Origin of the sequence: Domibacillus iocasae, assembly GCF_001750285.1 — a bacterium.
Classification (GTDB): domain Bacteria; phylum Bacillota; class Bacilli; order Bacillales; family Domibacillaceae; genus Domibacillus; species Domibacillus iocasae.
Map to the genome: position 1 here is coordinate 1 of NZ_MAMP01000002.1, position 57671 is coordinate 57671.

The following is a 57671-nucleotide window of genomic DNA, read 5'->3' on the forward strand; positions in this document are numbered from 1 at the left end:
GTGTTTGACTTGCTCAATTGTTTCTACATAAGATGACGGGCATCTTACAATAGAAGTTTCTTGCTTAAAACGTTGACGTTTTTATTGATTTTGTTCAGTTTTCAATGTTCAATTCACCGCACTGTCTCTTCGACAGCTATAACATCATAACATTAATCAACTCAAGATGTCAACACTTTTTGAAATTAATTATTTCTAAAAAGCATTTTATCTTTTCCACATCCAGTTTTAAACAACCTCTGAATGACAGAAATCAATCGTAACATCTTTTCTCACACTAAGTCAATCATCTTTCAAAACATTTTTTGAAATTTTCGTTGAATGTAAGTTGTTGATTATCGCATAAACCTTATCAATAGCTTCATAAGCGACGCTAGCTAATATACCATCATTTTTATGTTAAAGTCAATCACTTTTTGTATTAAAATCTTCCCGCACCCAAATTTGGCTGCGGGAAGATTTTAATGAAAAGAAGGATCGTTATAAATAGATGATTTGATACAATATTTATTTCTTTTCGTCTTGTGAAATACTTCTTTCGCTTCAATTTCTGTATCAACTTCAAACATCTTCATTTCGTTCTTCAAATAAACGGTGATGATCCACATGTCCAATCGCTCTTCTTACGCAAGCTGGTAAGCAAGTTCGTAATTGTTTTTTGGAAATACTAAACCTTCCATAATGATTCCTGCCGTCCGACGGGTATCATTTAAAACGTGAGCCTCTGGAAGTGGATCAAGATAATTTATAGCATCCGTTATATGATAATCATCAACAAGCTGACCATGTAAACCACCTGCAGTAAGATCTGAGCCAATACATAAAATGCTCACTTCCTCTGGTACTTTATCTTTACCATACGTACCACAGCATCCTTTGTTTGCTCCAGATTCTTTATACAAGAACGCGTCTTCTGTTTAACATCGATTTCTTTTGTCCCATAAAAAAACAAGCCCCGCCCCTCCTTTTCTTTCATTACAAAGGGAAGTACGGTTTGGGGCATGTATAAAGTTAAGCAGATGCATGAGAATGAACCTCTTTTCTTGATTCCCACGCATGCAGCATTCTGAAAACTGGCGGAAGCAATAAGATAACGGCAATAATCCGAAGTACTTGAACGGCCACAACAAATGTTGCGTCTGCGTTGAGTACGACAGCCGTTGTCGCCATTTCCGCCACACCTCCCGGTGCAAAGGCAAGCGCAGCCGTCATAAACGCAAGACCAGTTGCTTTGGAAACAATATATGCACAGCCAAACATCGCTCCAATAAATAAGACGGTACTGACAAACGCGATTGCGATTGTTTGCTTTAGCCCCGCAAACATTTCTTTACGAAAACGGGAGCCAATCGATGCCGCAATGACGATTTGCGCTAGAATCATGACTTCATGAGGCCAATAAGCCATTACATCGTGTCCAACTGCAGCGGAAGTGCTTGATTGAACAACAGCGGTTAAAAACATACTTCCAAGCAGCCAAGGTGCCGGGAACTTTAATTTTTTTCCAACATGATAACCGGCGTATGCTGTAATAGAAAGAACCGCTGTCCAGAGAATTCCGCTCCATCCAAATGCTGATGCAGTCGCTTGTATGACTGGTTCCGCAGACGGATGAAAAACAAGAGCGGAGACGACAACAGGGATAATAAAAATAACGAGAAATACCCGCATAGTCTGTAAAATACTGACAACCGCCGTATTGGCACCAACTTCCTCGGCAATCCCCGGCATTGCCGACAAACCGCCCGGTGCTGTACTGAAAAAGCTCGTCAGCATATCAGTCTTGCTGAATTTCCATAAAATCAAACCGGACAAAAGTGAAAAAACGATCGATAGAAGCAGCATAATTAAAATAACCGCCCAATCTTTTTGAAAAACAGTGAGTACAGATAAATTTATTTTTTGACCGAGCTCAATGCCTAAAATGCATTGCCCGATGTATAGCCAATATTTCGGAATTCCTTTCTCTCCTAAAAAATCCGGCTTCATGAAAGAAAGGAGCATAGCGGCCAGAAGCGTCCCAAGCATCCATCCAATGGACAAGCCCGTTAATGACAGCAGCAAGCCGCCAATTGCGCTTATTGCAATAAACAGCCATTTTGTTTCTTTCATTTCTATTCCTTCTTTCTGTTTCCTGTACAATTTACTATAATATACAATTAGGAATAAATAAAATATCAGTTTTATATGATCAGAAATAAATTTTCATTATATCTAAAAGGAGAATGAGATGAAATGGATGAAAGAGACTGGCTTATTTTACAGACACTTTATGCTCAAAAAAATATCACTCATGCAGCTCAGGCTCTTTATATTTCACAGCCTGCTTTAACAAACCGGCTGAAGCAGATGGAGAAAGAATTTGGGGTTCAAATTGTCACACGCGGCAGACGCGGTATTCAATTTACACCGCAGGGAGAATATTTAGCCAAATGCGCCGATGACATGGTTCACCGGATGCAGCGAATAAAGGAAAATGTTCTTAATATGGAAAGCAACATGTCAGGTACACTGCGGCTTGGTGTTTCCACTTTTTTTACCGATTATAAGCTTCCCGGTATTTTAAAACTTTTTAAAGAAGAGTATCCGAACATCGAGTTTAAAGTAACAACGGAATGGAGCAGCCACATTACCCATTTGATTTATAACCAGGATGTTCATGTCGGATTCGTAAAAGGTGATTATGGCTGGAAAGATCAAAAGAGGCTTCTGTTCAAAGAAACGATTTGCATTGCATCAAAAGACAAAATAGATTTAGCCCATTTGCCCGATATGCCGCGGATTGACTATCGGACCGATCAGAATTTAAAGATGGTTGTGGATCATTGGTGGGCCGAAAACTATGCAAAACCACCGCTCATCAGCATTGATGTTGACAAAGCCGGCACCTGCAAAAACATGGTGGCGAACGGCCTCGGCTATGCAATACTGCCGAGCATGATTTTAGACGATTTAGAGGACCTTCATAAAATCGAATTGAAGAATGCGGCCGGCGAACCGATTATTCGAAAAAGCTGGATGTTTTTTCATGAAGAATCACTGCAGCTAAATATTGTTAAAGCATTTGTTGAATTCATTGAGCGAATTGATTTAATGAGTATACATTGAACAGGTAAACAGCCTTTCCATCACCGGAAAGGCTGTTTGCATCAAATATTTTTCAACACTTCGCTAATCGTTTGCTCTCCGGAAACTAAATCAAATGAGCGGTTGAATGTATGCGCTGCATCAAGCGCGTAAAATATGACCGCAGCGACATCTTCGCGAGGAATCGATCCCCGTTTAAGCATCTCACCCGCTTCTACTTTTCCCGTACCTGGTTCATTTAACAATCCGCCTGGGCGAACAATGGTATAGGTTAATGAGCTTTGCTCAACAGCCCGGTCCGCGTAATGCTTCGCCGCATAGTACGGACGCATTTTATCGTTCCAGTTTTCGCGGTTATTCGCTTGCAGCGCACTGACCATAATAAACCGTTTTACGCCCACTTTTTCTGCCGCTTCCACTGTTTTGGCCGCGCCATCCAAGTCAATTAAAAGTGTTTTGTCCGGACCAGTATGCCCCCCGGAACCAGCAGTAAAAACAATGGCATCGCAGCCTTGCATCGCATCAGTCAACTGATCGACGCTGCCTTCAAGATCCGCAATCACCAACTCAACACCTTTTTCCTTGAATGCGTCTGCCTGTTCCTCTTTACGTACCATCGTACGCACTTCATGCTTCTCGCTATCCTGTAAAAGCCCGACCAACTTTTGTCCGATTTGTCCGTTTGCTCCGACTACTAATACTTTCATTTTATGAGCACCTCTTTCCAAATCATTTCCTGCCCATTGTTTCAAAAATAAGAATTAGAATCAAACAAGAAGACTTATGCCTCTGATTTCCCCGCCGTTAAAAAAGCGGCCAATTCTTTGCTGTGCCTTTTATGCTCCTGCCGCTTTTTTGCACGCAGTGGCGCTGTTTCATGTAGCTTTTTTTCTTCGTCACTGACCGGAATCACTTCCGGAACAGGGGCCGGACGGCCATTATCATCAAGAGCAACAAACGTCAAAAAAGCGGTAGCGGCGATTTTTCGGTCACCGGTTTTTAAATCTTCCGCAACAATTTTTACGAACACTTCCATTGATGAGCTTCCTGTGCAGGTTACGAACGATTCAAAGCAGACGGAATCGCTTGGGCGGATCGGATGTAAAAAGTCGACGGAATCAGTCGAAGCTGTCACGCATTCTTTTCGGCTGTGGCGCGCAGCGGAAATCGATGCAACTTGATCAACGTCGCTCATCAGCCGTCCTCCAAATAACGTATTATGATTATTGACATCATTCGGGAAAACACGGCTTGTCCGAACAACACGGGATTCTCTGCATTTTTTCGGTTCCATCATCCATCCACTCGCTTTTTTATAAATTTAAAATATGCGTTTCAGTATAATCTGAAAATACTGAAAAATAAAGAACATTCTCAGAAGAGAACGCTTATTTCTTAAAAATTTACATAGCTTCAATAAAAAACCTACCGTTTATTCGGCAGGCTTCAGCTTCTTCTGAATAATGCACGCAACACCATTGCATCATTTTCCAGCGTTATGATCATCGCTTTTTCTTTTACTCCAGCAGTGCAGTGAGTCTGTCTGCCGCCTGTTTTTGTCCAAACATCGTATACGGACCCGCCGACACCATTACTCCGCCTGCTTCCGTGACAAGCAGTTGCCCTGCTGCAATGTCGTAAAACGCCGGGTTCATATAAAGCGCCGCGTCCCATTTTCCAGCCGCGATATACGCAAGCGTGACCGCGGCTGTGCCAATGATTCGAACGCGGTACACATCGTTAACGATTTTTGCCAGCAGTTCCAGCCGCTGCGCATTCGCTTCTTTATTGCCGTCTTTCGCAAAATCACTATGTGAAATAAATGATTCTGATAACGGAACATCCCGCACGCGAATCGGTTCGCCGTCCTTGAAAGTGCCGGCGCCTTTTGACGCCCAATACGTTTCATTTAATCCAGGTAAATCAATAACGCCAACAATCGGGTCCCCCTTATAGGTGAGAGCGATCGAAACCCCGTATTGCGGTACGCCGATGCTGTAATTAATCGTTCCGTCGATTGGATCGATCACCCATTCATAATCACTGTTGGATTCAATCAGGCCGGCCTCCTCACTGAAGATACGGTGCTCCGGATATTCAGCCTGAATTCGTTCAATAATCAGCGCTTCCACCTTCACATCCATCTCCGTGACGAAATCCTTCGCCGCCTTCACCGTCTGGCCGCCTGCTTTCCCCGCGTTCGGCAGCAAAAAAGCGCCCGCTTCTTTCCCCAGTTCAACTGCAAAAGCTAAATAATCATCGTACATCCAATCGCTCCCATCAACATATGTATAACCGCATCATATCAAAAAAAGGACTTGTCCCTCCAGCAACAAGGACGTTTCTAGCGCATAAATATCGCCCTGGCGGCAAAACTTAGTCGCAATATAAATATTATCTTCTTTTTCTTTTGTAGCTTTTGCCAGCAGCTGCTCACTATGGCCGCCCCCGTAAACACCTCCAGTATTAAAGAAATTCACGCCTTGCCCCATGGGATAAGCGCCTTTAATGATTCTTCATCTGTTGTTTCCCCCATGAGCCGCCAATCGCCCACGTGCCAAAGCTGACTTCACTTATGTTTATGCCTATATTGCCTAATTCATTTCATTGCCCCTCCTTAAAGAAAACGCATTCACAAAAGAAAACATAATGGATAAACCAAGAAATGTCAGCCGGTCAAGCTTAAGAGAAAAATAAAAAAAGCCTGCCCCTGCTGCGCTGACACAGCAAGGGCAGACAACGATCAGCCGCCAATATATGACATGTTGATTTTTTTTCGTTTTTTTGCGGTTTGTTCTGTTCGTTCATCTGAATAGCGGTCGATTCGTTTTTCCCAAACGTTTCGCACGGCTTCAGCCAGTTCACTGTCTGAAGCACCGGACCGGATCATGTCCCTTAAATCAAAGCCGTCTGTTGCAAACAGGCACGTATAAAATTTCCCCTCAGATGAAAGTCTTGCCCGTGTGCACGTTGAGCAAAATGATTCTGAAACGGATGTAATAAAACCAACTTCCGCATCCGTGTCTTCATAACGATAGCGCCCGGCTACTTCCCCTAAATAATCTGCTTCGACCGGTACAAGCTTTTCTGTTTCCTGAAGACGCGCTAAAATTTCTTTTTTCGTGACGACTTGTTTAAAGCTCCAGCCGTTATCTGTGCCGACATCCATAAATTCGATAAACCGCAATGCAATGCCTTGTTTCTTAAAATAAGCGGCCATCGGGACCACTTCATGATCGTTGACTCCTTTTTGCACAACCATGTTCACCTTTATTTGAAAGCCAATCGACTTTGCGAACTCAATGTTTTGGAGAATCCGCTCAGGTCCGATGCCACGGCCATTCATTTTGCCAAATGTTTCTTTTGATAATGAATCCAGGCTCACATTCAGCCGGCGCAGCCCCGCTTCATATAATGCCTGTCCGTGCTGCTTTAGTAAAAGGGCATTAGTTGTAAGGCCGATATCTTCTAATCCATCAATCGCCGTCAGCATGCGGATCAAGTCCGGCAAATCGCGACGAAGAAGCGGCTCCCCTCCGGTTAAACGCACTTTTTTTACGCCAAATGCGACAAAAAGCTTTGCGAGACGGGTCATTTCTTCAAATGAAAGCAGCTCGCTTTTTGGCATAAACGCATAATCATCACCGAAAATTTCTTTCGGCATGCAGTACGTACAGCGAAAGTTGCATCTGTCCGTTACCGAAATACGCAAATCACGCAATGGACGCTGAAATGTATCGGTTATGTTCAAAGCGCTCAGTCCTTTCAAGTAGTTTTAATTACCCTCCGCTTACTGGCGGGATAAATGCAACGTGATCACCCGGTTTTACCGGTTCTGTTTCTAATACATATTCTTCGTTAACGGCAATCTGCACAGCTGAAAAATCAAACGCCGGGTAAGATGTTTTTGCCCATTGTAGCACATCCGCCGCCGTACCGTCTTCCCATGGCAGACTTTCTTCCGCTTTTCCCGCCTCTTCTTTTAAACCGGCAAAATAGTGAAGATAAATCATCCTTGCCCACTCCCTTGTTCTGGTTTATATGATTGATCCCCGATCCATTCTTCTCCGTCTTCCCACATTTCTTTTTTCCAGATCGGCACAACTTTTTTAATTTGTTCAATCGCGTACTCATTGGCTTCATATGCGGCTTTCCGGTGCGGTGATGAGACCGCAATGACAACAGCGATATCCGAAATAGCAAGCTCCCCGATCCGATGTACAATTGCCACGCGTGAGCCCGGCCACTTTTCGTTGATCTCGTCCCCAATTTGGGCAAGCTTTTTTTCGGCCATCGGCACGTACGCCTCATATTTTAAATACATCGTCCGCTTTCCGTTCGTCCATTCGCGGACAGTGCCCGCAAACAGTGTCACTGCACCAGCTCCTGGATGAGTAACATAGTCCATATATAAAGCCGAATCAAGCGGCTGTTCCGTTACATGAAATGGTTTTAATTCAGTTCCCATGATGACACCCCTTCTTCAGAGCCGATGATTAACACATCGACTTCATCTCCTTTTTGAAATCCTCGTGTACCGCCTGGCAGGACAATAAACGCATTCCCTCTCGCAATCGATGTAACTGAGTTTGATTTATTAAAGCCGGCCGGGCGGATGCGCGCACCGGATCGCGTTGAGGTATACACCGCGCGAATGAACCGGTTAAACGGGTTTGGTTTTGTAAAATCAGCATCAAGAATCGCCTTTTCATACGGCAAATATGGTTTGTCATTACCCATCAGCGCCAGAAGTGCCGGCCGGGCAAACAATTCAAAGCCGACAAAACAGGCGGATGGATTTCCTGATAACCCAAACAAAAAAGTCTCATTCACATGCGCGACCGTTGTGACACTGCCTGGGCGCATTTGTACTTTATTAAACAAAACGTCCGCGCCCAGACGAGCATAGACAGCCGGCAGAAAATCAAAGTCGCCGACTGATACACCGCCAGTTGTAATGACCGCGTCACACTCCTCTACCGCTTTTTTAACGAGCTCAAAACACGCGTCTTCATCATCCGGAAGCGAGCCGAGCAGACGGCAGTCAATACCCATTCTTGCCAGCTGTGCCGCAATCATCGGACCGTTTGAATTACGGATTTTTCCGGGCTCGAGCGGCTCGCTGACGTCAACAAGCTCGGTGCCAGTCGCCAACAGCCCAACGACCGGCTTTTTCGCCACGGTTACGTTCGCATATCCGAATGTGGCCAGCACCGCGACAACACCGGGATGTATAAATGTTCCGGCTTCGACGATTATTTCTCCTTCTTTCGCGTCTTCGCCTTTTAATGATACATTTTCAAGCGGTTCAAATGGTTTGCGGATCGTAAATGTATTTTTGTTTATCACAGTCTGCTCCAGCATAACAACGGCATCGGCTCCTTCCGGCATCGGTGCGCCGGTCATAATCCGAACTGCTTCACGCTCGCCAACTGTGTGCTCAGACACAGCGCCGGCGCCAATATGGTCAATAACACGAAAGGAAAGACGCGATTCTCCCGAAGCTCCTTTTGTATCACTGGATCGTACAGCAAACCCGTCGTAAGGAGAGCGATCAAACGGAGGAACATGATGGCTCGCCCGAATTGGCTCCGCCAAGATTCGTCCGTATGCTTCTTCAAGCGGCACTGTCTCATTTGATAAATGTGTCACCCGTTTCATCACTCTCTCAATCGCTTCTTTTACCGGAAGCGGCCGTCGTTTTTCAAGCATTCTTTTTTCCTCGCTTTCTTTTTCCCATGCTATACTGATATTTATCTGTTAATTGAAAGGATGACTTATATGTCTGATTTAACGCATTTTAATGAACAAGGACGCGCCAGAATGGTTGACGTCTCTGAAAAAGCGGAAACGGTTCGTCTCGCCGTCGCCCATTCTTCTATTGAAGTAAACCAATCTATTTATGACCAAATTTCAAGCGGCACAAACAAAAAAGGTGACGTATTCGCTGTCGCTCAAGTTGCCGGCATTATGGCTGCCAAACAAACGTCTGCTATTATCCCGATGTGCCACCCCATTCCGCTGACTGGTGTCAATATTACGTTCGAATGGGAGCTAAACGAAAAGAAAGGCCGCTACATTATTTTAATCGAAGCAGAAGCAAAAACAAAAGGCGTAACCGGTGTGGAAATGGAAGCATTGACAGCTGCTTCAGCCGCCGCGTTAACAATTTACGATATGTGCAAAGCGGCCGGCAAGGAAATGGTCATCGGACCTACCTATTTACAGAAAAAATCCGGCGGTAAAAATGGAGATTATGAACGCGCTCGCGATTAAGCAGCGTGTTTTCGCATTTTCATCCTCTATTACATACTAGAATACTAAAAGGCCTGATCTCTTCTTTATTTTCTTGCTTCATGAAGCAGATGAGCAGCTTCCGGCAAAATGAGCTTCCTCATGGCGAGATCGACCGCGCCATGCGAACCCGGCAGCGCAAAAAGCAATTTCCCTTCTCCCGCAGTCCCTGCCGCCGCTCTCGACAGCATCGCCCGCGTGCCGATATCTTCAGTTAAACTTAAATAGCGGAAAAATTCCCCAAAGCCCGGAATTTCTTTTTCCAGCATCGGCTTCACCGTTTCGATCGTGACATCGCGCGGGGCAATACCTGTTCCACCGGTTGCGATAACAATGTCTATTTGCTCGTCCATAAGCCACGTTTGAAGTGTTCGGCCAATTGCTTCTTTTTCATCCGGCACGATTGCATACTGAACCGTTTGATGTCCCTGTTCGCTAAGAAGCATCTGAATATGGGCGCCGCTTTTATCTGTTTCCGCTGTCCTTGTATCGCTTACTGTCAGCACAGCGGCTGAAAATCGGGTTTCTTTTGAAAAATCTACTGACATAGCTTTTCTCTCCTTAACTAAACAGCTGATTATATAATTTCAGTGCTTGCTTCACGTCCTGTATACCATGAAAAAACAAACGGCCATTTTCAAAGAGGACGATCCGGCTTTCTTCTGTCGTAATTTGCAGAAAATAAGGTGTCCGCTTATGTTTTAATTGCAGTCTTTCTGCTATTGCCTCACCATCTTCAAGTGCCAGCGTCCGGCCGGCACCCGGCGTCAGCTGAACCGTGTCACGTCCGCACAGCAGAGCGGCTTTCGTTTCTCCTGACTGGTTCAGCGCCGGGTAAACCCGTTCTAGTCCACATGATGGGCAGTCTTGCCGCTTCATTTTGCGAATGCCAAAGGAATGTTGTTCATTTGTCCATGAATCGATACGCAGCATCTCATTTCGAACCGCTTCTTGATTTCCTGTCAGCCATTTCATCGCTTCCACACATTGAAAAGCCGCGGTTATGTACACAGCCGGTGCTACCACACCAGCTGTGTCACACGTTTCGCTTGAAGATGGAAGAACCGGGAGCAGACAGCGAAAACACGGACCTTCTTCTGGTACAAACGGCATCACAACACTTGTTGAGCCGACACACGCCCCATATACCCAAGGCGTGTTATATTTTACACTTGCATCATTAATCACAAGGCGTGTTTCAAAGTTGTCTGTTCCGTCGATGAGAATGTCACTTTTTTGAGCCAGCTGTTCGATAAGCGCCGCATCTGCATGATCCATCCATGTTTCTACCTGTACCATGCTATTAACGGATGCCAGCCGCTTTTTCGCCGCTTCAACTTTCGGGACCATATCGCGTGCGTCCGCTTCCGTATAGAGCGGCTGCCGGTGCAAATTCGATAATTCCACATAATCACGGTCAACGAGCAGAAGCTTCCCGACACCTGCGCGTGCCAGTGTATCAGCTGCTGCGGAACCAAGGGCGCCGCAGCCAATGATCGCCACAGTCGATCCAGCAAGCCGGTTCTGGCCGTCTATGCCTATAGGATAAAATTTTTGCTGTTTCGCAAACCGCTTTTCCATTTCCCTACCTCTTCTTTCTTAAACTTTATGCGTACCGGATTCTTATTTTTTCAAAATCCCATCCTGTTTTTTTATTTTACCATACTCTCATTTTCCTGGCGCTATTGAGATTACAATAAAAGGGCGCCTCATGGAGTATGAAGCACCCTTTTTACTGTCACACTTTTGACAGTGTAAATTTATCAATCGTCCGCCGCAGCGCTTCTACAACCAAAGAGCTTTGTTCTGAATCGAAGCGTACTTCTTTAATGAGTTCCACCATTTTTCCGGTTGATCCGTCTACCTGCTCAACCGTCCGGGCGTTTTGCTCGTTAATCACCGCGATGTTGCCAATGATATCTTTCATTTGATCGGTGACATCCGGCTGCGAATCCGACGTTTGCGCCATCGATACAAGTACATTTTGAACATTGTGGACGACGTCAACTCCGCTCGCCACCTCTTGGCTGCTGTCACCAATCGCTGAACGGACCCGTGCAGAACTATGTTCAATTTGGTCAAGTGTGTCGCTTATTTCTTTTGTTGCATTCGTTGTTTGATCGGCGAGCTTGCGAATTTCAAGCGCGACGACGCCAAACCCTCTGCCATACTCTCCTGCACGCGCCGCTTCAATCGCTGCATTCAACGCCAACAAGTTTGTTTGATAGGCAATTTCGTTAATAGTACCGACAATGCTACTAATGCTGCCTGATAATTCTTTAAACTGATCGGTTATCGTCATTGCTTCCTTTACTTTATTAACGATAACATCCATTTTGTCATTTATGCCCGCCACTTCGTTTTGTGCGTGCTCGATTTGATCTTGAGACTGCTGTTCGAGACTGGACAATGTGCTGCTCACTTGATCAACTTGTCTCATTGCCTGTTTCGCATCTTTTACTTGCTGCTGAATGGCTTCAAGCATCTCATTCATTTGTTCGATGACGAGAATCGAATCACTTTCAGCAAAGCCTGCTTTTTCACGAAGAGACTGATTTGTTTCTTCAACATCCAGCGCTGCAACTTTCACTTTACCCATTAATTCATCCTGGCTGTCAATCAAATTGTTCACCCAGCGGCCCAGCGCACCAGTTTCATCGTGAAACAACAATTCCGAATCGAGCCGGCTCGTTAAGTCGCCGCCTCCTTCTGCAATTTCCCGGGTAATATCGGTCATTTTGCGAAGCCTTTCCATGATCGGCTTTAAGCTTTTTTTATAAAAAATCGCCGATGCACCCGCGCCATACGCAAGGCCAATGATAATATCCAGCCAGACCGGCATAAGAGGAATCATTGTTAAAGATTGCTGAAGAACAATACCAATAAATAAAAAAAACATAAATTGCTTAATAAGACGCCAGCCGATCGACCGTTTGCGGTATACTTCCTCTAAATCTCCTTCACACATCATTCCCCAGACGTCTAGAGAACCAGGCATCTGGAACGTCACACCTTTGCCGATAACCGGGATATGACGGTAATCGGAGTAGCCGGGAAATTCAACAAACAAATTGCTTCCATTCCGGATTGTATTGACCACGCCCGGATGAAGTTCATTTGTTGCGGGATCTGTAAACCGAATTTCGAATTCAGTATGGTTTTGAATTTGAACTGATCCCCAATGCTTCGTGTGAACCCCGTCTTTTAAATTCTCGCCGTACGTAAATGTTCGATCTTCAAAACGGCTGCGTGACAGTGCTGTACCAGGTGAAATGGATGGATTAAAATTGGATTTCGCCATAAATAAATAGTTATCGCCAGAATCCGGAAAAATATGACCTGCTTCCCGTTGGATTAAATCGCCGAGCACATCATTCGGAATACGGGCGGCAATCAATTGCTTTATATCTCCATCTCCCATTACCGGCTGCAAAAACAGCAGTGTGACATCATCATGAAATTGAGAGGATCTGGGGCCAATTTTCCCGGTGTCTGAATCCGTATAAGGACCAAACAAGAATGGTTTTTTCCTGCTGAATGCTTCCGCTGCCGCTTTACGAATCTCTTCACCTGACTGTATCCCTATCCGTCTTCCATATGTCGAATCATTAATTTCACATGTCTCATCCAAAATAAACAGTTCTGTTATATATCGATTTTTTTGCAGTTTTTTCATCAAGTATGTATTCGTTTCATCTGACGAAATATACGGATATTCCTGTGCCATCTTCTCAAGAAAGTACCATTGCTCTTCAGCCCATTCCGTTAAAAGCGTCATTCGGGTACGGGCAATGCCTTCAAATACTTCTTCCACCGACTCTTTGGTGCTTCGGTTTAATCGATACGACCACCAAAGAGGAAGCCCTTCTTTTACGTCCAACCAGCCAAACATCCCCATTTCTCTCACCACTTTCATTAATGTCACAAAATATTACATTGTTTTGTTACGAAAGTTATTATATTCTGAAATTTTATCTAATTCAAGACTTTTTTCCTAAAAAAACAGACAATTTAGTATCATTCCACTAAATTGTCCGTTTTTTTATACTATATAAAATAAATGAAGCTGTTCTTTTGTAAGATAAAATCTCTTATTCATATTCTCCAATCACCTTAACAGCTTTTTCCGTTACACTTGTATCAATGGCTTCGTTAAAATTAAACTCCCCTCGTATCGCTCCATTTTCCTTATACATTTCATACTGAGCGCGAATATCATCAACAAACATCCTGCCATCCGGATCAAGCCCTGTCACAAAAACATCTTCCCATACGGCCGCGTCTTTTAACGCTGTGTACTCTGTCATAATCTCAATGATTTCACCTTTGCCTTCACCTTTTTTGAAGGCATCGTTGTAGTCGCGGACTCCTTTTAAATACGCAGCCATAAAGCGTAACGAAACGTCCTGTTCTTCATTTATAAATTGCGGCGATCCGAGTACCATCGCAATTTGAGCTTCCGGTGCAAAATCGGTTGCATCACCGAAACGAACATGAATGCCTTCTGCAACACCTTGCGTAATGAGTGGCTCAATTTGCAAAGCCGCATCAATTGAGCCATTTTCGATTGCCGCCAGCATGTTGCCAAAGTCCGGCATTAAAACAAACTCAACCTCATTTTCTTTTAAGCCAGCTTCTTTCAGCATTTCCCGATAAATGTAATCATCTACGGCATGTTCAGTAGAAACAGCGACCTTTTTCCCTTTCAAATCACTATATTCTTTTATTTCATTTTGTTTATCCGTGCCGATTACAAAGGTAAAGTACGATTTCCCTTTTTCATTGTGGCCTTTATCGGCAATGATTTTCACGTCAATACCCTGGGCAATCGCATTAAAAAAGGATGCTGAGGAAATACCGCCTGCAATATCCACTTCACCAGATGCAAGGGCTGGCAGCATATCATCACTATTCGCAAATGTCGCGAACTCTACTTCAATGTTATAGTCATCAAAATAGCCTTTTTCATTCGCAATATAAAACCCCGCGCCTGATGCTGAACCATCTTCTGCAATCACTACTTTTGTCTCTTTGCTTAAAGGGGCCAAATCACCGGACGGATTGTCTTTGCTTACGTCATCGCCCACCTTCACCGTTTCTTCTTCCGTACACCCTGCCAGCAAAAACAGCATCCCCAACATTCCAATCCACTTTTTCATCGGTTCTCCCCCTTTATAGTCTTGACCCTTGTACCTCCGTCTGTAAATGCTGCCAAATGTCTAAAAACTTGGAAGCCATTTCGGGATTTGATCGAATGTCTTCCAGCTTTCTTGGCCGCGGCAAATCGATTTTGATCTCGGCAGCCATTTTGCCAGGCTGCGCACTCATCAGCAGCACCCGATCACTTAAATACAAAGCTTCATCTATACTATGGGTGATAAACAATACCGTTTTCTTTGTTTCAGACCAGATGGATAACAGTTCTTCCTGCAAAATATACCTATTTTGTTCATCTAAAGCCCCAAACGGCTCATCCATCAGCAAAATTTCCGGATCGTTTGCAAACGCTCTTGCAATGCTGACCCGCTGCTTCATCCCGCCAGACAGCTCTTTCGGGTACATATTCGCAAATTTCACAAGACCTACTTTACGTAAAAAATAGTTCGTTCGTTCTTTCACATATGTTTTTGGCAAATGGCGCATGTTAAGGCCGAATGCTACGTTTTCTTCCACCGTTAACCATGGCAGAATGCCCCGTTCCTGAAAAACCATCGACTGATTTGGACGATCTTCGTTGCTTCTCTCAATTTTAAAGCGGCCTGAACTTTGATTTTCAAGTCCGGCCAATATGCGGAGCAGTGTTGTTTTTCCGCAGCCGCTTGGCCCGACGATACATACAAACTCCCCTTCTTCAACGTCAAGTGAAATATTCTCAATTGCTGTAACGCTCTGCTTTTTTTTGTAAAAGACTTTCGTTAATTCGCGGATCGATATTTTCGTATTCCGGCTCATATTGTCACCTCCATGGAAGTAATTTCCGCTGCAGTGCCCGTAATAACAACGAAAAGATATAGCCAAAAAACGAGATAAGAATCAGCCCGACAAACATTTCTTTTAATAAAAACGCACTATAAGAGGTCCAAATCATATAGCCAATTCCCGATTGTGCCCCCATCATTTCTGCGGCGACAATAGTCAGTAAGGCGATGGCCTGCCCCATCTGAATTCCTTCAAGCATGACTGGAAGGGAACCGGGCAGCGCGATTTTCAAAAAGAAATCTTTTCTGCCTGCTCCGTAGTTTTTTGCGACATCCAAGTAAATAGAATCAATGGAGATGACACCCGCGACCGTATTAATGACAACAGGAAAAAAAACACTTCCCGCAATTGTGACGACTTTCGATACTTCTCCAATTCCAAAGATGATTAAAATGATCGGCAGCAAAGCAAGAGTGGGAATGGGCATTAGCGCCATAATAAGAGGAGAAAGAAAGTGTCTGATTGGCGCATATAAACCCATACATAAACCGAGGATAATTCCAGGAATAACACCGAGTAAAAACCCAGCAAAAATTCGAAACAACGAAATATTTATGTGATCAAATAATTCACCACTTGTAAGCAGGTCAATAAACGTGGAAATAATAGCGGTGGGCGGCGGAAAAAATCGTGCGTCAATTAGTCCGCTTTGCGATAAAAACTGCCAGATAAGCAAAAGACAGATGGGAGAAAATATGGTGAGCCATGTTTTTAACCTTTGCTGATTCTGCTGCTTGCGCCATTCCTGTTTTTCCGTTTCAATCGGATTTTTCAAATCCTTCATTTTCACCACCTCTTCTTCAAAATAATATGCGGGCCGCCGAAAATGTGTGTCCAAAACAAACAGCAGCCTTTTGGCAAATCGAGATAAAAAAATAGCCGGCTCGTATAAGGAGCTGGCTGCGTTTTATTTTCACTTTATACGGTTATTAGCCTTGGTCCCCAAATAGTTTTATTATGTCTATCCATTTTTGTTCCAGCTTTTCAAGAGTCCGTTTTCCATCAAAAAATCCTGTCTCTGTTTTTTTGTTTTTTAAAGAATGTCAGCATAGACGCTTTTCAACACTGTTCTGATATATCCATCTCCCTAAACACACTTTTTAAATGTTTATTTACAGATATATCATTAAATTATTTTTTCAATAAAAAAGCCCTCTGATTAATTAAGGGCTGATTCTGCAAGTTGGAATGGCGGCAGCGGGTCTTTAAATCCCGTCCAATCCATCTTCATTTCTTTATCCGTCAGTAAACAACGGTCTAATTCGTTTTCTATTGCTTCACGATTCATCTCCAGGCCGATCATAACGATTTCTGTGACCCGGTCACCGTATGTGTCATCCCATCCGACTAAGAGTTCCGGCTCTTCTTTCAGCGTCTGCTCACGCTCCTGCTCCGGGTAAGAAGCGACCCATTCACCGGCACCCTGGATTATAATGGACGGTCCCGCCTGCGAGATCATCCCCGTTATATTATTCCGTGTTGCCAGCCAGAAAAAGCCTTTCGCCCGGACCACTTCCACCGGCCAGTTTTCGAGCCAGTTCATCCAGCGCTCCGCATGAAATGGACGACGGCGCCGATAAACAAACGATGCAATGCTATATTCATCTGTTTCCGGCACATGCTCTTCATTTAATTCTTTGATCCAGCCGGCTCCTTCACTTGCTTTCTCAAAGTCAAATAAGTGCGTGTCCAATACTTGTTCAATTGGCACTTGTCCGAAAGATGTTCGGATAATGCGCGCATCGGGATTCAATTTTCGAAGCACGGCATGAAGTTCCTCACTATCAGCTTCTTGGATCAAATCTGTTTTATTCAAAAGCAATACATTTGCAAATTCAATTTGGTCAATAAGCAGATCGACCACTTCTCGTGTATCCGCTTCATCTGTTGCTTCTTTCCGGTCAAGCAATGTTTCACCTGAAGCAAAATCGTGCCAAAAGCGATTGCCGTCCACAACAGTGATCATTGTGTCCAAGCGGCAATATTCGGATAAATTAATTCCTATTTTTTCATCAATGTATGTGAATGTCTGAGCCACCGGAATCGGTTCGGCGATGCCTGTTGATTCAATGACGATATAATCGATATCCCCCTTCTTCGCCAGCCGTTCCACTTCAATCATCAAGTCTTCACGAAGCGTGCAGCATATGCAGCCGTTTTGCAGCTCAACGAGTTTTTCTTCTGTTTTAGAAAATCCGCCCTTTTTCACGAGCGCTGCATCAATGTTGAGTTCACTCATATCATTTACGATGACTGCAATCCGTTTGTTTTGTTCATTCTTTAAAATATGATTCAGCAGCGTTGTTTTTCCTGCACCTAAATAGCCGCTGAGTACTGTAACTGGAATTTGATTCATTTTTCACTTACCCCCGATTTACTCTTTCTGTTTTTATAAATTTGCCACAATTCGTTCTGCGGCCTGTCTGGCGCCTGATATATTTCGCGCGATTGGACCGATTTCAAGCTCAGCTAACGGACCCATCACAAACAAGTGCGGACACCACTCCAATGATTCGTTTACAATCGGATAGCCGCAATGAGCACATTGCAGGTTTTCATTTAAGATCAGTTTTTGCAGCCACGGCTGTGAAGGCAATGAGGACTTGAACCCCGTCGCTAAAATAACAGTTTTTGCTTGAATGTTGGAATGATCCTTCATTGTGATCGTTGTTTCATTCATTTTAATGGGTTCTCCACTTATAATTTGAAGTTCATTTCTTTTTTGAAAACGTGCAAGTTTATAAAAAAGCTCCTGCGTAATAGATCCTTTATGACGCGCGGCTTTGATCACTTCTCTGCGCTGCTGGTAGTCTTCTATTTTTCGGAATCCGGTTTGATTTTTCGGCCCCAGCCACCCCGGGTCACTATCAAAAAAATGTACACGGAAAGGGTGCCGCTTTAAAAGTGTTGTTTTCCCAGGAAATAATTGGCTGACTGCCACAGCTGTATGGGCCGCCGTGATGCCTCCACCTACAATGACAACAGGAGGTTTTAGTTTTTTGAAGTCTGGTATTTGTTCATCAAAAATATGAAAAGCCCGTTTATGTGCCCATTCGGGAATCATAGGTTGTTCATTAACACTTATCGCAACTATAATATTTTCCGCCATTATTTGTTCGCCTGATTCGAGCGTAAGAACCCAGCGTTCATTTCGTTTAACTGAAACGACTTTCCCTTGCTTCCATGCTTTTTGTATGTTTATCTCATACAAAACATTTTCCGAGTGATCATTGAAAAAATCGAGCTGCGGCCGCTTATAATAACCGTAAAGATCTCTACTCTTTGCCGAGTCACTGTATTTTTGCAAGCTTAATGGATGAACATCGATGTGATGAACAACTGGCGAGCGTAAATATTCCATGCCAATCCGTTTCGTATTTCGCCTCCACCTAGCCATTGGTTTGTCATAAAGATCAATGATTCGAAGACGATCAATTGAAGTCTTTCCACTTTTTATTAAAAAAGTTGCTGCTGTACAGCCATGGATGCCACCGCCGATAATCGCCCACTCAATCAATTCCTTCCTCTCCTTCACAAAGCGTAATTGTTACGATTTAAATCGTAAAACGAAATAATTACGATTTAAATCGTAATACATCTTACACTTTAAGTCAACTCTTTGAATGAAAGGTTTTCGTCAAATCATGATAGTAAATAGCCACTTGTTATCCTCTCTATTTTGGCACCTTTAATAAATAACGCTTTCAATCATAATAAACTATTAACTAAAAAAATGAATATTTTATTTAGTTACTTTTAGTAAAATATTTTTCTTTTTTGCAAATTGTACGGGTTTTCCATTCATATTGTATAGTAGATACAGAGACGAAATGGAGTGAACGACCATGAAAACTATTGCAGATATTGCCAAAATAGCCGGTGTGGCGAAAAGCACGGTATCACGCTATTTAAATGGCGGTTCGGTAAGTGAAGAAACAAAAAAGAAAATTGAATTGGTAATTGAAGAAACCGGCTACGCGCCCAATGCTTTTGCGCAGAGCTTAAAAGCGAAAAAAACGAATATTATCGGCACGATTATTCCGCGGCTCGACTCATATGCAACATCCCGTACACTAATGGGCATTGATGAACGGCTGCGTGAACTGAATTATCATATGCTCGTATCCAATACGGGCCAGGATTTAACACGCGAGATTGAAAATATTTATACACTGGCCAAACAAAAAGTCGCCGGTATTATTTTGCTGGCAACCGAAGTGACAGATGCTCATTTAAAAGCAATTCAGGAAATCGATATTCCTGTCCTGCTTGTCGGCCAGCAGCACGATAATGTTTATAGCCTTGTCCATGACGACGAAACAGCCGGTTATGCGATCGGCAAGTATATCGCACAGCGCGGACATAAAAAAATTGCATTTTTAGGTGTCGGTGAATATGATGTTGCGGTTGGCGTGAAGCGAAAAAAAGGGTTTGCTCAAGCCGTAAGCGAACATACGGCAGATGTGGAAGCTCGATTTTTCGAAACAACCTTTAGTATGAGCGATGCGGCAGAGCGGGCAGGACAGCTTTTTGACGAGTTTTCGCCGTCTGCTGTTGTGTGTGCAACAGATAACCTTGCCATCGGTGCGATGAAAGCCGCTTATCAAAAAAAGCTCCGTGTACCAATGGACGTTTCCATTACAGGTTTTGGCGGATATGAGGTAACAGCGATGATGAATCCTTCTTTAACGACCGTTCGTATTCATTTTACAGAAGCAGGGCATACTGCTGCCTCGCATATTGCCAAACTTGTAAAAGGAGAAGATGTGCCGAAGCTGACGTATTCACGGTTCGATCTTATTTTGCGGGAAAGTGTTGACATTCGGACTAATCATCTTTTATAATCTAATTGAAACCGGTTCCTACAACCGTTTTCAATTTTTTAATTCTTTATTGGAACCGGTTCCTTAATCAGCTTTTTTTATTTGCTTTTTTCAGAACCGGTTCCACTCAACTTATAATTTTCATCCATAAAGGAGGAAGCAGTATGAATTATAATGAAATCGCCCGCGAAACGCTCCAAGCTATTGGAGGCAAAGAAAATGTTGCTGCTGCTGCACATTGTGCTACTCGGCTTCGTCTCGCTTTGCATGACGAATCACTTGTTGACCAGGAAAAATTAGATGCGATGGACAGTGTCAAGGGTACATTTTCTACCGGCGGACAGTATCAAATCATTTTTGGTTCTGGAACAGTGAATAACGTCTTTGCGGAATTTTCTAAAATGACCGGTACGGACGGCATGTCGACTACAGATGTAAAAAGCGCGGGCGCGAAGAACATGAACCCGCTTCAGCGTTTTGTGAAAATGCTGTCAGACATTTTTGTTCCGATCATTCCGGCCATCGTCGCCGGTGGTTTGTTAATGGGAATTAACAACCTTCTGACTGCTCAAGGATTGTTTATCGACGGCCAGTCAATCGTCGAAGCATATCCGAACATGGCCGACCTCGCAGCGCTTATTAATACATTCGCAAACGCTGCCTTTGTCTTCCTGCCTATTTTAATCGGCTTCTCAGCGACGCAGCGGTTTGGCGGAAATGCGTATCTCGGTGCTGCTCTCGGAATGATTATGGTTCATCCTGATTTACTAAACGGCTGGGGATATGGCGGCGCGCTTGTCAGCGGCGAGATTCCCGTTTGGTCTATCTTCGGATTTGAAATTGAAAAAATTGGCTATCAGGGAACGGTTCTTCCTGTATTAGCTGCTTCGTTTATATTGGCAAAAGTAGAATTATCGCTGCGCAAAGTAATTCCTTCTGCACTCGATAACTTGCTGACACCTCTTTTAACGATTTTTATCACTGGTATTTTGACGTTTACACTCGTTGGACCGATTACCCGTTCAGCCGGCAACCTGCTTTCTGACGGCATGATTTGGCTTTATGATACGACTGGCTTTATCGGCGGCGCCCTGTTTGGCCTGCTTTATGCACCAATCGTTATTACAGGTATGCATCACAGCTTTATTGCGGTTGAAACACAATTGCTTGCAGATATTGCTAAAACAGGCGGCTCATTTATTTTCGTCGTTGCGACAATGTCAAATGTCGCACAAGGCGCAGCAACACTCGCTGTCTTTCTATTAACCAAAAATAAAAAGCTGAAAGGCACCGCGTCAGCAGCCGGCATCTCTGCCCTGCTCGGCATTACTGAGCCAGCAATGTTCGGCGTCAACTTGAAGCTTCGCTATCCATTTATCGGCGCCATTATCGGCTCTGCTGTTGCTACAGCTTACGTGACATTCTTTAAAGTGAAAGCCATCGCACTCGGAGCAGCCGGCCTTCCCGGCGTTATTTCCATTCAGCATGAAGGCCTTGTTCAATATGTGATCGGCATGGTTATTGCCATTGCGGTTGCGTTTGTGGTGACCATCGTGCTCGGAAAGCGTGATGAAAAAAAGCAAGCGGTACAAAATGCCGCATAACAAACTTATGATGGAGGGGCACACCTCCATCTTATTTTTATATTTATGAGGTGATCGAATTGCAATGGACAACAGAACAGCGTTATACACGTATTGAAGATATCTCTGAAAAAGATTGGAAAGAGTTAAAAAAACAAGTGGATCGTTCTCCATGGCGCCAGACGTATCATATACAGCCAGAAACAGGTTTATTAAATGACCCGAATGGCTTTTCTTTTTATAACGGAGAATACCATTTGTTTTATCAGTGGTTTCCCCTTGGCCCTGTCCATGGGATTAAGTATTGGTATCACACAAAATCAAAAGACCTCGTTCACTGGGAAAATGCCGGCATCGCAATTCGTCCAAATGACGAGATCGACAGCCACGGTGCTTATTCAGGAAGCGGCATTGAGCACAACGGCCAGCTTTACTTAATGTACACCGGCAATACACGTGATGAACAATGGGTACGCCACCCGAAGCAAAACATCGCCGTTATGGACGAACAAGGCATTATCAAAAAATGGGAAACACCTGTTATTGATCACGTTCCGGACGGGTACACCGACCATTTCCGTGACCCGAAAGTATGGAAAGAAAACAACACGTTTTATTCCATTATCGGCGCACAGCGAATCGATAAAACCGGCTGCGCCGTGTTATACAGTTCGCCGGATATGAAAAATTGGACATTTAAAGGGGAAATCCAAACCGATTTGCCTCATTTCGGCTACATGTGGGAATGCCCTGATTATTTTACCGTTGACGGGCAGGGTATTTTCGTTTTTTCCCCACAAGGCATTGCGCCAGACGGCGATCAGTATCATAATATTTATCAATCCGGTTATGTATTGGGGAATTTGGATGTTCAAACACAAACAATGCAGCACAGCGAGTTTCATGAATTGGATCGTGGATTTGACTTTTACGCTCCACAAACGATGGAAGCACCAGATGGACGCCGTATTTTAGTCGGCTGGATGGGCCTTCCGGAAATGGCGTATCCGACAGATGAACACGGCTGGGCGCATTGCCTAACGCTTCCTCGTGAAATCACGATTGAAAATGGACGGCTTATGCAGCGGCCGGTGCGCGAGCTGAAAAACTTGCGCGGCATTAAGATGGAAGCGTCTGCCCAGCTGCATGATGAAGTAAAGACATTCGACAGCTTCAGCGGCACTGCATTTGAACTAGTTTGCTCGTTCGAAATACAAGATGCCGATTCGTGCGGCATTGAAATTCGGGTAAATGAAACAGAAAAAACCGTTATCACGTATGATGCGATCCATCAAAGATTGAGTTTGGACAGAACATATTCCGGCGCTCTGGCTGACTCGGAGTACGGAACAGTCCGCAGCTGTTTTTTAGATACAAAACACGTCACGTTTCATTTATTTGTCGATTCTTCTTCATTGGAACTATTCGTAAATGACGGATTAGAAGTATTCACAAGCCGTATTTTTCCGAGCGAAGACTGCACAGGTATCCGCTTTTTTGCAAAAGGCGGCCGCGCATCTTGCCAGGCGGTTAAATGGACGATTGGGGGATGAAAATGGGAACGTTGTATTCAATCGGAGAAGTGTTAATTGATTTTATTCCACTGCAAAAAGGACAGGCCCTCAAGGATGTGGTTTCATTTGAGCGCGCGCCAGGCGGGGCTCCAGCAAACGTAGCGGCTGCTGTGTCAAAGCTTGGTGGAAAATCGGCGATGATAACTAAACTCGGGGCCGACGCGTTTGGCGACTTCTTACTGGAAAAGCTGGACGAAGCCGGTGTTGAAACAAAACATGTCATCCGTACAAACGAAGCAAACACGGCTCTCGCTTTCGTTTCGCTTCGTGAAGACGGAGAGCGTGATTTTTCTTTTTACCGAAAACCGTGTGCCGACTTGCTGATGACAGAAGATGAAGTGGATGAATCACTGTTTGCGTCCGGCGACATTTTGCATTTCTGCTCAGTTGATTTAGTTGAAAGCCCGATGAAGCATGCACACATCAAAGCGATCAATTCAGCGAAGCAGCGCGGCGCTTTAGTGAGCTTCGACCCAAATGTCCGGCTGCCGCTTTGGGATAGCCCGGATGCATGCCGCGAAACGATTTTAGCGTTTATTCCAAAAGCTCATCTTGTCAAAATTTCAGACGAAGAATTGGAGTTTATCACCGGGCTGTCAGATGAAAAAGCGGCCATTGATTCTCTTTTTACCGGTGATGTAAAAGCTGTCGTTTATACACGCGGCGCGGCTGGCGCAACACTGTTCGTCAACGGGGCTGAAATTCAAGCAGACGGCTTTTCTGTGCAAGTCCAGGATACAACCGGTGCGGGAGATGCGTTTATCGGTAGCTTTTTATTTAAGATGCTCGAAGCAGGCACCACACTGGAAAATATGGAAGATGTATTAGTCCGAAATGGTAAAGAAATTGTAAGATTCGCCAATGCAGCGGGCGCGTTTACAACGACTGGCAAAGGAGCCATCTCAGCGCTTCCTTCACCGCAGCAAATGGAAAACATGCTGAAGCCTCGCTAATGCAGGGGATTGGTTATGTGGATTTAATCCCTTTCTTTCATGTTTCAGCAATCCACCTATCTTTATTTAAACAACTCTTTTCCTATAAACCGAATAAAAAAAGCAGCGCAGTTAATGCGCTGCTTTTTGAATATTAGTTTGCGTTCATTGCATTATAAATGGCGACTGTGAATGCTTCGCGCGTCGCATTTTCAGATCCGTTGAACGTATCTTTCTGGAAAAAACCAGTTTCATCAACAGCTGCAACTGCTATAATCCCCTTGTAAGCCCAGTGGCTGGAGCTGACGTCTGAATACATAGTACCCGCTGCTATAGTTGGAAGCTCACTTTGAAATGCACGATAAATAATAATCGCCATTTCATTACGGGTCATTTCATTATAAGGACGAAATGTTTGATCATCAAATCCATTAATGATGCCTGATTCCTGTATAGCCGCTATATCAGCTGCAAATGAATTCTCTGCTGAAACATCTGTAAATTTTGATGATGATTGTAATGAAAGACCTAGAACCCGATTTAAAATTGCCGCAGCTTGACCGCGCGTTACTTGTTCATCCGGGCGAAATGTATAATCATTGTATCCATTAATGACTTTGCTGTCTGTTAATGTTTTAATTGCCTGATACGTAACAGCGAATTTTGAAACATCTGTAAACCAATTCGGCGTGACAGCAGATGCCTTTTCCGCCAATACCCGTTTCGCCCCGGCATATTTTGATCCCCAATATGAATCATTCATTGAAACAAGCGTGATTCCTTTGCTTGAGGTCGCATTCAACACCTGGTTGTTTCCTGCATATATACCAACATGGGAAATGCCTTTTTTATATGTATTTGCGTAAAAAATTAAGTCACCGATCTGCAGATCACTTTTCTCAACAGATTTCCCTACATTATATTGTTCTCCCGTCGTACGCGGCAATGAGATGCCTGCAACATTCTTGTATATGTATTGAGTAAATCCAGAGCAGTCGAACCCACTTGGTGTAGTGCCTCCAAATAAGTACGGTACACCTATGAACTTTTTCCCGTAAGCGACGACTGATTCACCGACTGATGCGGCTTCTGTTTTGATAGATGCCAGCGGGGACATGCTTAAAAACAATATTACAGCTAAAAATGAAAAAACTGCTTTTTTGCAACTTTTCACACCGTACCTCCCCGATTCTCTCATTCTTATTTCCTCTATATCTTCCTTATAAATCTCATTCTAGCAAAAATAAACATTACATAGTTTTACGTTAAAATTACAGTTTCGATTAATTTCGTAACAATCGAAACTGTAAATTCTAGAAAAAAAATAAAAAAAGGAGCTTTTTCAGCTCCTTCCTCCCCTGATTTTCGGATTTTTGGATTAAATTGTATTTTGATTCCTGATCCAAAAATCTTTCACGAGCTTTTCATCAGGAAAATGAACAACATTTTTCTTTTTTTTGATTCCGATTTCTTTACATCATACTATTATGATGAGTGGATGATTTTACTTTCATTTTTGCGGCTCCATGCACTGAATCCACCTTTTAAGTGTGTTACATCATCAAATCCGAGGTGCTTCATGACACTCGCAGCAATCGCTGAACGCGCACCTGATTGGCAATGAATAAGCACCGGTTTTGATTGATCAAGCGCTGATCCTTCTTTGCGAAGACGGCCCAGCATTTTATGATCCGCTTCTTTCATGTGACCTTGCTTCCATTCGTTGTCGTTACGCACGTCAATCAATTGCGCATCTTCTTTCAGCTGTTCAAATTGATCAACTTCCACTGTTTTATACGTTTCCTTTGCAACACTTGCCATCGTTTCAGGCGTTGCTAATTTGACAACATCATCGAGGTGGATAGACTGAAGCGCAATTAAAGCTTCTTTCACGTTTTCTTTTTTAACAATTAGCATCATTTGTTCATCATACCCGATCAGCCAGCCAGCCCAGCTTGTGAGCATTTTGCCGAATGGAATATTGATCGCGCCTTTCACAAACCCTTTTTCAAATTCTGAAGCCAGACGTGTGTCAAGAATGACATGTTTGCCCTCTTTTGCCCACTCAACAACTTCATCTGCGCTGTCTGCCCATTCAGGTCCTTTGCCGTCAACAATTGCGGGACCAGCTTTGTTCACACGCTTCATTTCCGCAAAGTAGATTGGTGCTTCCGGCTGGTCTTTCAACAACTCATAGACAAACTCTTTTTCATTGTCAATTTTCATCGCCCAGTTGAATTGTTTTTCATAGCCAACTGTTGATGATGGAACAGCGCCAATTGATTTTCCGCATGCGCTGCCCGCACCGTGCGCCGGCCATACCATCATATAATCTGGAAGCCTTTTAAAGCGCTGAACCGATTGGAACATTTGCTTCGCGCCGCTGTCAGCCATTCCTTGAATACCCGCTGCTTTTTCCAGCAAATCCGGACGGCCAATGTCGCCGACAAACACGAAGTCGCCAGTGAATATACCCATCGGTTTTGATGCACCGCCGCCAACGTCCGTTAAGACGAATGAGATACTCTCTGGTGTATGTCCGGGTGTATGCATGACTTCGAACTCAATATTGCCGATTTTGAATTTTGCACCGTCTTTTACTAACTCTGCATTCATACCGTCTGTGTATTGGTACTTCCAGTTTTCATCTCCTTCATCTGACAAATACAGCTTCACACCGTGTTTAACTGCTAATTGGTGTGCGCCTGAAACGAAATCGGCGTGGATATGTGTTTCAGCAGCGGCTGTAATCTTCATGCCTTCTTTTTTTGCCGCTTCAATAATATGGTCAACATAGCGGGGCGGATCGATAATGATCGCTTCTCCTGTACGCTGGCATCCAACTAAATATGCATATTGAGCTAATTTTTCATCAAAAAATGAACGAAATAACATATATACTATTCTCCTTTCGTTTCTGGCATTTCCATATACCCATAAAGGTATACCAATACTAGCATGCGTATATTTCGTTTACAACTCTTTTGCTTTAGTTTTTTTCATGAAAAAATAAAGGTTACATATAATCCAAACATGATCATTGTCGCAACAATGATGCCGGTCAGGAGCAGCACGCTGTTTTTTTCCGGTTTAAATACTTCATTATCAATCGTTTTGATTTTTGCAAAGTAGCTGTACGTTGAAAAGCTAATAACAAAAAGGCCTGATATGACCGCTGTAATGCCAATAATATTGGCCATTAAATCCGCTTTGGCAGAGTGCTGCGATAGAAAATTAAAATGAAGATTGATAACCAGAAATCCGATCCCAATAATTGCAATCGCTGTCCGCACCCACGCAAGATATGTCCTCTCATTTGCCAAATGCTGCTGAATAAATTTTGAGCTTTTTGTTTTTTCCATCTTCTCACCTCTCATAAATTATACCCATTATGGTATAAAATTGAACCATTCTGCTTATACTACACACGTTACCCTCAAAATTTTTTCTAAAAATAGAAAGATGTTTAACGAATCCTCTCATATCCTTTATAATAAGAAGGATATTGAGAAAAGGAAGGTGAGCAGCTATCGATGCGCTGCAAATTGCAAACGACTTAAAGAAGAAAATGGATGAACAATCCGTGCATCCATTGTTTCCACTTGAAAAGCATACGTATACGAAAACAGGCGGAACGGCAGATGTGTTCATAAAGCCTAAACATATAGACGACCTGCAAACGGTCATTAACTATGCAAAAGCACATAAGATTCCATTAACCATTTTAGGAAACGGCTCAAACGTCCTCGTTCGGGATAAAGGATTACGGGGAATTGTTATTGCGCTTGAGCGTTTTGACCGAATTCATGTGGAGGGCACCTCTATTACGGCCGGCAGCGGCGCAAAAATTATTGATGTTTCCCGGATAGCGCTTGATTATCACTTAACCGGTCTTGAATTTGCTTGTGGTATTCCTGGTTCTGTTGGAGGCGCCCTTGTGATGAATGCTGGCGCTTACGGTGGCGAAACGTCTACTGTTTTGAAAAAAGCGACAGTTCTTTCTTATGACGGCGACTTGATTACACTAGGCGAAGATGATTTCCACTTCGGTTATCGAAAAAGTGTGTTTACCGAGAAAGACTATATTATTTTAGAGGCTGTTTTTGACCTGAAGCCGGGGAACCATGAAGAAATTAAAGAAGCGATGGATACATTCACTGCGCTTCGCGAATCCAAACAACCGCTTGAATATCCTTCATGCGGCAGCGTATTTAAGCGTCCGACCGGTTATTTTGCCGGGAAATTGATCCAAGACAGCGGCCTGCAGGGAACACGTATTGGCGGCGCGGAAATTTCAACGAAGCATGCCGGATTTATCGTCAATGTAGACGGCGCTTCTTCAAGCGATTACTTGAATTTGATCCGCCACGCCCAGCAAACCGTCTTTGAAAAATTCGGTGTAGAATTAGAAACAGAAGTGAAAATTATTGGTGAAGAATAAGCAAAAAGCCGCTTTCTATTGATTGAAGCGGCTTTTTTGCTATGGTTGGTGTACAATTACGCAAACGATAATGCATCAACCAAAAAATTGAAAAACAGATCGGGAGTATTTGCCTAACGACTGGATTATGATTTTTTCGATCGTGCAATTATGGAATTCGGCTTGCTGAAACAAATTTAATTATGGATTCTTTTTTAAACTTCTCGATAGAAGGAGTTTTATTATGTTGACCGCAGTTCATTTTTCTTATTTTCGCTAGTATTGGTATTTGTTACTTCTATTTTTCAATGTGTTACTTAAATCATTTTTCCTTTTTCAAGCCCAATAGTTCATTAAATTGTTAATGTACCCTGCATCTTTTAACCGAACAAAAAAGAGTTCTGCCTGAAAAAAGCAGAACTACGAATGTGTGTATGAATAAACGAAACAATAAAGCTTATCAATCTCTTCCTTTAAAAAAGAACAGTACATAATATTTGACTTTGTATAAGAATAATAAGTTAAACTTATTATTAGAATAAAAAATCTAAATTTTCGATCATTTTCTAAACCATTGCCACAAGACGGATCGATAGATTTTAACTAAGTTAGGAGGAAAAGAATTGACGAATCGAATACATCCTGGGATTAAAAAAATCCTTCACAATATTGAAAAAGTGATAGCGGGAAAACAGGAAGTGGCTAAATTAAGCCTGGTGGCGCTGTTAGCTGATGGACATTTGCTGCTTGAAGATGTGCCGGGTGTCGGAAAGACGATGATGGTTCGGGCGCTTTCAAAGTCGATCAGCGCAGAGCTGCGGAGAATTCAGTTTACACCAGACCTGCTTCCTTCTGATGTAATGGGCGTGTCGATTTATAATCCGCGGGACATGGATTTTCAGTTTTATCCGGGCCCTATTATGGGAAATATCATTCTCGCCGATGAAATTAACCGAACGTCGCCTAAAACCCAATCCGCCTTGCTCGAAGGAATGGAAGAAAACAGCATTACAGTTGATGGCGTTACTTACAACCTGGAAAAACCGTTTTTTGTGATGGCTACGCAAAACCCAATTGAATACGAAGGGACCTATCCTCTTCCGGAAGCCCAGCTTGACCGTTTCCTGTTGAAAATGAAAATGGGCTATCCTACTCTGGATGAAGAAATAGATGTATTACAACGGGCGCAAAAAGTCTCCCCCATTGATAACCTGCATCCGGTTATCAGCCTTCAAGAACTTCGGCAGCTGCAGCTCGATATAAAAGAAGTGTATGTTGATGAATCAATGAGAAGATATATCGTCGAACTTTCCAGCCATACCCGCTCACATGAAAATGTGTTTTTAGGTGTTAGTCCCCGTGGCTCCATCGCCATGATGAAAGCGTCACAGGCGCTGGCCTTTATTCATGAAAGAGATTATGTGCTTCCTGATGATATTCAGTATCTTGCCCCGTTTGTTTTTGCCCATAGAATCATTCTCAGACCAGAAGCCCGATTTGAAAGAGTACAAATAGAAGACGTGATTGAGCAAGTGATCAGCCGGGTATCTGTACCCATTCAAAAGCACGTGGCAAAATATGAATAAAACGTTTTTGAAGATGAAAGAACCTGGCAGAGTCATTTTTTTAATCGGATTGACTGTTCTTGCTTTCTCGTATGCTATGTTTCAAGGAGGATTTGTCAGCTGGTTTTTATTTTACAGCTCTCTTCCGTTTATCATTTATGCGCTCAGCGTATTTTTTTATCCTTTGTCTTGTACAGCTGAAAGAATATTATCGAAGCAGGAATTTATTTTTAATGAACCTGTCCGAATTGAAGTGACTATCGTCAGAAAGAGCCGCTTTCCGCTTTTTTACATGATCCTGGAAGAGCAGGAGGAAGAATCTTTCATGCTAAAAGAAAAGCACCAGCAGAAAATACTTTTGCTGCCCGGCTTTAAAAAAACGCTTCAATTCGAATATGAGATTGATCAACTGCCGAGAGGGGAACACCATTTTACTGGGATTCGTATGAAAACAGGAGATTTATTCGGATTCATTGAAAAAGAAAAGCTGATTCTCCTGGAAAATAAAATAGTGGTTTACCCACCTTATGAAGAATTAAGTTACCGCCCGTTTGCCGGACAGGCTGATCAAGGTATGGCCATTACAACTAGACGAGTTTATCCAGATCAGGATATGGCTATGTCTGTTGGGATTCGCAACTACCAGCCGGGCGACCGCTTATCCTTGATTAACTGGAAAGCGACCGCCAAACGAAATGACCTGATGACCAAAGAGTTTGAGCAGCACCGGTCTCACGATTTGATGATTGTGATGGATTGCATTCCTGCTTCGCAATTTGAAGCGGTCGTTTCGTTTACCGCTTCTGCCATCAGAGGCATGATACGGACAGGGGCACAAGTCGGCTTGCTGACGGTGAGTGATGAAAGGCACAGTTTCACGATGCGCGGTGGAGGCATGCAAGAGCAGCGGCTTTTTTATCATCTGGCGAAAATTAAGGATAGAAGCACTGTTTCGTTTGCCCGGGTGTTGGAGAAAGAAACTTTTCTTGCTCAGCAAGGCAGTACACTCATGCTTGTAACGTCCCAGCTGACCGATGAAGTGGTCGAAAGAGTCCGCTATTATTCTCGCAGAAGCCAGTCCGTCACTATATTTCTTGTCAACGGCAAACAAGAGGCTGGGTCAGATAAACGAATAGCTGATACGACTGAAATCCATGTCCGCGTTGTACAAGAAGGCCAATTTGAGAAAGCCTTTCCGGAGGTGAACGGCAGATGAATCAAAAGAGCGCGAAGCGGAATATCGATTTTTTTATTTTGTATGTTTTCAGTTTTCTTCTCCTATGGGAATGGTTAAGACCGGTAGAACAGCTAACGGGCACGAGCTCTATCAGCTCTTTTCTTGGTTTTGTTTTTGGATCGCTGCTGCTGGCTTTTTTGGGCTTCCCATTAGCGCCAACTGCTGTTTTAAAGCTGATTTATATTCTTTTTACGATTCAATCCATTTACTATGGAAACGCCGGCACATCGATCGACTTGTTTTTAAACGATCTATCTCAAAATGCAGGATCGATTTTGAAAGGCCAGTGGGCAGAGATGTCAGATTCATTCCGAACATTACTGTTCTTTGCCCTTCTCTGGATAACAACGTATTTAATCCACTATTGGCTGATTGCGCGTAAAAATATCTTGTTCTTTTTTTTGGCGACACTCATTTTTATTACGGTATTAGATGCTTTTTCTCCATATGAAGCAGAGGAAGCCATCATCAGGTCGGTCCTGACCGGCTTTTCCTTGATGGGAATACTGACGTTCCGCCGGCTGGCCGATTCCGAGAACATTCAAAAAAGGAGCAGAATCAAGCGGAAATGGATGTTCTCTCTGGCTGTCATGATTGCAGGAAGTGCGGCCATCGCTTATGCCGCGCCAAAAGCGGACCCGGTCTGGCCTAATCCCGTTCCTTTCATGAATTCACTGAGCGGCTCTGGGAATACAGCCCCGGATGAGACGGAACAGAGCGGATTCAGGTCAGATGATTCCTCACTCGGCGGCCCTTTTTTGCCTTCCAATACAGTCGCGTTTACAGCCGAAGTGGAAGAGCCGCATTACTGGAAAGTGGATACGAGAGATGTATATACCGGAAAAGGCTGGATTTCTTCCCGTCAAAACGAGCAGCCGCTGAATTTCGGGCGGAATGTCCCCTCTTCTCTTTTCTCCTTTACAGAAAAGGTTCCTTCAGAAGAAAGGACAAGCATCGTATACAATGAAGAAGACCATGCACATATTCAATATCCGCACGGCTTGCAAAGAATTGTTGCAACTTCTTCTTACCGTTATCAGCTGAATCAGGTGACAAATAAAATAACGGCTCTCAACGGCTCTGAACAAGAAGCTCCTGCATCGTATTCTGTTCAGTATGAGCACCCCTCTTTTCAGGCAGAGGATCTTCAAGCAAGTTCACCTGAGGAAGCCGACCGCTCTTTTCGGGCCATTGCCAATACGTATACGCAGCTTCCCGAAAACGTGCCGCCGGAGATCAGGGAACTTGCGTTAGACATTACGCGGGGACATAAAACATGGTTCGATAAAGCAAAAGCGATTGAAACGTATTTCAGTTCCAGCGGCTTCACCTATGAGCAAGTGGATGTGCCTGTTCCGTCAGAAGACGAGGACTATGTCGCCCAATTTTTATTTGATACAAAACGTGGATACTGTGACAACTTTTCCACTTCCATGGCTGTCTTGTTGCGAACGCTTGATATCCCCACACGCTGGGTAAAAGGCTACACAGAAGGAACTTACCTGGAAACAACTGAAGCCGAAAATAGAATCTATCAGGTAACCAGTGAAAATGCCCATTCATGGGTGGAAGTGTATTTTCCAAATATCGGCTGGGTCCCTTTTGAGCCTACACAAGGGTTTACCAATGAGGAAGTACCTGAATTAGAGGGAATAACGGAGACATCTGCGGAGGAAGAAACTGTAGAAACACCAGCTGAAACACCAGAGCAGCCTGTATTAGAAGAGCCGGAACAGAAAAAAGAAATCAATGATGCTTCTCAGGAAGCGCCGCAGCTGAATGCAGGATTATTCCTAAAAACAAACTGGCAAAATATTGTTGTCATCCTTACTGCAGCTTTCATCATAGCCGCTTTGGGCTACCGGTCCCGGAGAAAATGGCTGCCTTTCTATTATATTTTCATTTATAAACGAGATCGACAGGATCACCATTTTCCAAAGGCGTACCTCGTTCTTCTCACTCAGCTTGAGCGCTGTGGGTTAAAAAGGAAAGCTGGGCAAACATTGAGAGAATACGCCAAGGAAATTGACTTACTTTTCTCCAGCAGCTCAATGACCCGTCTTACAAGCTGGTATGAACAATATTTATACAGAGGTAGTCTTCCTGAAGGAGCATGGGAAAATGCAAGGAACGAATGGGAATCCCTTATGAAGAAAACACGTTAAAGCTTTTTGTACCATCTGGGCTGATAAAATAATTTGCCGAATCTGCTATGAAACATTCCAAATTTGAATATACCGTTCCTGTATGGATCTTCTCCACAAAAAAGCCGTCCAGAATCTTCATTTCCGGACGGCTAAACCTTTTATTTTTTCTGATTGTAAAACTCCGCTGGAATAGAGGCAAAATGGCGGCGGTGATACAGCATCGGATCTTTATCGGTGTCGATTTGGATATCGTCCACTTCTCCGATTAAAATCGTATGGTCCCCTGCCTCAACCGTTTTGAAGATTTTACATTGAAGAACCGCAAATGCGCCTTCAATAATTGGCAGATTGTGCTCAGGCGAGAAAGACCATTCACACGTGCTGAAGCGATCTACGCCTTTTTTTGCAAAGTTCATGCAGACGTCCTGCTGGTTTCCTGCTAAAATGTGAACGGCAAATTTTCCGCCTTTCACAAATTCTTGAATCGTTGATACTTTGTGATCAATGGACCACAAAATTAAAAGCGGATCGAGTGAAACGGATGCGAATGAATTAACAGTCAATCCAATTGGTTCACTATTTGAGGCGGTTGCGGTCACGATTGTGACACCTGTCGGGTAGTTGCCCATTGCGTCTTTAAACAATTGCTGTTTTTGTTCGTCTGCCATGCTGTTTCCCCCTTTGATTAGTAATCCCTTTTATCGTATCGTTCCTTTCTATTTTTTGCCACTTTTAAATTCAAAAAAAACCGCCTCAAAAAATAGAGACAGCTTTGTTTTAAGGCGGAATATTTTATTTTAAACTGGAATGTACTGCGTTTGGGCCGATAAAACTTTTTTCCTCACCGGCCCCCGTCAGTGCAGAACCACCCCAAACACTCCATTTGTTACATTATTTTTCTGACTTCAACCGGAATCAACAGTTCTTCAATCTTTTCCCGGTGAATTTCGTACTGCGGCGGCAGCTTCAAGCTTTCGCCCATGTGCTCCGGTGCTTCGTCAATAGAAAATCCTGGAGTATCTGTGGCGATTTCAAACAAGATATGACCGTGCTCCCGAAAATAAATGGCGTTAAAGTATTGGCGGTCGGTAACCTGTGTCACTCCGTAGCCTTCGTTTGCGACGAGTTTTTGCCATTCGAGCTGATCATCGTCGTCTTTTGCACGCCAGGCAATATGGTGAACGGTACCGGCACCCATTTGACCACGTCCGGATGATGTTGTTTTCACATCAATCACGTTGCCGATCTCCCCTGCAGCACGGAACCGGATCAAGCCGCCCTCTTCAGCAACCCGCTCCAACCCCATCACGTGTTGAAGCAACCAGGCTGTTTTTTCCGGCTGCGCAGAAAATAAAACCGCGCCGCCAAAACCTTTAATCGCAACATCCGGCGTCACACCGTTAAATGCCCAGCTGTTTTGTCGGCCTTCTTCCCGTTCTACCATTTCAAGCTGGAGCCCATGTGGATCGCCAAACGCCAAATATTGCTCGCCGAACCGTTCTTGTTTTGAAAAAGGAATGGAAAAAGAATGAAGCCGCTTTTCCCAGAAAGAAAGCGCACCAGCCGGTACCACATAGGTTGTTACACCGACCTGTCCATCCCCGATCATGCCTCTTTGTGCGCCAGGCCATGGAAAAAATGTGATGATGGTTCCCGGACTCCCCGCTTTGTCACCAAAGTACAGATGATACGTACCGGGGTCATCAAAATTAACCGTTTTTTTTACTAAACGCAAGCCGAGAACCGCTGCGTAAAAATCAACGTTTTCCTGTGGATCACCAACGATCGCCGTAATATGATGGATACCTGCTGTTTGCTTCATGTTTCTCCCTCCTTTTTTACCCTAATAGTGCATCAAGTGCATAACGGCCAGGACCAGTTAATGCGACCCCTAATGCCACTGCCAGCAAGATCAAATTATACTCATAACCATTTTGCGTGCTCCAAAATCCATTTGGTCCGTGAACTTTTACAATCGCAATAATCATCGTTCCTGCAATCAGAATGCCGGCAAGCGGCGTCAGTAAACCAAGTGCAAATAACGCGCCACCTACAAATTCCGCAAGACCCGCCAAAAGCGCCACCGTGTAGCCGGGCTTCATGCCGATCGAATCAAACCAGCCGCCTGTTCCTTTCAAGCCATAGCCGCCAAACCATCCAAATAATTTTTGGGCACCGTGACCGACAAACGCTAAACCAATGACCAACCGAATAAGTAACAAACCTGCATCTAACATGTATTCTTCCTCCTAATGATTTTATCTTGAATTCGAGATATATAATTAAAAAAAGACGATTACTTTTTTGAATTTATTCCAGGTATTTATCTTGAATTCGAGATAATAATATCAGCTTTTCATAAAGTCGTCAACCTGTTTCCTTATATTTTTTATAAATAGGATAAAGAAACAGGTTGAACTCAAAACTTATTCAATTGTCGGGTCATACTTGTTTATTTTCTAAAATTTGCTCTCATTAATTAACCGGTCTTCTTCCAAGTAATTAACGGTCGAAATGATAACCGTGACGGTTGAAATAAAATTATTTCGATCGTCATCACAAATAAATCGACTGTTAACTTCATTCATTCGATCATTAAAAAGCGGCTGGTGAACAATTCACCAGCCGCTTTTTTATCCTTTTACTTCAATCATTACCGCATCGCCCTGTCCGCTTCCTGAACAGATCGCGGCAATCCCGATGCCGCCGCCGCGGCGGCGCAGTTCATATGCGAGTGTGAGAATGATGCGCGCACCGCTCGCACCAATGGGATGGCCAAGCGCGACTGCGCCGCCATTGACGTTTACTTTTTCCGGTTCAATGCCGGCAATTTTGTTGCTGGCCAGCGCGACTGCCGCAAATGCTTCGTTAATTTCAAATAAATCAATGTCGCCCAATGATTTGCCTGTTTTCTTTAAGATTTCATTAATAACGAGACCCGGTGTTTGCGGGAATTTCTCTGCTTCGACTGCGATTTCAGCATGTCCAATGACTGTGGCAAGAACAGCCTTTCCTTCTTTTCCAGCTCTTTCATCGCTCATCAATACAAGAGCTGCGGCACCATCATTGATTCCGGGTGCGTTACCCGCTGTAATGGTGCCGTCTTTCCCGAATGCTGGAAGGAGTTTCGTGAGCATGTCTTTTGTTGTGTCTTTACGTGGTGCTTCATCTGTATCAATAATGATTGGACTTCCTTTTCGCTGTGGTACTTCCACAGGCACGATCTCTTCCGCTAGTGTGCCGTTTTCAATCGCTGCAATGGCACGTTCATGGCTGCGGACTGCCCAATCATCCTGCGCCTCGCGGGACAATTCTAATTCTTTCGCTGTGGTATTTCCATAGTTGCCCATGTGCACACCGGTAAAACTGCACGATAAGCCGTCATGAATCATTAAATCAACCATCGGTACGTCACCCATCCGCGCGCCCCATCGTGCTTTAAACACTGCATACGGCACGTTCGACATCGATTCCATGCCGCCGGCCAAGATTATTTCTTCATCACCGGCGCGGATAATCTGATCAGCCATTGTTACGCTGCGAAGACCGGACGCACACACTTTATTTATCGTTTCAGTTTTTATTTCCCAGGGAATACCGGCCTCGCGTGCTGCCTGGCGTGAAGGAATTTGTCCCTGACCCGCCTGCAGTACATTGCCGAACAGGACTTCATCCAGCTCTTCTGATTTAACATCTGCCCTCTTCAGTGCTTCTTTCATCGCAATACCGCCGAGTTGTGAAGCCGTTAATGATGCAAGAGAACCGCCGAATTTTCCAAACGGCGTACGCGCCCCTTCAATAATTACTGTCTTTACCATTTAATTCACCTCTGAAAGTTTCGGCATCACTGTAAAAGCCGTCTCTGTTTACTCTTTGACTTCATCTCTTTCAATGTACTTATTTGCCAAAAGGAGCCCAAGCTCCCAGTCATCTAAGCCGTAATTGTTGCTGTAAATCGTTAAGCCTTTCATTCCCTGCTCACGAAATGCTTCTATTGCTTTTTTCAGAATTCCGCATAATTCTAATCCGCCAACAACAATCGATTCTTCATCTTAATCGATTGAAACCGTTACCATAAATAAGATCATTCCTTTACTCAAAATACATTCCCCTCCTTTATTCGTTTCGTTATGTAAGAGTTTACATTCTAATTTTCTATAAGTAAAATACTTATAGAGAAGCCTCCATGTCAGCGCTATTGTTCTCCCGGGGGATATTTGCAGATGCTCAATGAAAAGACCGCTTTTTCATCGTAAAAAGCGGTCCGGTTTCTACTTTTCATATTGTTCGTAAAGCCCATCAAGCACTTGATCAACGACATTTTGAATTTCACTTGCAAAGTTAATGAAAATGAACTGCATTGCTTCTGCTTCCTCCATAAACCGCTCACCGTCTGCTCCGTGTACGCTGAAAAATGGGACGTTAAAATAAACGTCAATTTCTTCATTTCCGTCCCCTTCATTAAAGCCTTTGACGATAAAATAAATATCCAGGTCCCCAACATGTTCCTGCTCCCGGTCTTTAAAACTGACCGTCATCCGGTACGTGCTGTTGTGCTGTCCCTGTTCGATGGCTGTTTCGATCGCATCTTTTTCTACAACTGGTTTAATTCCGCTCGCTGAAAGCATTTTTATCCATCCTCATTTCTTTTTTGAATAACCGCTTCCTGTTTTTGATCGACTGTGATTAACAGGTCCACCAAACCTATAAACAGCCCATTTTCCACAATGCCTGGGATTAGATTAAGGTTCAGTTCCAGCTTCTCAGGTGACGATATCGCCGCAAAATCACAATCAAAAATATAGTTACCATTATCTGTAACAAATGGTTTTCCTTCGTTCATCCGCAGTTTTGGCACTCCTCCGATAGACTGTATTTTCTTCCCGGTCAATGGATACCCGAAAATTTCGACTTCAACCGGGATAGGGAACCGACCGAGTTGTTTTACCATTTTAGAAGAGTCCGCAACGATGATAAATTCCTGAGCAGAAGAAGCGATGATTTTCTCCCGGAGCAAAGCCCCTCCCCCACCTTTGATTAGATTGAATGCAGCATCGACTTCATCGGCACCATCGATGGCCACATCAATGACATCAATATCGGCCAGATTCACAAGCGGAATGCCGCATTCCTTCGCCAGCTGTTCCGTTTGAATCGATGTCGCGACCGCTGTAATGGATAGGCCATCTTTGACTCGTTCACCGATTTTTTTAATCGTATAGAGTACAGTCGATCCCGTCCCAAGTCCAACAACCATGCCATCTTTAACAAACTCTGCTGCTTTTTCCCCGGCGACCTGCTTCTCGTTTTTCATCGCCCAATCAATTCCAGACTGAAATCACCTACTGCCCCTTCTTCATACAAGTTGGTCACAGACGTGGAGTATGCATGAATTGTCGCGGGAAAGTCTAGATTTTTTTCCGGTACCTTCACCTGAAAATCCATTTCATAAAGAAGCGTTGTAATATCATGATACGCTTCATTGGTCACTTTAAATTGAAGCTTAATTTTCGGTACAGATTTGCCTGTTTCTTTATGGATGATCGTTTCTTCATGGTAATCTGTTACCTGGATCGGTGTATCATTTAGAATAACGGTTTGCACCATTTTCATTCAGCTCCATTCTTTTATTTGTTTTAGAGCAATTATATCTTTATTTTCTCATACATCAATTATTTTAACCTGCAAAAATAAACCGGAGACCTCTTAAGATCTCCAGCTTTCTGGTTAAGTTATGCTTCAACGGCTGGCGGCCAGCGCTGCCGCAAATCTGGCAATGCCTTCATTGATCACATCCGTCTCTTCCCGGCCAAATGTGAACCGGATATATCCTTTTTGTGAACCAAAGACACTGCCCGGTACAAATGAAACGCCGCGCTTCATTGATTCTTCGAGCAGCTGCTGCTCATTGACAGGCTGTTTTAATCGGCACCAAACATGAATGCCGCCTTCAGGGACAAAATAGTCAACGTCCTTTTTTAAAAAGCGATCAAAACTTGCAACAATCGCATCACGCCGCTCTTTTAATTCTTTGCGGATCATGTGAATATGGTTGTTAAATGATGCAGATTTTAAAAATTCATTGGCGGCCCATTGCGGGAAAATACTATGCCCGAAATCCACCTGCTGTTTTGCATCAGCCAGTCGTTCAATGACATTGGACGGACCGATGACCCAGCCGATCCGAAGTCCTGAAGCGATGATTTTTGACAGCGAACTTATGTACAAAACATTTCCGTTTTCGTCCATTGATTTAAGCATGCTGCTTACTTCTCCATTAAATGACGTCAGAGAATATGGGTCATCTTCAATAATTGGTATCCCAAGATTTGATGAAATTTCAAGCATTCGTTTTCTGCGGACCAGGCTCATTTTCACTCCAGTCGGATTTTGATAGTCCGGATTTAAAAACAGCATGCGAATACGGTGCTTTTTATGGAATTCGATTACATCATCCGGATTGACGCCATCCTCATCGACCGGCAAAAGCAGTGTCTTTAAGCCGGCAGACTGAAAGACCGGCAGTGAATAGCAGTACGATGGATCTTCAATAGCGATCGTGTCACCCGGTTTCAGCAGGCATTGAATAATAAGATGCAGCGCCTGCTGGGCACCGGACGTAATCAAAATCGAATCCGCTGACACATGAATATTTTTATATTGATGCACATGTTTCGTAATGGTTTCCCGCAGCGCCTCGTTTCCATGCGGATGATCATAGCCGAGATGATCCAAAAACGGTATATCCGCCATGATCGATTGAAACTGTTTATGCGGTAAAAGAGCGGGTGCGAGTTCACCGCTTGATAAATTAATGACGTGCTGATTTTGGTTTTCGCTTCGAATACGCTGCACAAGCGGCAAATTCGGCAAAAAGGAGCCATCTTCCATGTAACGGCCCCAATTCGGTATGCGCTTATGTGAAATGCCCCAAATATCGGTGCTGACGCGCGTGCCGCTCCCTTTTCTCCGCTCAACAATTCCGAGCGATTGCAGTTCATCGTATGCTGCTACAATTGTGCTTCGGTTAACGCCTAGCTCTTTTGCCAGCAGCCGTTCCGACGGCAGCACGCTTTCCGGCGAAAACAGACCGGTGGAAATTCCATTTTCAATGTAATCTGCAATTTGCTTATACACCGCTTTTTTCGCGGTCCGATCAGGCTTCCACTCCATTTTCATCACCTTCTTTTACGATGTAGCCGCCACGATAAACCACACTGTGCCAACCGCAAGCAGAAAAAACGTAATAACATAAATAATGGTTAAATTCATCGTGTTCCGCTTCGTCGACTCTCCGTATTTTGTATCCTCACTTTTCATGACAAACAGCGTACCAGCCACCGCGCAGAGCAGTATAAGCACCACAAGCCCAATTACAAAATTCATCCAGGTCCCCTCCAATTCCTCATTATTTCCTCATCCTTTAATCATAAAAAAGATCCTTAAAAAAGGACCATCCAATTCCACTCTATTTTACTCATCCAATCAAAAAAACCCTCTCCTTTATCTTAACAGGAAAGGGTTCTTGAAATATTACAGATTTCCGAACTGTGCTTCGTGCAGGCGGCGGTAATGGCCGTTTTGCTCCAACAGCTCATAGTGGCTGCCCTGCTCTTCAATGCCTGAGGGCGTCACAACAATAATCCGGTCCGCGTGCTTAATCGTTGCCAGCCTATGGGCAATAACAAGCGTTGTCCGTCCAACGGAAAGCTCTGCCAGCGCCTGTTGAATGGCAAGCTCTGTTTCCGTATCAAGTGCGGACGTTGCTTCATCTAAAATAAGAATCGGTGGATTTTTGAGGAAAATACGCGCAATGGCAAGACGCTGCTTTTGCCCACCGGACAGCTTTACACCGCGCTCGCCAATAACTGTTTCAAGTCCATCTGGAAGAGCCGCGACAAATTCCTCAAGACGCGCGCGCTTTAATGCGTCCATAATGGCTTCATCCGATGCGCCGAGATCACCGTATAAAATATTTTCCCGAATCGTTCCCGAAAAAAGGAATACATCCTGTTGAACGATACCGATCTGGCGTCTGAGAGAAGCAAGTGTCATATTTTTTGTATCGATTCCGTCAATCGAAATATAGCCTTCGTCTGCATCATAAAAACGCGGCAGCAGACTGCACATCGTCGTTTTTCCAGCACCGGACGGTCCAACAAACGCTACCGTTTCGCCCGAACGTATCGACAGGCTGATATTTTTCAGCACCGGTTTTTTTCCCTCATATCCGAATGTAACGTTATTGTAGCGAATATTGCCCTGCACGGCATTCACTTCAATTGCATCCGGGGAATCCGCCACATCCGGCTCTGTATGAAGAAGCTCTATATACCGCTTAAAGCCCGCGATGCCTTTCGGGTAGCTTTCAATAATCGCATTGATTTTTTCAATCGGTCTGAAGAAAATATTCGACAGCAAAATAAATCCGACGAATTCACCGTACGTCAGCTCGCCCTGCATGACAAAATAGGTGCCGCAAATAAGGACAAAAAGGGTAACAACCCGCATAAGCATATAACTGATCGACATATTCTGTGCCATGATTTTGTAAGAGACAAGCTTCGTCAAACGGAATCTTCCATTGTTTTCTTCAAACTGCTGTTTTTCATGCGTTTCATTGGCGAATGCCTGTACAACGCGAATGCCGCCCATGCTGTCTTCAATGCGGGCATTAAAGTCTGCAATATCACCGAATAAACGGTGAAACGCGCCGGTCATTTTTTTATTAAAGAACACCGCCAGCCATAAAATGCCCGGCACAATAATAAACGTTAAAACAGCCAGCTGCCAGTTGATTGTCATCATAATGGCAAATGCACCTGTTAAAGTCATGGCTGCGATAAATAAATCTTCGGGTCCATGGTGCGCCATCTCGCCGATTTCCATTAAATCGCTTGTCATCCGTGATATAAGATGCCCCGTTTTTGTATTGTCAAAAAAACGAAATGACAGCTTTTGCACGTGGGCAAATAACTTGCTGCGCATGTCGGTCTCAATGTTAATGCCCAGCATATGCCCCCAGTAGGTTACAACATACTGCAAGCCGGCATTGACCACGTAAATGAGCAATAGACCAATACTTGCGGCTAAAATTAAGTTCCAGTTTCCCTCTGGTAAAAGGGTATCAATAAAATAATTTACAACGAGCGGGAAAGCGAGTTCTAGCAGCCCGGCTAACACCGCGCAAAAAAAGTCCAGGAAAAAAAGCTTCTTATATGGACGGTAATAGGAAAAAAATTGCTTAATCAAACGGTCACCTGCTTCATTTATTCACGTTTAAAGCTATTCATTCACGCTCAATATAACTTGTTCACGCGTAACGTTCTTTACTCATGTTCAACCTCATTTACTTAAGCCGAGCACACTTTATTGGCTTCCTGCCAACACTAGTTCCGGCGCTTTCACTAAATCATACGTTAAACAAACCGGTTTTCCTGAGCGCGGATCACGAACGATTTCCGCATCAATTTGAAAAACGTCGTGCAAGTTCTCTTTCGTCATCACGGCTTCAGGTGTTCCCTCGCAAACGATATCGCCATTTCTCATCGCAACAAGGTAATCAGCGAAGCGGGCCGCATGGTTTAAATCATGCAGCACCATCACAATCGTCCGTCCTTCACGCTCATTTAATTCCTGTAGTAATTCCAACACTTCGAGCTGGTGCGCTAAATCCAAATACGTCGTCGGCTCATCCAGTAAAATTAAATCTGTTTCCTGGGCAAGTGCCATAGCGATCCAGACACGCTGACGCTGGCCGCCGGACAGCTCATCAATTTCGCGGTTGCGGAAATCAAAGGTTCCTGTCACCTGCATTGCCCACTCAATCACTTCTTTATCATGTGTATTTAATGTACCGAATCCTTTTTGATGAGGAAAACGCCCATAGGAAATAAGTTCATAAACTGTTAATCCGGACGGAGCCTCTGGCGTTTGCGGCAAAATCGCCATCTGTTTGGCAATTTCTTTCGTAGACAGCCGCTGGATATCGGCACCATTTAAATAAATCGCCCCGCTTTTTTGACTCAGCAGGCGCGCCATGGTTTTTAATAATGTAGATTTTCCACAGCCATTCGGGCCAATGATCGTTGTCACCTGCCCGGCTGGAATATCAACCGTCAAATCTTCAACAATTGTCGCCGTTCCGTATCCAATATTTACATGTTCCGCTCGTAATTTGCTCATTTTTTCCACCTCGTTCACATTTTTCATCTATAGCCAATCATTGCAATTGATAATCAGTTTCAATTAAAATTTACCATAAATTTGCCGCTCATGTCCATACTTTTTATTAGAAAAGCGTAAGCGTACGCTCTGGTCTGCCAGAAGCTGAACACTGTTTAAAAAATAAATACATACTTTCCTTTTTACGAGAAAAAGACGATACTGGCTTATTATAAGTTAACGCTGATCTATTTCTGATTGCGCCGAAAAAACCTATTTTCCGGTGCTAAAGTCTATTATCCCGGCTTTATTCTTTTTATTCCAGCATTCCTTCTCTGATTCCGGCTTTCAGGAAGGGAGAATCATAAAAAGGCTGTCCCTAAAATCCAGATGTACCTGATTTTGGGGACAGTCTTAAAGTTTAGACAATTTCAGAAAGCGGGCATTTGCCAACAGCTTACAGCTTTGAACGAGGTCAAGGCATTATTTCTTTGATCCATTGCTCCAGCAAAAAAGGCAGCTGTTCAAAAGCATGTTTCATATAAAGGCGTTCGGTCCGTTTATGAGCGTCTTTTCCGAACGGTCCTATATTTATCACAGGTGCCCGCAGGGCAGCCATTTCCGCAAATGGGACGGAATACACGTCCTTCCAGACCGGTGTGTTCCGCTCAAACGACTGCCATCCTCTTCCCTCTCCACCTCCATTCACATAGCTTAAATCACAAATGCCGTTAAAATAATGAACACGTTCAATCGGCATCTCATATTCTTTTTGGGCAAGTTCTGTAAAAAAAGTGACGGTTTTTTCCACTAAATCATCTCCGGATGAATTGACAGCCGGATAAAAAGGCGGGGCAAATAATAAAATAATCGCCGGGGTGAGTTCCTGTGACTGGAGGATTAGTTTATCCGCAATCCGGAATGATTTCTCGCGGTCATCCCACTCTTCATTTGCATAAACCTCTGCTTTCATTTCTTCTACAAACGCTTCGCCAAATTTTTCGAGGGAGTGGCGCAGCAGCTCTTCATAACGAAGGACGCGTACTTCTCCGACAGCCTGCACACGGTTCGCCCGGCAGACAGCCTGGTAGGCTTTACTGCACTCTTCCGCCGCTATTTTGGCTGTTTGTTCAAATGTGTCCATAATGTCCTGAGGTGTCTGCTTCATCGTAAAAACGTTGTACAGCGCAGAGGAACGATATGGTGTTTGTGTTGAATATTCAAGGCGGAGGTCTTTTTGCTGCAGCGTGACCGGCAGCGGCGTCGTTTCGCCGAGCACCGTTTCCTGAAATAACGGGTTCCATTCCATTTTCCTCGTTAAAAAAGAAGCGATGTAAGGAGACGTCAGTCCATTAAACGGCTCACCCGCATGTGTTTCCCTTCCATAAAACAGGGCACCCGGCATAATTTTGCCGATCGTACCGGAGTAAACTTTGCAGGCTGTATCCCCCGGTTTTTGTGTAAACACCGGCTCGCTGTTCAAAAACAGGTTAAATGTAAGGCTAAATTCGTTTTGCATCTCCAGCAGCTTCGGTACAGCAGCGCGCATCCCGGCTGAATTGACTTCTTCGTCGGGAACCGTTAAAAGAAGCAAGTTAACCGGCCACTTTTCCACGCTTGCTTTTTCAAGCAGCTGCATATGAAGGGCCAGCCCCATTTTCATATCCATCGTGCCGCGCCCGAATAAATAAAGGCCTGACTGCAAGTCTTCAAGCGCATCTTCCGGCAAATCGTTCGGCTGCTCCAGCCAATACGCCGTCAGCTCTTCCGGCTGTGTTGCAAGCGGCTCAAGCTCCCCGTATTCCTCTGTACTGACTGTATCAAAATGACTGATTAAACAAATAGTTTTCAGCGCATCCGGATGTTTGTAAAGCGCCGTCACGAATTTCCGGCGCGTGTCGGCAGCATGAAGTGATAAGTGCATTGGGTTTTTCCGGAAGTAGTCCAGCTGCAAAAGCTTTGATTGAAGCTTCATGGGAAACTGCCGCTCACCTTCTGTCTGCGTCATACTTTTCCAGCTGACGAGCTCACCGAGCAGTGCGCGAAGCTTCTCAGGTGAATCCCATAATAATGTGGGCATGGCGGTCATTTCCTTTCAATTAAAATGTAAAAAAGAATATCTTTTTATTGTGAGACATTCTTTCTGAAAATTCAATTTTTATTTAATCACGTCATATTTATGAAAATAAAAAAGCCGGCGGCTGCTTCACCGGCCCTGTTTTATGCAAAAACTTTTTTAATTTTTTGGATCGCCCAATCTAATTCTTCTTTTGAAATGATTAAAGGCGGGGCAAAACGGATAACGGTTTCGTGCGTTTCCTTACACAAAACACCCTCTCGTTTCAACTTTTCGCAATACGGGCGGGCAGGCTCTTTCAGTTCGACACCGATAAACAAACCTCGGCCGCGTACTTCTTTAATAGAAGCATGGTTCATCTCCGCCAGCTTTTCTTTAAAATAGGTGCCTAGTTGGAGCGATCGGCTAGCAAGCTGTTCTTCTGCAATTACTTGAAGAGAAGCAAGCGAGACGGCGCACGCAAGCGGGTTTCCACCAAATGTCGATCCGTGCGATCCTGGATTAAAGACTCCTAATATCTCTTTATCCGCCACAACACATGAAATCGGAAATACTCCGCCGCCAAGTGCTTTGCCGAGAATCAGCATATCGGGATTCACATTTTCCCATTCGCAGGCAAACAACTTGCCGGTACGGGCAAGACCCACTTGAATTTCATCGGCAATAAATAATACATTCTGTTTTTGGCAAAGCATCGATGCAGCTTTTAAAAAGCCTTCCGGTGGAATAACAATACCTGCTTCGCCTTGAATCGGTTCAACCAAAAAGGCGGCTGTATTTGGTGTGATGGCCGATTCCAGCGCTTCAATATCACCATATTGAATAAGCTTAATGCCCGGAAGCATCGGACCGAATCCGCGCTTATATTCTGCTTCTGATGACAGCGAGACAGCCGTCATTGTCCGGCCGTGGAAATTACCGGCACAAGCGATGATTTCTGCTTGATTTTCTGCCACTCCTTTTACATCATATGCCCAGCGGCGGGCTGCTTTGACCGCCGTTTCCACTGCTTCTGCGCCTGTACTCATCGGCAGGGCCATTTCTTTGCCGGTCAATTCGCAAATCTTTTCATACCACGGGCCAAGCTGGTCGTTATGAAACGCACGTGACGTCAGCGTGATCCGGTCAGCCTGATCTTTTAATGCCTGAATAATTTTCGGATGGCGATGTCCCTGGTTGACGGCTGAATAAGCACTCAGCATGTCCATGTACCAGTTACCTTCCGGATCTTTCACCCATACGCCTTCTCCTTCTGATACAACGATCGGCAGCGGATGATAGTTATGTGCCCCGAATTGTTCAATTTGCTCAATGATTTTTTTGGATGTGTTCATTGGTGCTGTCACCCCGTCTTCCTCTTTTTTTCATTAAACCATTTCACAACATGGGTTTCTCCTGTTCGTCTTTATGTGCCATCAAAATCTCTCTCTGCCGCAAAATAAATGTCGTCACAAAGCGATGTGCAAAAAGAATGCTCTTTATGAATATGATATGGAACAAGCAGGTTTCGGGATTCGTGTGATTTAATAAAAAGGAAAAATTAGTTGAAATACAGCAGGTTAAAGCAATGATAACCACATTGTTTTAAACATGACTTACCTACGATTTATTTTAGCATTTCCAGTACAGTAAAACTGTTCGGGTCAAGCCAGCAAAGTATTCACTACCACTTGAATACTTTGGTATATTTTTAACATGAATAACATTTTATAAATATTCAAATTCATGTCCACTTGAATCATTTGATTTTGTATGTCTTTAATTAAAGAGCGAATCATTGAGAATACAAGGGGGCTTTTTTATGAAAAAGAAACAAGTATCAATCATTGGTGTGCCAATGGATTTAGGACAAACACGCCGCGGGGTCGACATGGGACCAAGCGCTATTCGCTATGGGGGATTGTATGAACGGCTGACCGATCTTGGATATACAGTGCACGACAAAGGGGACATTACCGTTGACATCCTTGAAAACGCAGAGCAATCGGGCACAAGCAACTTAAAAAACTTAGAGTCTGTCACTGAAGCGAGTGAATGTTTAGCAAAAAAAATCGAACAAATCATTACAGACGGCCATTTCCCGCTCGTATTGGGCGGTGATCACAGCATCGCGCTTGGAACGCTTGCCGGCGTGGCGAAAAAACATAAAAACCTCGGCGTTATCTGGTATGACGCGCACGGTGACTTAAATACACCCGATACATCTCCTTCCGGTAATATTCACGGCATGCCGCTTGCTGCCAGTATTGGAATCGGTCATTCCGCTTTAATAAACATCGGCGGCTTTTCACCGAAAGTAAAGCCGGAACATGTTGTCATTATCGGGGCACGCGATCTCGATGCCGGAGAGCGTAAACTCATTAAAGAAAAAGGCATAAAAGTATATACAATGCACGAAATCGACCGCCTTGGCATGTCGGCGGTGATGAGAAAAACGATTGATTATTTGCGCGAGCGGACCGAATTTGTCCACCTTTCACTGGATCTTGACGGATTGGACCCGACAGAAGCACCAGGTGTCGGTACACCGGTCGCAGGCGGCCTCAGCTACCGGGAAAGCCATTTGGCGATGGAAATGCTTGAAGAATCGAGTATTATTACATCCGCCGAGTTTGTGGAAGTGAACCCGATTTTAGACGAGAAAAATAAAACAGGTGCTGCTGCTGTTGCACTGATCGCTTCCCTGCTTGGCGAAAAACTGCTTTAAAAGCCGCACAAATTTGTGCGGCTTTACTTTTTCAAGTGGAATGGCAGGTCTATGGAATAGCTGAATTTACGCTTCATCATTATTTCTCCTTCGCCTGCTCAGCATAATGAGGAATAGCTCTACATGATGTAAAGCTATCCAATATCTCTTTTTTAATCATTTTATTTCTTCAAATGATAAGGTACTGTTGTGACAACGACATTTCTCCGATAAAGTAAAAATGCCCGAATCAGTAAACTGGATTGGTTGTGAAGAAAGTTGTGCCAGCCTTTTTTCGGAATAAACTGCGGGATAAGTACCGTCACCCGATAGTTCGATTCGTTTGCTTTATGTTCCACTGTATCCACAAATTTTGTTAATGGCTGGATAATGCTTCGATAATGCGAATGCAATGTCACAAGTCGAACATCAGGCTGCCATTGCTTCCATTTTTCTTCAAACTTTCTTTCGTCCCCTCTTTCAAAAGCGACGTAAACAGCAATAATCCGTTCTGGGTTCAAGGATTTCGCATAGTTTAGTGAATTTTCTACCACATGGGTAATACCAGAAACCGGCACAACAATCACGTTTCCTTCAATCGGTGTAGAAGGCTCACACGTTGTAATCCGCAGCTGGTCGCCTACTGCTTCATAATGCTTTCTGATTCGGTGAAAGATATAAATGATGATCGGCAAGAACACCAAAACAGACCAAACTTGTGCAAATTTAGTTAAAAAAAAGACAATGGTCACGATAAAGCTAATCAGGGCACCGGTTGAATTAATGATTAACTTCGTTACCCATCCTTTTGGTTTTTCACGAATCCATTTCACTATCATGCCCGTCTGGGACAGCGTAAACGGGATAAATACACCAACAGCATACAGTGGAATCAACTGTTCCGTATGTCCTTTAAAAGCAATGATCAGAAGGATGGAAGCAAGCCCTAGCGCGATAATTCCATTGGAGTATCCTAGACGGTCACCTCTAAATGTAAACATTCTTGGGATAAACTTATCATTCGCCAGGTTAACCGCCAGCAAAGGAAACGCAGAATATCCTGTATTGGCAGCGAGAATTAAAATTAACGCTGTCGTTCCCTGAATAAAGAAATACATAAAATTCCGGCCAAATGTTTCTTCCGCAATTTGTGAAACAACGGTTACTTCCGCTAGAGGTGTAATGCCGTAATAATAGGCGAGATAAACAATGCCGGAAAACAATAAAGCAAGCAGGGTCCCCATCGCGGCCAGTGTTTTAGCCGCATTATTAGGAGCTGGATCTTTAAAGTTTGGAATCGCATTGGAAATAGCTTCAACACCTGTTAAAGCCGAACTTCCGGATGCAAAGGCTCTTAAGAGTATAAATAAGCTGATTCCCGCTATCGGTGTGCCGACTGGTGTATGCAATTCAGGTGGAACCTCACCCGTTACAATGTTGTACAGCCCTACACCAATCAAAATGAATAATGCTAAAACAAATAAATAGACCGGATAAGCCAAAACAGAAGCCGACTCGGTTACCCCCCGCAGATTCAACAGGGTTAATAGGACGACAAATACAACGGCAATGCTGACGTTATGGTCATGTAATTCCGGAAAAGCGGATGTAATCGCGTCTGTACCCGCAGATACACTGACGGCTACCGTTAAAATATAGTCCACCAGCAAGGACCCCCCCGCGATCAGGCCTGGATTTGTACCGAGATTTGTCTTTGAAACCACATATGCGCCACCGCCATGTGGATATGCAAAAATAATTTGCCGGTACGATAAAATAAGGGCTGTTAGCAGAATCAGTACACCGACTGCAATCGGGATAGAATACCAAAACGCTGCAGCACTCACGGTAATGAGAACAATTAATATCTGCTCCGGGCCATAGGCAACGGATGATAAAGCGTCGGAAGAAAGAATGGCTAACGCTTTCTTTTTGTTTAATTTCTGTTCCCCTAGGGCATCTGATTTTAACGGCCGTCCAATTAAAAATCGTTTTATCGAAGACAACACTAATTTTCACCGTCCAATAGTTTATTTGTATAATCCCCTGTTCATGAAAGCCTACTCAATCACATCAAAACCCTTTTTTAAAAAATAAAAAAGACCAATGACGTTTTTTCCACACAAAAACAAGGAAAGATTTTTCCTGTTTTGCTAGAGAAAAAGACATCATTGGTCTACGTAACGCCCAGCAAGCATCTCTGCTCTCTTTGCGTTCAGTCTTCCAAGCTGTTTTTCTAAAGATAGGCACAATAAAAAGACCTGCTTTTTTGCTCAAGCTGCTTTTTTTCGCCGCAGTATACTGCCACAAAAAAAAGCCCCCTGAATAAAGGCGGTCTTTAGACCTCCTTCGCTTTAGCCGACGAAGTTAGCTGACGGGCAGGATGGCGAAAGAGTTGCTCTCATCCTTTCTACTTAAACTGTAGAATTAGCCCCAAAAAATTGGTTCCTCCGTTCCCGCTGACGGGACTAGGCCGAGGTATATAGTTGTTGATGAAGTTATTCTACTCTGCTTATTTTTTTAAGTCAACACTATTTTATTCAGCAGCGAATAATTTTTCCAAATTGCGGTCCATAATAAATATTTCGATGTGCTCGCCTGTTTTTGTGCTCATATCGCTATGACTGGAAATCACTTTACAATTTGTATGCTTTTCAACAATTTCTTCAAATTGAGCACTGTACATTTCCCGCAGTACCTGGCGCATTTCTTTCACTAGCTTCCTTCCGTCTTGGTGGCCGGCTAAATGCTTTTCTTCCACTGTCATGACTCCTTTGAAACGGGCGATGACCATATCCTGGACAATATGCGTTTTTGTTTCCTGCGGGCCCCGTCCAATCAATTCACGCTGTAATTTAATGAACGCCTCACTCAGTTCTGCTTCAAGCTTTCTTTTCTGTCCCGCCACTGCTGCTCCCTCCATTTGCGAAAATCAACCAGGTCCTATCATACTTTGAATAATAAGAACCTGTAAAGAGGGGCCGGATTTTTACACGAGTGTTTGTATTCCGGCTAACACAAGGCCAATCACAAAACCGCAGACAGCACCGTTTACCCGAATCCATTGAAGGTCTTTGCCAATGTGGTTTTCCATCATGCTGACAAGCGTTTCATTATCCAGTTTGTTTAAATTTTCTTCTACTAGCTTGCCTATTTTTGAATGGTTTTCTTCCACGAGAGCGGCGATTTGTTTTTGAACCCAATTTTCCATACCGCTGATTTTGTCCGGGTTTTCTTTTACATTCGCCAGCATCCGTGTCATAAATGGAAGAATGTATAACTCCATACACTTACCGCTTTGAACGAAAGCCGACGCTTTTTGCTGAATGCCAATCAGAATTTCCGTTATTTTGTCAGAAAGATCCCACTCGGCAAGTGCTTTCTGTTTTCTCGCTTCAACGACGTTCATCCATTCTTCCCGTTCTGTGATACTTTGCATTTCCTCTCGTACTTTTATTAAAAACGCCTGCCTGTTTAAATTATCAGGCTGCTTCACATCCATAAGCGCATTCCGCAAAAGATTCTGCAGAAGATTGCCAAGCTTTTCTTCGCTCAGCATTTGCTGAAACGACTTTAGGGCAAACTGCATAAACCCATCCATTTCCAATCCTTCGATTGCTTTTAACGCTGTTCGGCCAAGCTGGCGGCTCGTTTCATTTTTATTGATCCAATTTTCAGCACGGCCAAGCAAATAATCAAGCACTTTTTCATCGTGTTTTTGTTCAATTAGTTTTTGAACGGCTGCTTCAATCACGCGGCTTGCGTCTATGGAAGAAAGAGCCGTTTTTAATTCTTTTTCGATGAGCGGCGTTATGGTTTCCACATCAATGGACCGGATGAGCTGGTCGAGAATCGCATTGATCTCTTTTTGAACCGGCTCTGACTGAAGCTCTTTTTGGACAACAGGCAGCAGTTTTTCGACCACCTGCACGCTTTCAAGCTTCGTTTGAATGCTTTCTTTCGAGAGCCAGTCATTTTCAAGTGTCGTGACCAGTGCGCCGACTATCTTTTTTCGGTTTTTTGGCAATAGAGCTGTGTGCGGAATCGGGATGCCCGCCGGATGGCGAAATAAAGCCGTCACAGCAAACCAGTCGGCAAGCCCACCGACAAGTCCCGCTTCAAATCCCCCATGTAAAATCCCACCCCACACCGGTCCCTGAAAAGGAATGGTCGCAGCGAAACCGCCTCCCATTACGGCAAGCGATAAACTGGCTAAATGCTTTGATTGTTTTGGTTGTTTAGTTTTCATTTCTTCGTCACCTTTTGCACATAATTTTCATTCTATTATAACAATAAAAGAAAAGATTTTAATGTGAAGCAACTTTTTTTCATACTATATTGACATAACTAAATACTATTTGTTATTCTCAAGTTTATAAAAATCGAATAATAAATCCTCATAGCTGTCTCAATGAGGTAGAGGTTGCGATAATTAAAAGTAGTACACTGGAAGCTTGATGGAGCTCTTGATAGTGGTCGAAAGGAATTATCGCCGAAGCTCGAAGGATCCATTTTATCTTTTGAGCTGGGTTTGCATCGAACAGGTGTAAAACTGTCACAGGACTATTCTGTGGAGAACTATAAAGGGACAGAGGATGAGGGTTATTTTAAAACACAAGTGTCCCGTACATTTGTGTTTTTTATTTAGGAGGAAAAGAAATGGAGAAAAAATGGGGATTGTGGCTTCTGACAGCGATTGTTGTTGGGAATATGGTCGGTTCCGGCATTTTTATGCTTCCAACTACGCTGGCGCAAATGGCCAGCCCTTTAGGAGTAGCACTTGCCTGGCTTCTGACCGGCTTTGGCGTTTTAATGATTGCGCTCGTTTTTAACGCATTGTCCGTCCGCCAGCCTGACTTAACCGGCGGGCCGCAAAGCTATGCACAGGCGCTGTTTCAGTCACCGAAGTATGGAAAAACAGCCGGTTTTTCTATGGTGTGGGGTTACTGGGTGGCCAACTGGATCAGCAATGTAGCCATTATCACCAGCTTTGCCGGCTACTTGTCTGCATTCTTCCCTGTGATGAGAAGTGAGCATATTCTTTTTTCAGCAGGCTCTCAGGAAATTGCACTCGGGCGGGTTTTGACATTTGTTGTTTGCAGCTTATTGCTTTGGGGCACTCATCTTATCTTGATCACAAGCATTAAAAGTGCTGGTAAATTAAACTTTATCGCAACCGCCTCAAAAGTGATTGGATTTATGCTGTTTATTACAGCCGCTTTGTTTGTTTTTCAGTTATCAAATTTCGGGGATTTATATACGCCGATAGTGGATAGTGAAGGCGTGTCCCACGGATTGTTCAGCCAGATGAACCTGGCCGCGATTTCTACATTATGGGCTTTTGTCGGCATCGAATCTGCCGTCATCCTGTCAGGACGCGCCAAGTCTCAGCGTGATGTCGGACGCGCTACGGTGTTGGGCCTTTTGATTGCACTTGTTATTTATATGGCGCTTACGCTCATTATTATGGGTGTATTGCCTCAGGAAGTATTAAAAACATCTGACAAGCCGTTTGTTGATGCTCTTTCTGTTTTAATTGGGGAAACTGGAGCGACTGTGATGGCTCTCCTGGCGGTAATCTCCTTGTTCGGTTCAACCATCGGATGGATTTTGCTTAGTTCAGAGGTGCCTTACAACGCAGCCAAAACAGGCATCTTCCCATCTTATTTTGCCAAGTTAAATAAAAAAGGAAGTCCGGCTCGGGCTTTAACGGCCACAAATATGATGTCACAAATTTTTATTTTCTCAACAATTTCCGGCACAATCAGTGAAGCATATACGTTTTTAACGACATCTGCCACACTTGCTTACTTGATTCCTTACTTAGTATCAGCGTTGTTCCTTTTAAAGCTTTCATTAAAAGGAGATATTTACGAACCGGGAGACAAGTCGCGTTTGCCCCACGGAATAATAGCGGCACTCGCTTTTATTTACTCTATATGGGTGATCAAGTCCGGTACGGCTGATTGGACAACTTTTTCGTTAGGCATGGGATTGTTTTTGTTAGGGGTTGTTCTCTACCCTCTTCTTATACGTCTTCGATTGGTTAAATAATGTGCTTCGGCGCGTATATTAAAAAATCCGTCCCGGTTTTCGGGACGGATTTTTTATTACTGATTTAATTTAGAGCGTTTTTTTGAATAAGCAAAGTAAATGACTACGCCGATCACCAGCCAGATAGCAAAGCGAATCCATGTTTCCGCGCCAAGCTGCAGAATTAAGAACCCGCAGAACAAAATGGCCAAAATAGGCACAAGCGGCACAGCCGGACAACGAAAAGCACGCGGCAGATCAGGCTGTTTAACCCGCAACACAATAACGGCCACTGACACTAAAATAAACGCGGACAAAGTTCCGATGTTAATAAGTTTTGCCAGTTCATCAAGAGAAATAAACGCGCCCAGCAGCCCGGCAATTAACCCGAAAAACCATGTAGCAACATAAGGTGTTTGATACTTTTTATGCACTTTCGACAAAATCGGCGGCATTAACCCGTCTCTTGACATAGAAAACATAACCCGTGTTTGTCCATATAACATAACGAGCATGACCGTTGTCATACCGAGGATTGCTCCAAGATCGATCACACCGGCTACCCAGTTTTGACCGGAAACCTGTAAAGGCAGCGAAATCGGATGAGCGACTCCTTCAAATTGCATGAAAGGAACAACACCCGTCATAATAGCTGAAACAGTAACGTAAAGCAGGGTACAAACAAATAAGGACGAAAGAATCCCGATCGGCAAATCTCTTTTTGGATTTTTTGTTTCTTCCGCAGCAGATGCGACGGCATCAAACCCGATAAAAGCAAAAAAGACGAGCGCCGCAGCCGCAAAAACGCCATCAAAACCAAATGGCATAAACGGGTCCCAGTTAGCGGGCTTTACATATCCAGCCGCAACCACAATAAACAGCAGCACAACCGCAATTTTAATGATAACCATGATATTATTGACCCGCTTCGATTGCTTAACGCCAATCGAAAGCAAAAACGTAATCAGCATAACAATTAAAAATGCCGGAAGATTAAAATACGTTGTCGTTCCTTCAATCGTGCCCGGAGCCGCTGTTAAAGCAGTAGGGATATGCAGCCCGAACCCTGCAAGCAATGACTGGAAATAGCCAGACCATCCAACTGATACAGCACTTACCGCCAGTAAATACTCAAGTACTAAATCCCACCCGATCATAAAAGCGATAAATTCACCAAGCGTCAAGTAGGTGTATGTGTAAACAGAACCGGAAACGGGAACTGTTGACGCAAATTCCGCATAAGACAAAGCGGCAAACAAGCAGGCAAGAGCGGCAATGACAAACGATATAATAAGCGCCGGCCCCGCTGTTAAGGCACCTGTGCCCGTTAAAACAAAAATACCTGTTCCGATAATGGCGCCGATTCCCAGCATGGTTAAATCAAATGCACCCAGTTCTTTCTTTAATGTATTGCCTTTAGAGGGTCCATCTATTAAATCTTTAATACTTTTTTTGCGAAACAAAGAATTACTCATATTTTTTCCTCACTTTCTGAAAATTTATTATATTAGAGTAATAGTATAATTAGCAACAAAAAATTCAAAATTATTTCTTGAAAATTTAACTAAAAAATTACGTTTGATTAGTTCGCTTTATATAAAGTCTTTACCCCCTCTTTTATCCGTGTCTACACCTGAGTAATTTAATGTTTTGTAAAGATGCAATTGCATGTCTTGAAAGAATTTAAAAATTTATGCTACTTTTAATTTAGGAATAAAAAAACAGGTGAACTGCTTAAGAAAGTAACGACTAAAGGAGATGACGATGCAAAAAACCAGTTTCAGCAAGCTAATGGAAATCTTTCTTGTTTCAATCCGGCTTGGGTTTACGTCTTTTGGAGGCCCGGTAGCCCATTTAGGTTATTTTCATGAAGAATATGTACGCAGGCGCAAATGGCTGGATGAAAAAAGCTACGCTGACTTAGTCGCGCTGTGCCAATTTCTCCCTGGTCCGGCAAGCAGCCAGGTTGGGATCGGTATTGGTGTTATGCGTGGCGGCGTTCTTGGCGGCATTTTGGCGTTTCTAGGTTTTACAATGCCCTCTGTGATTGCGTTAATTGTTTTTGCACTTGTACTTCAGGAGGTGGATATTGCCGACGCCGGCTGGATTCATGGGCTGAAAATTGTGGCCGTGGCTGTTGTCGCCCATGCGATTCTTGGCATGGCTGGGAAATTGGCGCCGGATTTAAAACGAAAAGCGATTGTACTCGCCGTGTTGGGAATTGTTCTATTATGGCAGACTGCCTTTACGCAGATCGGTGTCATTGTGATCGCCGGACTCATTGGCTTTCTCCTGTACAAAGATCATAAAATAGACTCGTCTCCTTCATTTGCTTTTCCGCTTTCCCGGACGTTTGGCGGGATTTGTCTTGTTCTCTTTTTTGCGCTGCTTGTTCTTTTGCCGATTTTGCGGGAAGCAACATCGTTAAATTGGATTGCTCTGTTTGACAGCTTTTATCGAAGCGGCGCGCTCGTTTTTGGCGGCGGTCATGTGGTGCTTCCTTTGTTAGAACGTGAATTTGTGCCGGCCGGCTGGCTGACAGCTGAGCAATTTTTAGCTGGCTATGGAGCCGCTCAGGCAGTACCAGGACCGCTTTTTACATTTGCCGCTTATATTGGTGCTCTTATTAATGGCTGGCAGGGTGGATTATTAGCAACATTTGCGATTTTTCTTCCGGCGTTTCTGTTGATTCTCGGCGCTCTCCCTTTCTGGGACACACTTCGCCGCAATCCAAATATTCAAGGTGCGCTCATGGGAGTAAACGCAGCGGTTGTCGGCATCTTGATTGCTGCATTTTACACGCCGATTTGGACAAGCACCATTGTCGATGCGATTGATTTTGTGTTCGCTGCTATCTTGTTCAGTATGCTTATGTATTGGAAACTTTCCCCATGGGTAGTAGTCATTGTTGGTGCTCTTGGCGGCGCGTTGCTTCGTTTATTTACGTAAAGAAAAAAGACTGTCTCCGCATGAAAAGAGACAGTCTTTTTTCTAATTGGAACTTCACTGCTTTTTATCAACATACCTTCCATAGTCCGGAATGGCAATGTTGTCGAATTCTTGAGCTAAT

At 43.8% G+C, this 57671-nt stretch carries 54 protein-coding genes, 1 pseudogene and 2 riboswitches (1 of these 57 running past the window's edge); of the genes and pseudogenes, 13 read left to right on the top strand and 42 right to left on the bottom strand.

Going from position 1 to position 57671, the window contains the following annotated elements; translation table 11 throughout:
- Window positions 1-461 precede the first annotated feature (461 nt).
- The 3 genes from BA724_RS18410 to BA724_RS01320 form a co-directional block, all read right to left on the bottom strand.
- Complete coding sequence (locus BA724_RS18410) at window positions 462-608, bottom strand: hypothetical protein (RefSeq protein ID WP_169818472.1); 147 nt, start codon at window positions 606-608, stop codon at window positions 462-464.
- A 15-nt stretch (window positions 609-623) separates the two neighbouring features.
- Window positions 624-902 carry a hypothetical protein gene (locus BA724_RS01315; protein WP_069936908.1) on the bottom strand — a complete coding sequence of 93 codons (279 nt, stop codon included), beginning with the start codon at window positions 900-902 and terminating at the stop codon, window positions 624-626.
- A 109-nt stretch (window positions 903-1011) separates the two neighbouring features.
- Window positions 1012-2112 (bottom strand): AbrB family transcriptional regulator, encoded by a 1101-nt coding sequence (locus BA724_RS01320; RefSeq protein ID WP_069936909.1) that lies wholly within the window; start codon window positions 2110-2112, stop codon window positions 1012-1014.
- Between the two features lie 123 nt (window positions 2113-2235).
- On the opposite strand from BA724_RS01320, the gene BA724_RS01325 reads away from it, so the two are divergent.
- Window positions 2236-3108 (top strand): LysR family transcriptional regulator, encoded by an 873-nt coding sequence (locus BA724_RS01325; RefSeq protein ID WP_069936910.1) that lies wholly within the window; start codon window positions 2236-2238, stop codon window positions 3106-3108.
- Window positions 3109-3149: 41 nt separating this feature from the next.
- Here the strand turns inward: BA724_RS01325 and BA724_RS01330 are convergent, their stop codons facing one another.
- From BA724_RS01330 to BA724_RS01365, 8 genes and pseudogenes are all read right to left on the bottom strand, one after another.
- Entirely contained in the window at window positions 3150-3794 is a 645-nt protein-coding gene (locus tag BA724_RS01330; RefSeq protein ID WP_069936911.1) for an SDR family oxidoreductase, read from the bottom strand.
- 74 nt (window positions 3795-3868) lie between these two features.
- Window positions 3869-4381, bottom strand: a complete 513-nt coding sequence (locus tag BA724_RS01335; protein ID WP_069936912.1) for an acyl-CoA thioesterase — start codon at window positions 4379-4381, stop codon at window positions 3869-3871.
- Between the two features lie 223 nt (window positions 4382-4604).
- Complete coding sequence (locus BA724_RS01340) at window positions 4605-5354, bottom strand: inositol monophosphatase family protein (RefSeq protein ID WP_069936913.1); 750 nt, start codon at window positions 5352-5354, stop codon at window positions 4605-4607.
- 75 nt (window positions 5355-5429) lie between these two features.
- Window positions 5430-5676, bottom strand: a pseudogene (locus BA724_RS01345) (aldo/keto reductase); the annotation flags it as partial.
- A 154-nt stretch (window positions 5677-5830) separates the two neighbouring features.
- Window positions 5831-6847: a GTP 3',8-cyclase MoaA gene (gene moaA / locus BA724_RS01350; RefSeq protein WP_069937013.1), complete on the bottom strand. Its 1017-nt coding sequence runs from the start codon at window positions 6845-6847 to the stop codon at window positions 5831-5833.
- A gap of 19 nt (window positions 6848-6866) precedes the next feature.
- Window positions 6867-7100 carry a molybdopterin converting factor subunit 1 gene (gene moaD, locus BA724_RS01355; protein WP_069936915.1) on the bottom strand — a complete coding sequence of 78 codons (234 nt, stop codon included), beginning with the start codon at window positions 7098-7100 and terminating at the stop codon, window positions 6867-6869.
- Window positions 7097-7555 carry a molybdenum cofactor biosynthesis protein MoaE gene (locus BA724_RS01360; RefSeq protein ID WP_069936916.1) on the bottom strand — a complete coding sequence of 153 codons (459 nt, stop codon included), beginning with the start codon at window positions 7553-7555 and terminating at the stop codon, window positions 7097-7099. Before BA724_RS01360 ends, moaD begins: the two co-directional genes overlap by 4 nt.
- A complete protein-coding gene (locus tag BA724_RS01365) occupies window positions 7540-8799 on the bottom strand; it encodes a molybdopterin molybdotransferase MoeA (RefSeq protein ID WP_069936917.1) in 1260 nt (419 codons plus the stop codon). The genes BA724_RS01360 and BA724_RS01365 overlap by 16 nt, the downstream gene beginning before the upstream one ends.
- A gap of 69 nt (window positions 8800-8868) precedes the next feature.
- Between BA724_RS01365 and moaC the strand changes: the two genes are divergently transcribed.
- The gene (moaC, locus tag BA724_RS01370; protein ID WP_069936918.1) at window positions 8869-9363 is read left to right on the top strand and encodes a cyclic pyranopterin monophosphate synthase MoaC; all 495 of its coding nucleotides are present in this window, start codon (window positions 8869-8871) and stop codon (window positions 9361-9363) included.
- 65 nt (window positions 9364-9428) lie between these two features.
- Here moaC and BA724_RS01375 read toward each other — a convergent pair whose 3' ends face one another.
- The 8 genes from BA724_RS01375 to BA724_RS01410 all read right to left on the bottom strand — a co-directional run bounded on the left by BA724_RS01375 (window position 9429) and on the right by BA724_RS01410 (window position 18877).
- Window positions 9429-9929, bottom strand: coding sequence for a MogA/MoaB family molybdenum cofactor biosynthesis protein (locus BA724_RS01375; RefSeq protein ID WP_069936919.1), 501 nt, complete (start codon window positions 9927-9929; stop codon window positions 9429-9431).
- A 13-nt stretch (window positions 9930-9942) separates the two neighbouring features.
- Window positions 9943-10962 (bottom strand): ThiF family adenylyltransferase, encoded by a 1020-nt coding sequence (locus tag BA724_RS01380; protein WP_069936920.1) that lies wholly within the window; start codon window positions 10960-10962, stop codon window positions 9943-9945.
- Window positions 10963-11119: 157 nt separating this feature from the next.
- The gene (locus BA724_RS01385; RefSeq protein ID WP_069936921.1) at window positions 11120-13279 is read right to left on the bottom strand and encodes a methyl-accepting chemotaxis protein; all 2160 of its coding nucleotides are present in this window, start codon (window positions 13277-13279) and stop codon (window positions 11120-11122) included.
- Window positions 13280-13472: 193 nt separating this feature from the next.
- A complete protein-coding gene (locus BA724_RS01390) occupies window positions 13473-14540 on the bottom strand; it encodes an ABC transporter substrate-binding protein (protein WP_069936922.1) in 1068 nt (355 codons plus the stop codon).
- A 13-nt stretch (window positions 14541-14553) separates the two neighbouring features.
- Window positions 14554-15333 carry an ABC transporter ATP-binding protein gene (locus BA724_RS01395; protein WP_069936923.1) on the bottom strand — a complete coding sequence of 260 codons (780 nt, stop codon included), beginning with the start codon at window positions 15331-15333 and terminating at the stop codon, window positions 14554-14556.
- A 4-nt stretch (window positions 15334-15337) separates the two neighbouring features.
- Entirely contained in the window at window positions 15338-16144 is an 807-nt protein-coding gene (locus BA724_RS01400) for an ABC transporter permease (protein WP_069936924.1), read from the bottom strand.
- Window positions 16145-16519: 375 nt separating this feature from the next.
- Entirely contained in the window at window positions 16520-17716 is a 1197-nt protein-coding gene (locus BA724_RS01405; RefSeq protein WP_069936925.1) for a GTP-binding protein, read from the bottom strand.
- A 33-nt stretch (window positions 17717-17749) separates the two neighbouring features.
- The gene (locus BA724_RS01410; RefSeq protein WP_069936926.1) at window positions 17750-18877 is read right to left on the bottom strand and encodes an FAD-dependent oxidoreductase; all 1128 of its coding nucleotides are present in this window, start codon (window positions 18875-18877) and stop codon (window positions 17750-17752) included.
- 328 nt (window positions 18878-19205) lie between these two features.
- Here BA724_RS01410 and BA724_RS01415 point away from each other — a divergent pair, with 328 nt between their 5' ends.
- The 4 genes from BA724_RS01415 (at window position 19206) to BA724_RS01430 (ending at window position 24293) form a co-directional block, all read left to right on the top strand.
- Window positions 19206-20204, top strand: a complete 999-nt coding sequence (locus BA724_RS01415) for a LacI family DNA-binding transcriptional regulator (RefSeq protein ID WP_069936927.1) — start codon at window positions 19206-19208, stop codon at window positions 20202-20204.
- A gap of 143 nt (window positions 20205-20347) precedes the next feature.
- Window positions 20348-21787 (top strand): sucrose-specific PTS transporter subunit IIBC, encoded by a 1440-nt coding sequence (locus tag BA724_RS01420; protein WP_069936928.1) that lies wholly within the window; start codon window positions 20348-20350, stop codon window positions 21785-21787.
- A gap of 59 nt (window positions 21788-21846) precedes the next feature.
- Window positions 21847-23319 (top strand): glycoside hydrolase family 32 protein, encoded by a 1473-nt coding sequence (locus BA724_RS01425; protein ID WP_069937014.1) that lies wholly within the window; start codon window positions 21847-21849, stop codon window positions 23317-23319.
- 2 nt (window positions 23320-23321) lie between these two features.
- Entirely contained in the window at window positions 23322-24293 is a 972-nt protein-coding gene (locus BA724_RS01430; RefSeq protein WP_069936929.1) for a carbohydrate kinase family protein, read from the top strand.
- Between the two features lie 133 nt (window positions 24294-24426).
- Here BA724_RS01430 and BA724_RS01435 read toward each other — a convergent pair whose 3' ends face one another.
- The 3 genes from BA724_RS01435 to BA724_RS01445 all read right to left on the bottom strand — a co-directional run bounded on the left by BA724_RS01435 (window position 24427) and on the right by BA724_RS01445 (window position 27634).
- A complete protein-coding gene (locus BA724_RS01435) occupies window positions 24427-25446 on the bottom strand; it encodes a C40 family peptidase (protein WP_083255995.1) in 1020 nt (339 codons plus the stop codon).
- A gap of 311 nt (window positions 25447-25757) precedes the next feature.
- A complete protein-coding gene (locus tag BA724_RS01440) occupies window positions 25758-27167 on the bottom strand; it encodes an MBL fold metallo-hydrolase (RefSeq protein ID WP_069936930.1) in 1410 nt (469 codons plus the stop codon).
- 104 nt (window positions 27168-27271) lie between these two features.
- Window positions 27272-27634 carry a YidH family protein gene (locus BA724_RS01445; RefSeq protein ID WP_083255996.1) on the bottom strand — a complete coding sequence of 121 codons (363 nt, stop codon included), beginning with the start codon at window positions 27632-27634 and terminating at the stop codon, window positions 27272-27274.
- 206 nt (window positions 27635-27840) lie between these two features.
- On the opposite strand from BA724_RS01445, the gene murB reads away from it, so the two are divergent.
- The 4 genes from murB to BA724_RS01465 all read left to right on the top strand — a co-directional run bounded on the left by murB (window position 27841) and on the right by BA724_RS01465 (window position 33659).
- Complete coding sequence (gene murB, locus BA724_RS01450) at window positions 27841-28713, top strand: UDP-N-acetylmuramate dehydrogenase (RefSeq protein ID WP_083255997.1); 873 nt, start codon at window positions 27841-27843, stop codon at window positions 28711-28713.
- 602 nt (window positions 28714-29315) lie between these two features.
- Window positions 29316-30278: an AAA family ATPase gene (locus tag BA724_RS01455; RefSeq protein WP_069936933.1), complete on the top strand. Its 963-nt coding sequence runs from the start codon at window positions 29316-29318 to the stop codon at window positions 30276-30278.
- Window positions 30271-31473, top strand: coding sequence for a DUF58 domain-containing protein (locus tag BA724_RS01460; protein ID WP_069936934.1), 1203 nt, complete (start codon window positions 30271-30273; stop codon window positions 31471-31473). Before BA724_RS01455 ends, BA724_RS01460 begins: the two co-directional genes overlap by 8 nt.
- Window positions 31470-33659, top strand: a complete 2190-nt coding sequence (locus tag BA724_RS01465) for a DUF4129 domain-containing transglutaminase family protein (RefSeq protein ID WP_069936935.1) — start codon at window positions 31470-31472, stop codon at window positions 33657-33659. Before BA724_RS01460 ends, BA724_RS01465 begins: the two co-directional genes overlap by 4 nt.
- 140 nt (window positions 33660-33799) lie before the next feature.
- Here BA724_RS01465 and BA724_RS01470 read toward each other — a convergent pair whose 3' ends face one another.
- From BA724_RS01470 to BA724_RS01530, 14 genes are all read right to left on the bottom strand, one after another.
- A complete protein-coding gene (locus BA724_RS01470; protein ID WP_069936936.1) occupies window positions 33800-34309 on the bottom strand; it encodes a flavin reductase family protein in 510 nt (169 codons plus the stop codon).
- Between the two features lie 218 nt (window positions 34310-34527).
- Window positions 34528-35463 carry a ring-cleaving dioxygenase gene (locus BA724_RS01475; RefSeq protein WP_069936937.1) on the bottom strand — a complete coding sequence of 312 codons (936 nt, stop codon included), beginning with the start codon at window positions 35461-35463 and terminating at the stop codon, window positions 34528-34530.
- Window positions 35464-35479: 16 nt separating this feature from the next.
- A complete protein-coding gene (locus BA724_RS01480; RefSeq protein ID WP_069936938.1) occupies window positions 35480-35878 on the bottom strand; it encodes a DoxX family protein in 399 nt (132 codons plus the stop codon).
- Between the two features lie 396 nt (window positions 35879-36274).
- Window positions 36275-37459, bottom strand: coding sequence for an acetyl-CoA C-acetyltransferase (locus BA724_RS01485; RefSeq protein ID WP_069936939.1), 1185 nt, complete (start codon window positions 37457-37459; stop codon window positions 36275-36277).
- 48 nt (window positions 37460-37507) lie between these two features.
- On the bottom strand, window positions 37508-37681 hold the full coding sequence (locus BA724_RS18220) for a CoA-transferase (protein WP_141719843.1): 174 nt from the start codon (window positions 37679-37681) through the stop codon (window positions 37508-37510).
- Window positions 37682-37912: 231 nt separating this feature from the next.
- Window positions 37913-38269 (bottom strand): hypothetical protein, encoded by a 357-nt coding sequence (locus BA724_RS01490; protein ID WP_069936940.1) that lies wholly within the window; start codon window positions 38267-38269, stop codon window positions 37913-37915.
- A 2-nt stretch (window positions 38270-38271) separates the two neighbouring features.
- Window positions 38272-38955, bottom strand: coding sequence for a ribose-5-phosphate isomerase RpiA (gene rpiA, locus BA724_RS01495; protein WP_069936941.1), 684 nt, complete (start codon window positions 38953-38955; stop codon window positions 38272-38274).
- Window positions 38952-39248, bottom strand: coding sequence for a DUF3219 family protein (locus BA724_RS01500; RefSeq protein ID WP_069936942.1), 297 nt, complete (start codon window positions 39246-39248; stop codon window positions 38952-38954). Before BA724_RS01500 ends, rpiA begins: the two co-directional genes overlap by 4 nt.
- Window positions 39249-39380: 132 nt before the next feature.
- Window positions 39381-40814: a MocR-like pyridoxine biosynthesis transcription factor PdxR gene (gene pdxR, locus BA724_RS01505; protein WP_069936943.1), complete on the bottom strand. Its 1434-nt coding sequence runs from the start codon at window positions 40812-40814 to the stop codon at window positions 39381-39383.
- A 15-nt stretch (window positions 40815-40829) separates the two neighbouring features.
- Window positions 40830-41027, bottom strand: coding sequence for a hypothetical protein (locus tag BA724_RS01510; protein WP_069936944.1), 198 nt, complete (start codon window positions 41025-41027; stop codon window positions 40830-40832).
- Window positions 41028-41174: 147 nt separating this feature from the next.
- Entirely contained in the window at window positions 41175-42893 is a 1719-nt protein-coding gene (locus BA724_RS01515; RefSeq protein ID WP_069936945.1) for an ABC transporter ATP-binding protein, read from the bottom strand.
- A 117-nt stretch (window positions 42894-43010) separates the two neighbouring features.
- The gene (locus tag BA724_RS01520; RefSeq protein WP_069936946.1) at window positions 43011-43826 is read right to left on the bottom strand and encodes an ABC transporter ATP-binding protein; all 816 of its coding nucleotides are present in this window, start codon (window positions 43824-43826) and stop codon (window positions 43011-43013) included.
- Between the two features lie 454 nt (window positions 43827-44280).
- A complete protein-coding gene (locus tag BA724_RS01525; protein WP_069936947.1) occupies window positions 44281-45885 on the bottom strand; it encodes a M20/M25/M40 family metallo-hydrolase in 1605 nt (534 codons plus the stop codon).
- A gap of 140 nt (window positions 45886-46025) precedes the next feature.
- A complete protein-coding gene (locus tag BA724_RS01530) occupies window positions 46026-47216 on the bottom strand; it encodes an ornithine--oxo-acid transaminase (protein WP_069937016.1) in 1191 nt (396 codons plus the stop codon).
- Window positions 47217-47683: 467 nt separating this feature from the next.
- Between BA724_RS01530 and rocF the strand changes: the two genes are divergently transcribed.
- The gene (gene rocF, locus BA724_RS01535) at window positions 47684-48589 is read left to right on the top strand and encodes an arginase (RefSeq protein ID WP_069936948.1); all 906 of its coding nucleotides are present in this window, start codon (window positions 47684-47686) and stop codon (window positions 48587-48589) included.
- A gap of 161 nt (window positions 48590-48750) precedes the next feature.
- On the opposite strand, the gene BA724_RS01540 is transcribed toward rocF, so the two are convergent.
- The 4 genes from BA724_RS01540 to BA724_RS01555 all read right to left on the bottom strand — a co-directional run bounded on the left by BA724_RS01540 (window position 48751) and on the right by BA724_RS01555 (window position 52817).
- Window positions 48751-50577, bottom strand: a complete 1827-nt coding sequence (locus BA724_RS01540; RefSeq protein ID WP_069936949.1) for an APC family permease — start codon at window positions 50575-50577, stop codon at window positions 48751-48753.
- A 64-nt stretch (window positions 50578-50641) separates the two neighbouring features.
- Window positions 50642-50878 carry a hypothetical protein gene (locus BA724_RS01545; protein WP_069936950.1) on the bottom strand — a complete coding sequence of 79 codons (237 nt, stop codon included), beginning with the start codon at window positions 50876-50878 and terminating at the stop codon, window positions 50642-50644.
- 31 nt (window positions 50879-50909) lie between these two features.
- Window positions 50910-51053: riboswitch (cyclic di-AMP (ydaO/yuaA leader) on the bottom strand.
- A 51-nt stretch (window positions 51054-51104) separates the two neighbouring features.
- Complete coding sequence (locus BA724_RS01550) at window positions 51105-51476, bottom strand: Na-translocating system protein MpsC family protein (RefSeq protein ID WP_425388969.1); 372 nt, start codon at window positions 51474-51476, stop codon at window positions 51105-51107.
- An 81-nt stretch (window positions 51477-51557) separates the two neighbouring features.
- Complete coding sequence (locus BA724_RS01555) at window positions 51558-52817, bottom strand: DUF445 domain-containing protein (protein ID WP_069936952.1); 1260 nt, start codon at window positions 52815-52817, stop codon at window positions 51558-51560.
- A 160-nt stretch (window positions 52818-52977) separates the two neighbouring features.
- Window positions 52978-53157: riboswitch (Lysine riboswitch) on the top strand.
- 70 nt (window positions 53158-53227) lie between these two features.
- Between BA724_RS01555 and BA724_RS01560 the strand changes: the two genes are divergently transcribed.
- A complete protein-coding gene (locus tag BA724_RS01560) occupies window positions 53228-54622 on the top strand; it encodes an amino acid permease (protein WP_069936953.1) in 1395 nt (464 codons plus the stop codon).
- Window positions 54623-54678: 56 nt separating this feature from the next.
- Here BA724_RS01560 and bcaP read toward each other — a convergent pair whose 3' ends face one another.
- The gene (gene bcaP / locus BA724_RS01565) at window positions 54679-56076 is read right to left on the bottom strand and encodes a branched-chain amino acid transporter BcaP (RefSeq protein WP_069936954.1); all 1398 of its coding nucleotides are present in this window, start codon (window positions 56074-56076) and stop codon (window positions 54679-54681) included.
- Window positions 56077-56359: 283 nt separating this feature from the next.
- On the opposite strand from bcaP, the gene BA724_RS01570 reads away from it, so the two are divergent.
- Window positions 56360-57550 carry a chromate transporter gene (locus BA724_RS01570; protein ID WP_069936955.1) on the top strand — a complete coding sequence of 397 codons (1191 nt, stop codon included), beginning with the start codon at window positions 56360-56362 and terminating at the stop codon, window positions 57548-57550.
- Window positions 57551-57604: 54 nt separating this feature from the next.
- On the opposite strand, the gene BA724_RS01575 is transcribed toward BA724_RS01570, so the two are convergent.
- On the bottom strand, window positions 57605-57671 hold the 3' end of the coding sequence (locus tag BA724_RS01575) for an MBL fold metallo-hydrolase (RefSeq protein WP_069936956.1). The gene runs 788 nt beyond the window's last position; only the last 67 of its 855 coding nucleotides appear in the window; its start codon lies beyond the right edge, outside the window; the stop codon is at window positions 57605-57607.

Coding starts and splice junctions, on each gene's coding strand:
- rpiA (WP_069936941.1), bottom strand. CDS start 38,955: ATGAAAAACGAGAAGCAGGTCGCCGGGGAAAAAGCAGCAGAGTTTGTT.
- BA724_RS01440 (WP_069936930.1), bottom strand. CDS start 27,167: ATGTTATTTCGTTCATTTTTTGATGAAAAATTAGCTCAATATGCATAT.
- BA724_RS01510 (WP_069936944.1), bottom strand. CDS start 41,027: ATGAATTTTGTAATTGGGCTTGTGGTGCTTATACTGCTCTGCGCGGTG.
- BA724_RS01395 (WP_069936923.1), bottom strand. CDS start 15,333: ATGAGCCGGAATACGAAAATATCGATCCGCGAATTAACGAAAGTCTTT.
- BA724_RS01525 (WP_069936947.1), bottom strand. CDS start 45,885: ATGCCCACATTATTATGGGATTCACCTGAGAAGCTTCGCGCACTGCTC.
- BA724_RS01460 (WP_069936934.1), top strand. CDS start 30,271: ATGAATAAAACGTTTTTGAAGATGAAAGAACCTGGCAGAGTCATTTTT.
- BA724_RS01400 (WP_069936924.1), bottom strand. CDS start 16,144: ATGAAGGATTTGAAAAATCCGATTGAAACGGAAAAACAGGAATGGCGC.
- BA724_RS01490 (WP_069936940.1), bottom strand. CDS start 38,269: ATGCTTTCAGCGAGCGGAATTAAACCAGTTGTAGAAAAAGATGCGATC.
- BA724_RS01360 (WP_069936916.1), bottom strand. CDS start 7,555: ATGGGAACTGAATTAAAACCATTTCATGTAACGGAACAGCCGCTTGAT.
- BA724_RS01465 (WP_069936935.1), top strand. CDS start 31,470: ATGAATCAAAAGAGCGCGAAGCGGAATATCGATTTTTTTATTTTGTAT.
- BA724_RS01405 (WP_069936925.1), bottom strand. CDS start 17,716: ATGAATCAAATTCCAGTTACAGTACTCAGCGGCTATTTAGGTGCAGGA.
- BA724_RS01430 (WP_069936929.1), top strand. CDS start 23,322: ATGGGAACGTTGTATTCAATCGGAGAAGTGTTAATTGATTTTATTCCA.
- BA724_RS01570 (WP_069936955.1), top strand. CDS start 56,360: ATGACGATGCAAAAAACCAGTTTCAGCAAGCTAATGGAAATCTTTCTT.
- BA724_RS01320 (WP_069936909.1), bottom strand. CDS start 2,112: ATGAAAGAAACAAAATGGCTGTTTATTGCAATAAGCGCAATTGGCGGC.
- BA724_RS18410 (WP_169818472.1), bottom strand. CDS start 608: ATGTGGATCATCACCGTTTATTTGAAGAACGAAATGAAGATGTTTGAA.
- BA724_RS01555 (WP_069936952.1), bottom strand. CDS start 52,817: ATGAAAACTAAACAACCAAAACAATCAAAGCATTTAGCCAGTTTATCG.
- BA724_RS01530 (WP_069937016.1), bottom strand. CDS start 47,216: ATGAACACATCCAAAAAAATCATTGAGCAAATTGAACAATTCGGGGCA.
- BA724_RS01445 (WP_083255996.1), bottom strand. CDS start 27,634: ATGGAAAAAACAAAAAGCTCAAAATTTATTCAGCAGCATTTGGCAAAT.
- BA724_RS01420 (WP_069936928.1), top strand. CDS start 20,348: ATGAATTATAATGAAATCGCCCGCGAAACGCTCCAAGCTATTGGAGGC.
- moaD (WP_069936915.1), bottom strand. CDS start 7,100: ATGATTTATCTTCACTATTTTGCCGGTTTAAAAGAAGAGGCGGGAAAA.
- BA724_RS01390 (WP_069936922.1), bottom strand. CDS start 14,540: ATGAAAAAGTGGATTGGAATGTTGGGGATGCTGTTTTTGCTGGCAGGG.
- BA724_RS01475 (WP_069936937.1), bottom strand. CDS start 35,463: ATGAAGCAAACAGCAGGTATCCATCATATTACGGCGATCGTTGGTGAT.
- murB (WP_083255997.1), top strand. CDS start 27,841: ATGGATGAACAATCCGTGCATCCATTGTTTCCACTTGAAAAGCATACG.
- BA724_RS01375 (WP_069936919.1), bottom strand. CDS start 9,929: ATGTCAGTAGATTTTTCAAAAGAAACCCGATTTTCAGCCGCTGTGCTG.
- BA724_RS01335 (WP_069936912.1), bottom strand. CDS start 4,381: ATGGAACCGAAAAAATGCAGAGAATCCCGTGTTGTTCGGACAAGCCGT.
- BA724_RS01385 (WP_069936921.1), bottom strand. CDS start 13,279: ATGGGGATGTTTGGCTGGTTGGACGTAAAAGAAGGGCTTCCTCTTTGG.
- BA724_RS01340 (WP_069936913.1), bottom strand. CDS start 5,354: ATGTACGATGATTATTTAGCTTTTGCAGTTGAACTGGGGAAAGAAGCG.
- rocF (WP_069936948.1), top strand. CDS start 47,684: ATGAAAAAGAAACAAGTATCAATCATTGGTGTGCCAATGGATTTAGGA.
- BA724_RS01485 (WP_069936939.1), bottom strand. CDS start 37,459: ATGGTAAAGACAGTAATTATTGAAGGGGCGCGTACGCCGTTTGGAAAA.
- pdxR (WP_069936943.1), bottom strand. CDS start 40,814: ATGGAGTGGAAGCCTGATCGGACCGCGAAAAAAGCGGTGTATAAGCAA.
- BA724_RS01500 (WP_069936942.1), bottom strand. CDS start 39,248: ATGGTGCAAACCGTTATTCTAAATGATACACCGATCCAGGTAACAGAT.
- BA724_RS01480 (WP_069936938.1), bottom strand. CDS start 35,878: ATGTTAGATGCAGGTTTGTTACTTATTCGGTTGGTCATTGGTTTAGCG.
- BA724_RS01415 (WP_069936927.1), top strand. CDS start 19,206: ATGAAAACTATTGCAGATATTGCCAAAATAGCCGGTGTGGCGAAAAGC.
- BA724_RS01330 (WP_069936911.1), bottom strand. CDS start 3,794: ATGAAAGTATTAGTAGTCGGAGCAAACGGACAAATCGGACAAAAGTTG.
- BA724_RS01380 (WP_069936920.1), bottom strand. CDS start 10,962: ATGGAAAAGCGGTTTGCGAAACAGCAAAAATTTTATCCTATAGGCATA.
- moaC (WP_069936918.1), top strand. CDS start 8,869: ATGTCTGATTTAACGCATTTTAATGAACAAGGACGCGCCAGAATGGTT.
- BA724_RS01365 (WP_069936917.1), bottom strand. CDS start 8,799: ATGCTTGAAAAACGACGGCCGCTTCCGGTAAAAGAAGCGATTGAGAGA.
- BA724_RS01325 (WP_069936910.1), top strand. CDS start 2,236: ATGGATGAAAGAGACTGGCTTATTTTACAGACACTTTATGCTCAAAAA.
- BA724_RS01520 (WP_069936946.1), bottom strand. CDS start 43,826: ATGAGCAAATTACGAGCGGAACATGTAAATATTGGATACGGAACGGCG.
- BA724_RS01470 (WP_069936936.1), bottom strand. CDS start 34,309: ATGGCAGACGAACAAAAACAGCAATTGTTTAAAGACGCAATGGGCAAC.
- bcaP (WP_069936954.1), bottom strand. CDS start 56,076: ATGAGTAATTCTTTGTTTCGCAAAAAAAGTATTAAAGATTTAATAGAT.
- BA724_RS01560 (WP_069936953.1), top strand. CDS start 53,228: ATGGAGAAAAAATGGGGATTGTGGCTTCTGACAGCGATTGTTGTTGGG.